Source organism: Methanoregula sp. (genome assembly GCF_041645475.1).
In the GTDB taxonomy this organism is placed as follows: Archaea; Halobacteriota; Methanomicrobia; order Methanomicrobiales; family Methanospirillaceae; genus Methanoregula.
This window is the reverse complement of sequence record NZ_JBAZQA010000022.1, coordinates 1-51,816: the sequence shown is the minus strand read 5'-3', so window position 1 is coordinate 51,816 and position 51,816 is coordinate 1. Positions and strand designations below refer to the sequence as shown.

The window sequence follows — 51,816 nt, the reverse complement described above, 5'->3', positions numbered from 1 at the left end:
GGGGGGGTTCCGGGACACGGAGGATAAGGTCGACCGTGGAGTAATCCGGGCATCTGGTTCCATTGATGAAGTCTTTTCCAACTTTGTTCATAGGGTCACACCCTGGATATACGATGATCTGATCGCGGGAAAAAAAGAGGTTTGTCCTTTACGGACCGCTGTGATGTGATGTGAAGAGGGGTTCATGCCGCCGCTTTCAGGTACAGGTTCGCGTACACGATCTGTCCCTTGCTCTTTCCATGGCGTTCGCCAAGGTCGCCGATGTAGTGGTCAAAGGTATATTTGCCACCATCGACCTCCTTCTCGACCGTGCCGACCTTCTTGTACCCGGGAAGCATGAACTTGATCTTCCCAAGCACGTACATCTCGCCCTTGACCATCTGGCCGCCGACACGTCCCTCCACATCGCCCTTGATGATGACGGTGCCGCCCTCAGCATGGGTGGAGACGTGGATGAATGCGTTCTTCTCGATGATGATGGTCCCGCCGAGCATGGCAGTGCCGATATCGTTGCCGGCATTGCCCCTGATCCGGATGAGACCGCCTTTCATGCCTCTCCAGTCGCCACGGTAGGCGCAGCCGACATGGTTTCCGGCGTTGCCATCGCAGAGGAGCTCGCCGCCTTCCATCTGGATCCCGCAGAAGGAGTCCATGTTCCCCCTGATGTGGATTTTGCCGCCCTTCATCCAGCCTCCGACATACATGTCGGCATTGCCGTTGACGGTAACCGATCCTGCGGTCATCTTGGAGCCGATATACTTGACACGGGTGCAGTCGCCGGCAATCACGATGTCGGTCTCGGCTGCGGTTGCGCCTGCATCACCAGTGATGGTGAAGAAGTCCCCGAGTTTTAAGACGAACTTGCCTTCGTGTCCCGGGAGCTCTGCGATCTGCGCTGCGGTCTTTCCTGCGAATGCATCGGGGGTGATGCTGTAGCCCTCGAACATGAGTTCGGGGACCTTTGTGGGTTTTAAGGTTACAGTTGCCATGATCTCGACCTCAGGCCTCCACATTGACGTCAATGATTGACTGGTGCGGGGCAAGGTATTCCCGGACCGGGTAGTTGCTGATATCGACTGTGTAGGTTCCCTGGTGGAATGCCTGGCTGACATCCCTTGTGACCTGCGGGTTCTCGGGCATCTTGACCTTGACCCAGACGGTCTTCTTGTGGCCGTGGCTGACAACCTCTCCATCCTTAACAACAATTTCGCCATCCTTGATGAAGCAGGAAGCCCGCTGTAATGCCGTCTCGATCTTCTCGGCATCGCTTGGCATGTTCTTGTAGTTGAGGTCGAAGATAGAGACATCCCCGTGCATGCCGGGTGCAAGGCCGCCATAGACGCTTCCGAGGCCAAGGCACTTTGCCGGGCCGGACCGGGTCATCTGGGCAATCTCGTAGAGGCTGAGTTCGCGGTCGATTCCGTGGATGTAGGTTGCATTGATGACCTTGTCGGTGTTCTTCATGGAGGCAAGGGTTGCTTCCCGGGCCTTCCTGCTCATGAGCCACTTGATGACGCGGGGGTACCGGGTGAACGGACCTGCGTTCGGGTGGTCGGTGGTGAGGAAGCACCGGTTCATGTCCTTGGCAAAGAGTGCGAGTTCAAGACCGGTTGCCCACTGGATTGCATTGGGCAGGACATCCTTGTCGTAGATGTAGGGGACAATGCCCGCTGCAGTCTCCATCTCGACATCAACATTGGTCCACTTTAAGTGGTTGAGGCCGTGGAGGTGGTGCTCGAACGGGCCGTCTGCGGTCATGGTGGTGGTCTCGTCCAGGGTTACTGCGCCGAGATCGAAGGTGATGTTCTTCTGCCTGTTGACATAGTCCATGACTTCCTTTGACTTGGAGCAGAAGTCCTTCCAGCCCTCTCCGCCATACGAGTGGAACTGGAGGTGGGTGGAGTGCATGACCGATTCACGGCCGAACTTGTTCGTAGTTTTGACGCCTTCGGCAAGTCTGAGGGCTTCGATCGTGTCCGGGTAGTTGCCGGGGTTGCCAAGATTGTTCTGGTGGAGGTGAACCGAGTGCGGGAGGCCGAGGTATTCATTTGCCTCGATCAAGCCCTTGATGATCTCTGCCGGGGTGATCTCGAAGTACGGGACGGGGTCATTGAGGCTTAAACAGTTGAGACCCCATGCCCATGCAGCAGTGCCGCCGGGGTTGACGAGCTTGATACCATAGCCTTTCGTGACTTTGAGGAGCCAGGCAATGTAGGATGCCGTGTTCTCGACCTCACCCTTCTGGAGGTACTCCATGACAAACCAGTTGTTGGCGAAGACCGGCAGTGCCGCTTCGTCTATGATCGGGGTGTCGTGGATCTCCTCGTGCACATGGGGGGCGAGGAGCGGGGGCATTGCTGCTTCCATGACAAAGGAATATCCCATCCGGGCGTAATCGTACCCGGTCTTGAAGACCGAGGGGATCGAGAAGCCGGACTCCATGCGGTAGCCGTTTTTCTGGGCCATCCCGCTCTGGCAGACTCCTGCGCGGAGTTTGTCTTCAGGACGCATCAGGCGACCGGCATTGACCTTGGGGCCTGCAACGTGGGAGTGGATGTCCACACCGCCACCCATGACGACTTTGCCCTTTGCATCGATGACCTTTGCTGAGGAGCTGACCTTCTCGACAATCTTACCGTCCTTGATGGCAACATCACCGATATCGCCGTCGATCTTCCGGGTCGGGTCGATGATAAACCCGCCTTTAATGATACATTCTCCTGATGACATCTCAGATCACCGCCTCTGACTCGGGGTATCTCCGGTCTTCCTTTGCTGCAAGCCAGATGGGCGCTGTCTTTGTCAGCTCGCACATGCGCTCATAGACCCGGTTGAAGAGTTCCTCGTCGCTTGGTACGCCCGGGAGCCCCTTGAGCACTGCTTTGAACTGGATCGGCACGTTGTCCATACGATAGACAACGCCCGGCTCGTCCACACCGGCAATCCTGACGGGGATATGGAGGTCCGAGATCTCGCTTGCCATATTGAAGTTCGGATCAACGGTGATGAACGGGTGCTTCTTCAGATGCTGGACCGGCTGGATCGGGAAGTGGGCACCGGCATCGGCACCGACATTGACAAAGCAGTCAACTTCGTCTCTCATGGCGAGGTCAACGGAGCTGGTCTCGCCCGGGTTCATGTGGGCGTGGGTTCCCTTCGAGAGGTCAATGCAGTACGGGAAGCCGAACTGCCAGGCCCAGACCTGGCCGGGGCCGGCAATGTTGTAGTGGCCCCGCATGGCCATGATCGAGCACTTGGTGTGCTCGTTGAGGTCGCGGGTGAGGCTGATTGCGTGGTCGATGTTGTGGTTGCGGCCGTCCGTGTGCGTGCAGCCCATGCCGAAGAAGATCATGCAGAACTTGGCGTTCTTCATGATCTCGACCGACTGCTTGATCTTTTCCTTATGGATGCCTGCTACTACATCGGGGATGTCGTGGCCCCTGAGCACGGTGCGGAATGCATTGAAGAGCTCGTAGTCATGACCCTGGTCGAGCATCAGGTGGTGGTCAGCAAGTTTCGCGGTATCGGTCTCACGCGGGTCAATGCAGAGGACGGTCCGGTGCATCTGGCCCTTTGGGGTAAAGTAACCCCGGGGGAAGATCGAGTACCGGGAGGTGTGCCGGGGGTGGGCGTGCATGGGGTTGCAGCCCCAGAAGACCACGACATCGGCGCGGTTCTTGGCTTCCCCAAGGGTGCAGCTCGGGTAGCCGTTGTCGAAGATTGCAAGGAACGAGGGTCCGTGGCAGATGGTTGCACAGTTGTCGAGCACTGCGCCCGACTTCTCTGCGATACGGGCAACTGCGCTCATGCCCTCGCAGTTGGTTGAGCCAAAGCCGTACACCAGGGGCTTCTTGGCTGCGAGCATGGTCTTTGCCATCCAGTCGATCGCCTCATCATAGGGGATCTCCTTCATGGAACCGTCGGGCTGGCGCTGGCGCGGGAGGCGCGGGCGGGTGGGGTCGTTTGCATGGTGGAACAGGTTTGTTCCGATGATACATGCATTGTGCACTTCAAGGATCCTGGTCTCATCGTCAGAGACAAGCACTTCGATATCATCGCAGGATGACCCGCAGTACGGGCAGCCTACGCCTTTGATCAGCTTTGGCATGATTTACTCGCCTCCTTTCCAGAGCCCGACAGATCCCTGTACAAGCTGGAGAGCGGTTTTGAGTTTCTCTTCAGGTGCGGGCTCGATGGTGACCGGAAAGCCGCTGTACTGCGGGGTGCCGGTGGACTGGGTCCGGGGCGGGACTACCTGGTTTGCCCAGACGCCCTGCCGGATGTGGGCAAGGCCCGGGGGAACGTACTGGGTTGCATGGATTGCCTTGACAATCACGCTGCCGCATTCGCTCGTGACCCTTATATTGGTGTTTTTCCAGATGCCGGCTTTCTTCATGTCGTCCTCGTGCATCTCGCAGATGGAGCAGGCCTCGAAGTAATCGGGGTTGGTCTTGCCCTTCTCCATGGCAGCGCCTTCCTCAATGGAGCGCTGCGTGATCATGTTACAGTGGATTTTTGTCATTGTTCTCTCTCCCCTGTTACAGATGTACCATTGCGCCTGTCTCTCCCCTTCCTGAAAGGGTGATCACTTTGTACGGGCATGCATTGACACACACGCCGCAGCCGGCACACAGTTCCGACTTCGCGTCAACGCTGATGGATTTCCCATCCTTAACCGCGTAGATCTTGTCTTTCGTTACCGGATCGAGCGTATGAAGCTCGATGGCGTTGACCGGGCAGGCAACAACGCAGATCCCGCACCCGGTGCAACGGTTCATGTTTACATGTACTGAAAACGCCATGCACATCACACAAAAGTTAACTTGTTGTTTGTATGGCGATCACTTGTTTACTAAAATTAATAAACCTTCTGAAATCGAAATTAAAGTCTATTGAATTCAGTTATCCTTGCATCGTCCCTGAAACGATCCCCATGAACTCCCCGTCATAAAAACGGTTGTCTTTGGCGGCAATGGTACGAATCGGGTTGAAAAAAAGTTCTTATTCTTACCCTTGCAGAACGGCTTGTTCACGCCGATGAGGGCTCTTGAGTAAATGGCTCTTTCCCCGGTAAATACTCGTATTTAATAAATTATTTTTACTCCGACATTCAATAATTCAATGGAGTTAACACGATGAGTATCAACAACATCGACACCGCACAGGTAAAACAATACAAGAAGGAGATCCAGGCGGATCCCACGGAAGCAAAGTTCACCGCGAAGATCGAGGGAGACTGGCTCTTTGAGGCCGGTGGCCCGCAGTTCCGTTCAACGGTCAAGGTGAAGGATGGTACCTATACCATGGAATCCAGCCACCCGAACTTTGCCGGCCCTGCCTGCCGGCCCGGCCCGATGGCCTTTGGCCTCTTCTGGTTTGCTGCCTGTTACTCCAGCACCTTTGTCACCGAAGCAGCAATGCGGAACCTTACGCTCACCGCGGTCAAGACCCGGGTGGAAGCAGATCTTGATTACACCGCCCAGTTCGATCTCGGCAATACCCCGCTGATCGCCGGGTACCGGGTTTTCATGGACGTGAAGGGAAACGTAACTGACGCCCAGGTCCAGGATCTCAGGGAATATGCTCTCAAGCGGTGCATGGGCATGTTCACCATCCAGCATGCAATTGCGCTTAAAGCCGAAGTCCGGCTCCAGAAATAAACCGTATCCCGGGTGCATGAGCGTGCAGGAACAAAAGGATCCGGTTGATCCGGCCAGGGTCCGGGAAATCGCCGAGGAGTATTACCGGTCAGGACAGTTCTACTGCTCGGAAGCGATCGTAAAGACCATCAACGATGAGTTCGGGCTGAAGTATCCCGATAAGGTAGTCAGGCTGGCATCCGGGTTCCCGATTGGTATCGGCAGTGCCGGCTGCGCCTGTGGTGCTGTCACCGGGGGGGTGATGGCACTCGGGATGGTTTTTGGGCGTGACGAGCAGGGCGATCCCCGCATTGACCGGTGCCTGGCCCTTGCTCGGGAACTGCATGCGTTCTTCACGCACCGGCACGGGTGCCTCTGCTGCCGTACCCTGACACATGGCATGGTACTGAAATCCCCGGAACATATGCGGCAATGCATTGCATTTACCGGTGAAGTTGCAGAAGAAACGGCAAAGATCATCCTGCGGGAGCTGGACAATCCCACAGGAAATTCGTAACAACCAGAAAATAATCAAGGAGTAACACCATGAGAGCAGAAAAGATGACGTATTTCGATTCGGTGATCCCGAATGCATCCGCAGCAATCAAGAGCGTACGTGACCAGGGGAAGAAGTTCGTAGGGTTCTATTGCGTTTTTGCACCCCAGGAACTGATCGTGGCAGCAGACGCCGTGCCAGTAACCCTCTGTGCAACAAAGGAAGAACCCATAGCAGACGGGGAGAAGTACCTGCCCCGGAACTTCTGCCCGCTGATCAAGTCCTCCTATGGATTTGCGATCACCGGGAAGTGTGCATTCTTTAACAATTCCGAGTTTATCATCGGCGAGACCACCTGTGACGGCAAGAAGAAGATGTTCGAGCTGATGGCAACCTTCAAGCCGACCGTTGTCCTCGAAGTACCCCAGAGTGCAAAGGGTACGGCCCAGAAACAGTACTGGCGCTCGGAAGTTGCCCGGTGCAAAAAAGAGATCGAGACGCGTCTCGGTGTCACCATCACGGATGACAAGATGAAAGCCGCGATTACGGAGCTCAACGAGCAGCGGGCACTCATGAGGGAACTTGCGCACCTCAACACGGCTATCCCCGCCCCCATCTCGGGTCTTGACCTGCTCAAGGTGATGTGGGCCCGCAACTTCACGTTCGACCGGGCTGCCTTCAACCAGCAGCTCAAAGACCTCATTGCCGAACTGAAGACCATGAAAGCGAAGGGCGAGGGGGCATCCCCAAAGACTGCACAGCGCATCATTGTCACCGGGGTCCCCACGGGTGTCGGTGCAGAGAAAGTCCTCAGGATCATCGAGGAGTCGGGTGCCGCAATCGTGTACATCGAGAACTGTTCCGGCATGAAGCCGTATCTCCATGATGTCGCAACCTCCGGTTCACCGCTCGATGCAATCGCTGACAAGTATCTTGAAACGCCCTGCTCCTGCATGAGCCCGAACACCGGCAGGCTCGAACTCCTGGCAAAGCTGGCAAAAGAGTACCACGCCGATGGTGTCGTTGATGTCACCTGGGTCGGCTGCCACACGTACAATGTCGAGTCCCGCGTGCTCAAGGACTACCTGGCCCGGCACGGGAACGTACCCCTTCTCCAGATCGAGACCGATTACTCGCAGGGGGATGTCGGCCAGATCAGGACCCGGGTCGAGGCGTTCCTCGAAATGGCAAAAAAACACTAATCCTCTTTTTTTCCGCCCGCTTCCCGGTGCTCCCATGCGAGAAGTGCAGCCCCGATTGCCCCGGCGTACGCGGCATCCTGCGGTACGATTACGGGGTGGTCCAGCTCCTGTGAGAGACGCCTGGCGATATCCCCGTTCTGCGACACGCCTCCGGTAAAAACGATCGGGGGTTCCGGGTGAAGGGACGCAACCATCGAGGCGGTGCGCCGGGCAATGGATGCATGGAGGCCGGCAATGATCGCATTCCTGTCAACGCCCTGGTTGATCAGGCTGATCACCTCCGATTCGGCAAAGACCGTGCACATCGCATTGATCCGGTGCGGCTCTGTTCCGGCGCCATGCGATCCCATGTTCTCGACGGGGATGCCAAGTGCCTGCCCCATGGTCGAGAGGAACCTGCCGGTTCCGGCTGCACACTTGTCGTTCATCACGAAGTCCTCTACCCGTCCATGAGCAGAAAGCCGGATTCCTTTTGCATCCTGGCCCCCGATATCCACCACGAACCGGCATCCCGGTACAAGGTGAAATGCACCCTTTGCATGGGTGGCGATCTCCGTAAACACCAGGGCCGGGATCTTCAGGCACCGGCGGCCGTACCCTGTTGTTGCCAGTATTGTCGGGGGACAAGGTAGCCCTGCATCCCTGCTGGCCGAAGCAAGCAGGTCAAGTGCAGCCGATTCGGGATCCCAGGATGCATCCCGCATGCTTGCGATATATGAGGACCCGTTGTAGATCACGACCTTGATCCGTGTCGAGCCTATGTCAAGGCCGGCAACTGGTCCGGCGGCGGTCGTGTCATAGGTCTGAACGGGTGACATAGTGCTCCGGTCTGCAGTTTGGAATAATTCAATCCACCGGCCTGTTTCCCCGAGGTGTTCCTTAAGGCCGGCAAGCACGAGGTTTGCCTGTTCAACCGTGCAGTTCCACGCAGCGCAGTCCCCGCTGTCGAGAGCAACCCCCCCGGCAACCGACAGGCCGAGCCCGCATTCTATGCACAGGTTATCGTTCTCCAGGAGTCCTGGCAGTTTCTCATGGATGTTCCTGCCATAGATCAGGGAGTAAAGCGGTTTTTCCTTATGCGAGAAGTAAAGGAAGGTGTCGTCATCTCCTTTGAGCGAGAAGAAACAGTATCGCCGTTCGTGGCGGTCGAATAGTGAATGGATCCGGACCGGCGGGGATCCCGGTTTCATCAGGTGCGCCCCGCAGGCTCCTTCTTCCGGAGCCGGACGCAGTAGAGGTTCGTGTCCACTTTTTGAATCTTCACGTCATATCCCGTCCGGGTAAACGGTACCTCGATTGTGTCCCGCTGGTCTCTCCTGACAATACACTCCACCGGTTCACCGGGTGAAGCGTTCTTCAGGAGCATTTTTAAGCGGATCATCAGGTTTGTACAGGTCAGATCCGAGAAGTCCGGCACGGTTTTTCCCTCCCCTTTTTTGGGATCGTCCTGGTTCTTATTCAGAAGAAGATCACCCTCTGGTGGCTTGCCTGCACTCCTTTTGGCGGGGAGAAGAGGATCTGGCCAAACTCGGTGGCACCGATATCGAGGACTGCCGTCATCTTCTTATTCTTCATGATGCCCCTCCGGTGAAGCGAGGGCTGGAACGCATAGAACTGGAGGTTGGCGCTGCCAGCGACAGCATCAATCACTTCCTGGAGGTTGAAAAACTGTGCCTCCCGGTCAACCCGGTGATCGCCGGTGAGGGCATATACTCCATCCTCGATAAAGATGACGCGGGTCAGGATGCCCTGGTATGCGCAGGCTACTGCGAACGAGAGTGCCCCGAATGCGAGTTCCGTACCGTAGGGGGCATGAGTGATGAGGATCGTGACGGGCGGTGCCCGGCCTTTATCCTGGAGGCTGAATGAACCGGTCTGCGTCTCTTTTCTGAGCTGGATCGATGCAACGTTCTCCCCGAGGATGATGTGGTTGCGCTCGAAGCGGTCAACGGTCTCGTTCAGGTTCCGGATCCGGAACGGCTTAATTGTACAGGTCGAGATGACAACCCCCTGTCCGTCGTCCCAGGTGCTGTATCCACGGGCTGCCGCACACCGGCCGCAGGCAAGTATCTGGCAGGAGAGTCCCCGTTTCGTACACCGCTCGTACAGTTCTTCGAGTCCTTTCCCGATATTTTCGAACTCAGAGGGACTCTGCCCCGCATGCCCCAGGTGGACCCCGTCAAGATATGCATAGAGCTCGACAGAGGCATGCACTTCGGTGGCAGCATTCAGGCACCGGAGGGCATAGAGGGAGGAGCGGTGCATGTAGGGGGAACTGAGCTGGATAAAGCCGATTGTGCTTGCCACCGGTTGTTCGTGCTGCCGGGCAACTTTTACCACGTCTTTCCAGAATGAGGTCTGGCCGCTGATGCTTAAGCTGTTGTGGTCGAGCACCTGGTCGGGGCTCTTCATCTTCAGCCGCTCGACCGAGATGCCCCGGAGATCCAGCTCCTGCCGGTCGCAGATGATCTTGACCGATGGCAGGGAGAGGATGATCTCCCAGATTGCAAGGGTTTCCGGGTCCTGGAGGCTGTAGAGGGCATCCCCGCTGATAAGGAACGTGAAAAGCTCATCCGGGGTTTTTTTGTGCTGGAGAAGATTCTCGGGATTCATCTTGACAAAGAAAAATTTGAGGGTCTCCTCAATCCAGGAAAGCCGTTCCTGGTTCAGCGGCTCCAGAAGAAGAAAAAAATGTGAGGTCATGACGTGGCTCTCCTTAACGTTTCATGAACCTGATTATTTATGGATTGTGTTAATTAATCCTGTTATTTTCTCTTCAGATGGATCTCCCAGATCCCGGAAGATGTTTTCCTGGTGTCGATGATATACCCCTCATCCCGGGCAAACTGCGGGATGGTTGTCGTTGCTGCCGGCGGGTGGTCGCAGGTGATGACGAGTTCGTCGGAAGGCTTCATGGCCTTTGCATGTTTCTGCACCACGAGGAGGCAGTACGGGCAGACTTTTCCGGTTATATCGAGGTTCTTCGTTGTCATGATCTCACCTTACGCAATTCCCATGCTCTTTAAGAGTGCCACTCCCCAGCCGGAGACCCACATCGTGAAGACAACCGATCCAACGCACATGCCGATGACAAAGCAGAGCGACTTGAGGTTGCCTTCCGAGGTCATGACGACCTGGCGGAGCGGGCATCCCCCGAGCAGGACTCCGATGATGCCTACAACAATTCCGCCGACAATGGCCAGGACAATGTAACCCACAACTGTAAGCCCTGCCGGCGCGCCGGGAACCGGTGTGAACCCGCTCGTCATGAGCCAGAAGAAGTGCTCGAATGCCGACGGAGTGATCAGCCAGAAGACGAGGTAGCCGATAAACGCCCCTATGATCAGGGCAATGTAGCCATAGAGGAGCCGGGTGTGTCTGAAGAGGAAGAAATCCCGGAAACCCCCGATTGAGCAGAACCCGGACCGCTGCCCGAGCCAGCCGATGAGAATCCCGAGAAGGATGGTGACGATCGGGACCGCGATGATGGCTGCGTTCTTTGCAAGCCAGCCTGCAGCTGCCATTATGCCTCACGCTCCATGAGTTTTGTTGCAACTTTTATCCCGATGAGGACGCCTCCGATGATGGCGATGATCCCGATCAAGGCAACGACATCGCCATACCCGACGCGAAGTCCCATACGGTACGGGCACCCGCCCATGAAGAGGGCGAAGATCATGAAGAGCACGCCCCCGGCTGCATACCAGAGGTACGAGACTGCGCTACTGGTCTTGGTTCTGAACTCCGCGTAGGCCTTTGCCGAGAGGAATGCTCCGATAAGAACCCCTACCACGGTTAAGACCGGCAGGATGGCGTTCTGGGATATCGGGGCTGCGGCAAGTTTGGTTCCGGCAACATCGTTCACGGCGATATTCACAACGTCTCTTGTGTGGCAGGCAACACAGAAGCCATACGCCTCCGGGCCACCCGCACTGATCAGCAGGACCTGTACGAGTGCTGCAAGGATGCCGATTGCAATCCCGACATAGAGCGGGTTTCTGGCAAGGGTGTCCAGGCACGATGAAGAATCATTCTGTTTTGGCATGGTTTCGGCCATGTTCATACATTTTAAACGAGTGTTAATAAATCTGATGAAATTTAACCGTCATATCAATTAATTATTATTAACTCACTCAATCGCGGGTGCACGCATGCATGACCGGTCACCCGCAGACAAGAGCGTAAAAGAAAAACAAAAAGGGGATGGAAAAAGAGCAGGGATTTTATCGTTGGGAATTTTCAGCCATCTTCTCGCGGACCTCATCGGTGTGGAGGACCTGGTCGAAGGCAGGGCCGGTCAGGCAGTATCCCTGACGGTCAAGCGCATAGACGGGGAACCTCATGAACTCCTCGGGGACCGGTATTGCCGTGAGTTTCTTGAAGTTGAGGAGATCCCGCATGTTGAGGCCGATCTTATCGGTGATCTCCTTGAGTTCCTTGATCCACCGCTTGAGGTCACGGACATCCGCCCCGTCCCACTTGAAGATCTGGTAGATCTTCATGTAGGCATCCCGTTCGAGAATGATATGGGTTGAGGTCTTGTCGGATTTGAGGTAGAAATCAAGGAATGTCCGGACGTCCTTGATCTGCTGGGCATGCTCGTACGCGGTTGCCCGGCATTCCTTCAATACTTCCTTGAACTCCTCGGGGGGGAGGTTCCCGCCGAGCCTGGCGATATCCTTGGAGAGATCTTTCAGGTTCTCCTCGACATCCTTGAGTTCGCTAACCATGTCCTCAAATTTCTGGTTGAGCTCCACCCCGAAAAAAGCCTCCATGTACTCGGATTGCTTCGTCATTACTCCATTATTGGGTATAGTGAACTATAATAATTTGTAAACGTACACCATTATCCCGTTGCACATCCTATTCTGTTCTGAACTATGGCTCGCCGTGTAACGATAAACCAGGATCTCTTTACCAAAGGTGGGGTCATCACCGAACGTGACCCGAACTTCTGTATTGTCCGTCTCCGGATGCCCGCCGGTATGATCACACCCGCCCAGATAAAAGAGGTCGGGGAGATCGCATCGAGATACGGGGTCGAAAAGATCCATCTCACCACCCGCCAGACCATGGAATTCCCGCATGTGGACCCATCAAAGCTCGATGGCCTCCTCGCGGAGCTGGAAGCAAACGGCACTTCCCTTGGGGCTGAACGCGAAGAGGTTGTCAACATCACCTCCTGCCTTGGGACACGGAACTGCAAGTTCGGGATCATCGATTCCGTGGGACTTGCTGAGGAGATCGATAAGAAGTTCTTTGGCAAGGAGCTGCCGGTCAAGGTACGGATTGCGATCTCGTCCTGCCCGAATGGCTGCGAGAGCGAACGGCTCAACGAGATCGGCATTACGGGCATCCAGCGTCCGATCCGTGACCCCGGGCTCTGCACGGGCTGCGGGACGTGCACCCACTACTGCCGGGAGAAGGCCATCACGGTCGAGGATGGTGTCGTCGTCCTCCAGACAAGCATGTGTATGGAGTGCGGGTTCTGCATCATGCCCTGCCCGTTCCATCTCATCAGCGGAACGCCCCCTGAGTACCGGATCACGGTCGGGGGTCACCGGGGCCGTCACCCGATACTCGGCCGGCACCTTATCGATGTGAAGTCGCAGGAGGATGTAATCCGGGTCGTAGACAAGATCATCTACTGGATTTACCGGCAGGCATCGACTGGTTTGATGCTGCCGGAACAGCTCGACGAACTGGAGTTTGACAAGTTCAAGCAAGAGATCACTGCGATGATTGGTAACTGACGGGTTGTCTGCAGCCCCCTCTCTTCCGGAAATCATTTTTTTATAACTCGTCAATTAAGGAGTATCTCCCTTCTGATTGTGAGCCTGCCCGTGGAACAGGAGCGTTTTCACGGGGAAACTGTACGGTCGGAGGGCACAATCCTTATCCCCTCCCCCGTCCCATTGCCGCGTAAGGCACCCATGGTGCCACAGGAGAAGAACATGAACATGGTCTGGGACAGGTACGTGTCCAGCGGGATCCGCGAGCTGGGATACGATGTAAAGACACGGACAATGGCTGTTGTATTTGCGGACAAAACCAAAAAATTCCATGCACCGGTGGCCTATCCGCTGTATGCTTCGATCTTCCACGCAACATTCCCCGAGCGGCTCTACAAACAGGTTGTTGAAGGGAAGATTCCGGTTGTCAGCGGTGCATAACCAATAATCTGACCTTTTTTACCCCTGTGCGGGGGTTTCTGTACGGATGTTTCCGCAGGTTTGTCTGGTTTTAAAAACCCGGCCGGGGGAAATGTGGCTGGATCCCAAGATACATCTGCCCTCTTCATTCGAAAGAACCATGTCGGACCAGAACCAATACGGTATCATGGCAGATCACCCGTCAGGTGAACCTCCGCTCATCTACCTCAACAACGCTGCAACCAGCTGGCCAAAACCACCTGAAGTTCTTGCAGAAGTTGCCCGGTGTCTTGAGACCCCTTTCTTTGAACACGGTCGTTCCACTGCCGGTGGAGCAACGGATTATCCCTCTGCTGCACGGGATGCCCTTGCCGGATTTCTCAATGCAGAAGAGCCCGATCATATCATATTCACGCAAAGTGCAACGGATTCCTTGAACATTCTCATACACGGATTTGCAAAAAACCAGAAAAAGCCGTTCCATGCAATAACAACAGAACTGGAGCATAATTCTGTCCTCCGTCCCCTGCAGACTCTCAAAGAGGAAGGGCACCTCGCACTCTCTCTGGTTCCCTTCGAGGACAATCGCGTCTCCCTGCCGGATATCAAAAAAGCTCTAGAGCCCGATACCCGCCTTGTTGTCATGACTCATGGCAGCAACGTGCTCGGCTCCTTACAACACATACGGCCGGTTGCAGAATACTGCGCATCAAACGAAATCTTCCTCATCGTTGACGGGGCACAGACTGCGGGGCAGGTTCCCATCAACCTGGCGGAAATCCCGGCAGGTGCATTCGTATTCACCGGGCACAAAGCACTTTTCGGGCTCCCCGGTACCGGGGGATTCTATATCCAGGATCCTGAAGCGGTCGCGCCCGTCAGGCAGGGAGGGACAGGTACGGATTCCCGCACCCTTGCTCATCCGCAGGATATGCCGCAGAGATTCGAAGCCGGTACTCCGAACTATCCCGGCATAGCCTCGCTCCTTGCCGGCATCCGGTACATTGAATGTGAGGGACAGGATGTCATCAGCAATAAATGCAGGAGCCTCATTTCACACATGGTCGGGAAACTGTCCGAGGATCCAAATATCATCCTCTACAATCAGAATCCCGATCTCCCGGTGATCTCCTTCAATATCCGGAACATGGATAATGATGAAGCCGGCTACATCCTGGCAAAAGCGTATGGTATTGTTACCCGTACCGGCCTTCACTGTGCCCCGCTCGTCCACCAGCGGATTGATGGCGGCAAGGGATGTGTCCGTCTTAGTTTCTCCCATCTCAATACTCCGGAAGAGTGTCGTTCTGCGGTGAAATCTGTGCGGGAGGTTGCAGAAGGTGCGAATAGTTAAATCCACCCAGACAAAAGTCTGCGTTGATGGCTCGCTTATGAAGGAATATGCTCTCGATGAACCGCTCTCTTTATCCTTCCTTACGTTTCTTGAACATTTCGGTACCGTGAAACGGTACCCGCACCTGAAACGCCCTTACTTCTCCTTTGAGCAGGAGCACTTCATTTCAGTCAAGGGTTTTTCCGGCGACACCACCATTGAGGTGCGCTTCCGAAAGGAGAACGCCGACCTGCTGGCTGACTATTTCCATCTCCTGCTCTTCTATTCCCGCGAACAGGAGCCCGGCCGTCAGAAAATGGAGGGAATCATTGAATCAATCCAGAAGAAGCTGAAGACCCGGATGCCCGGCGCCGGTGACGCTGCATGAACCCGTTAGTGTATGCATTCGATCGTTTTTCTGAAGAGTACGATCAATGGTTCGATGATAATGCCGGGGTCTATGCAACCCAGGTCGATCTTCTCCGCCGGTATATTCCAACCGGGACTTGGACTCTTGAAACCGGTGTCGGCTCCGGCAGGTTTTCATCCCGGCTTGGGATCCGACACGGCATCGACCCCTCTCTCCGGCTGCTCGCAATGGCTAAAAGCCGTGGGCTGGAAGCTGTTCTCGGTAAAGGAGAGTTCCTGCCGTACCGGGACGGGATATTTGACGGTGTCCTGATGATGACCGCCATCTGCTTCATGGATGATGTTGACCGGTCCTTTCATGAGGCCTTCCGCGTTCTTAAGGCCGGGGGGATGCTGGTTGTTGCCTTCCTGGAAAAAGACGGGGAGATTGCCCAGCGGGAAGAAGGATCCGGCGGCCGGTTTTTCCGGTATGCCCGGTTTTTTTCTGTCAATGAGGTAACTGCAGCATTGGCCGGAGCAGGTTTTTCCGGTGTTTTCGTTTTGGAAAGACTGCACAGTCTCTGTCTCATGACTGCAACAAAAGAATGAGCCTGCATAGTGGAGACCTCTTAAGGAAATACACAATTGATTGTTGAAAAAAATGTTGTACTTAATCTGTTGACTTCTGTCTGTATTTCGAGAAGGGAGTCATCTGCCGACCTTCGATTTCCGATGAATCCGAAATCTTCATCCAATGATTTGGGAAGAGAAGATTTCCACAGGAAAATTTCAAATCCGTCAAAAAAAGGTGTGATGGATTGACTGATCAGTAGTTGATCGTCCGCATTGCCCGGAGTGTGTCCGGTTCCATCTTGCGGTAGTACGACTTCGGGTGGCCGCAGGACGGACATTTCCAGTCTGCCGGAATGTTTTTGAAATCCGTGCCGGCCTTGATCGGCTGGGCCGCCATGATCTTGCCCTCATAGAGTTCCATCCGGTCCGTGTTGACCAGAATGGTGTTGTTGAATGCCTTCGTCTCTCCGACTGCCGGGTCATAGATATGACCGCACATCGTGCATACGTATTTGTCCATGATTTGTTTCGCCTCGTCTCACTCGCTTATTTTTTCATGTAGAGATGGCCGTAAACGACCTCGCCCTTCCGCTTGGGGTGGCGTTCGCCAAGGTCGCCGATATAATCGACAAACGTTGCCTTGGTACCGTCAACTTCGAGGTCGACTTCGCCAACAGGCCTGTACCCGGGCAGCATGACGTTGATCTTGCCAAAGACATAGATCTCGCCCTTGACAAGCTGGCCGCCGATACGGCGGTTTCCGTTGCCCTTGAGGATGATCTTGCCGCCCTCCATGTGGGTGCCGAGGTGGATGTCGACATCTCCCTCAATGATCATTTCGCCGCCGATCATGAAGCTGGCGACATCGGAGCCTGCGTTGCCCTTCACGCGAAGGACTCCGCCGCTCATGCCTCTCCAGTCTCCACGGTAGGCTGCGCCGAGGTAGTTCCCGGCATTGCCGTTGATGGTGAACTCGCCGCCGGCCAGTGCAAGGCCGCAGAACGAGTGGACATCGCCGTTGACGGTGAGTTTGCCGCCCTTCATCCAGCTGCCCGTGTACATGTCGCAGGCAGAGTTGATGATCATCTCTCCGGCGGTCATCTTGGCGCCGAGGTACTTCATCTTGGTGCAGTCGCCGTTGACAATGATCTTTGTGTCAGCTGCAGTTGCTCCTGCCTCACCGGCAACGGTGAAGTAGTCGCCGATGGTGGAGATCTCCTTTCCCTGGAAAGCGCCGAGTTTTGCAATCTGGTCGGCCTTCTTGCCGGCAAATGCATCAGTATTGACGTTCTCGCATTCAAGGTAGAGTTCCGGCTGCTTTTTTACTGTGAGTGTAACCGTGTTCATCTTTTTCACCTCACGCCTTGGTTGCATCCACGCCTATGATGTGCGGGTGCGGTGCATAGCTTTCGGGGACCGGGTAGTTGTTCTCATTGATGCTGTAGTAGCGGAGGAACTTCTCGCGGATGTCGTGCATGACCTGCTTGTTCTCGTTGACCTTTGCGTCCACCCAGAATGTCTTCTTGTGGCCCATGTCGACGACCTTGCCCTCTTCGACACAGATCCTGCCGTCCTTGAAGAGGTAGGCAACGTTCGCAAATGCCTTCTCTATTGACGGGCCGTCTGACGGGAACTTGTCGGGGTTGATGTTGTAGATGGCGATGTCTGCATTCATGCCGGCTGCGAGGCCGCCGTAGTCCTTCGCAAGACCAAGGCACTTGGCCGGGCCTGCACGGGTCATCTGGGCGAGCTCGTAGAGCGTGATCTCACGGTCGAGGGTAGCGAGGTTGGTTGCACTGATGACCTTGTCGGCTTTCTTGAAGGAGTGGAGCCGCTCGTCACGGCACTTCTTGGACATCAGCCAGGAGTAGACACGCGGGTAGCGGGTGAACGGTCCTGCGTTCGGGTGGTCGGTGGTGATGAAACAGCGCATCGGGTCCTTTGCATAGAGTGCAATCTCAAGACCTACCGCCCACTGGCTGGCGAAGACGGCGTTGTTCGGGTCATAGATGAAGGGGACGATACCCGCTGCGGTCTCAAGTTCAACGTCCACGTTGAACCACTTGAGGTGGTTGAGACCGTGGAGGTGGTGCTCGAACGGACCGTCGGCCGTCATCGTGGTGGTCTCGTCAAGGGTGACGTTACCGGTATCGATGGTGAGGTTCTTCTGCTTGTTGACGTAGTCCATGACTTCCTTTGCACCGGACTCGAAGTCACCCCAGTTGGTTCCCTTGTAGGAGTGGAACTGGAGGTGCGTGGAGTGCAGGACCTGCTCGCGGCCGAACTTGTTGGTTGCCTTGATTCCCTCTGCAAGCTTCAAGGAATCGATCGTGGTCTTGTAGTTGCCGGGGTTGCCGAGGTCGTTCTGGTGGAGGTGCATCGAGTGCGGGAGGCCGAGGTACTCGTTTGCCTCGATCAAGCCCTTGATGATCTCTGCCGGGGTGATCTCGAAGTACGGGACCGGGTCGTGGATGGTGAGACAGTTCAGTCCCCATGCCCATGCTTCCGTGCCACCGGGGTTGACGCACTTGATACCGTATCCCTTGGTCTGGCGGAGAATCCACGATATGTAGGCTGCGGTGTTCTCGACTTCATGGTTCTTGAGGTACTCGAGGATGAACCAGTTGTTGCCGAAGACCGGGAGTGCGGCTTCGTCAATGATGGGGGTGTCGTGGATCTCTTCGTGGACGTGGCGGGCATACAGCGGGGGCATTGCCGCTTCCATGGCAAACGTGAACCCCAGCCGGGCATACTCGTAGCCGGTCTTGAAGACGGTCGGGATTGACTTGCCGCCCTCGATCCTGGTGATGCCGGGCTTCTTGTGGGAGTCGAAATGCTTGTCCTCGGGCCGGTACCAGCGTCCTGCGTTGACCTTGGGGCCTGCTACGTGGGCGTGGACCTCGAGGGCACCTGCCATGACGGTCTTGTCCTTGGCATCGATGACCTTTGCGCCGGATCCGACCTTGTCTACAATCTTGCCGTCCTTGACGGCGATATCCTTCTTGTCTCCCTTAATACCCTGAACCGGGTCAAAGACGTGTCCGTTCTTGATGATGAATTCAGACATTTATTGTCCCCCCTTGGCAAGGAGTTCGTCAACACGGTGGTTGATCTTGGTTAAGAGTTCCTCGTCCGTAAGTACACCCTCAGGTGGATCAACGACCTTCCTGGTCTCGATCGGGACATTGTCCATACGATAGGCACAGCCCCCTACTTCAACACCGACCATGGCGACCGGGAAGTGAATGTCGGAGATCTCGGTCGTGCAGTTGATGTGTGGATCAATGCAGATGGTTGGCTTTCTTGAGCTGCTGATCATGGCATCGACCGGGAAGTGTGCACCGGGATCGGTTGCAATGTAGAAGCAGGCCTCGACTTCGTTGCGGTTGAGGAGGTCGACTGAGGTCGTCTCACCGGTCTGGTGGCGGGCCTGGTCTCTCCTTGATAAGTCAACGGCGTACGGGAACCCGTACTGCCAGCCGAGCACCTGACCGGAACCGGTAACGTTCCAGTGTCCCCGCATGGCCATGATGGCGAATTTCGTGAAGTCGTTCATGTCGCGGGTTAAGTTGATGGCGATATCGATGTTGTGGTTCCTGCCCATGGTGTGGGTGAGACCCATGCCGAAGAAGATGACGCCGAAGCGGGCCTGTTTCAAGTCCTCAACGATCTCGATGATCTTCTCTTTCGGGACACCGCCAACGGTGTCCGGAAGGGCTTCGCCGCGGGCTGCGGTCCTGAAGGCGTTTAAGAGCTCGTAGTCGAATCCCTGCTGGACCTGGATGAACTCGTCAGCGCACTTGGCAGTGTCCGTGTACCGGCAGTCAACGCAGTAGATCTTCCGGCCCTTGTGACCCTTGACGGTGAAGAAACCGCGGGGGAAGATCGAGTACCGGGACATGTGGCGGGGGTGGGCGTGAGCCGGGTTGCAGCCCCAGAAGACAACACGGTCGGCACGGTTCTTGACCTCACCGAGCGTACAGCTCGGGACACCGACATCCTCGATTGCAATGAGGGACGAGCCGTGGCAGACGGTTGCACAGTTGTCGACAATACCGCCGACCTTTTCGGCAATCTCGTGGCCGATGCTCATGGCCTGGCAGCTTGTTGATGCCCAGCCGTACATCAGGGTCTTCCGGGACTTGACGAGCATCTTTGCGGTCCAGTCGATGGCTTCATCGTAGGATACGTTCTTGTAGGTGCCGTCAGCCTGTCGCATCCGGGGGAGCTTGACCCGGCCCGGGAGCTTCTGGTGGTTGAACTTCTCGGCGCCGATGGCGCAGGCATTCTTGACTCCAAGGATGGTCTTGTTGTCATCGGAAACAGTGACGATGAGGTCATCGCACAGGGTGCCGCAGAACGGGCAGATAACATCAGTTACTTCTTTTGGCATTGCTCGTCACTTCCTTATGAGGCCGCAGGCATCCTGCAGTACCTCGACAGCGCCCATGATGCGTTCGTTTGCGGCGATCTCGATATCTACCGGGAATCCCTTGAAACACGGCTCGCCGGTTGAGAATGTATAGGCCGGGACGATCCGGTTCGCCCAGGGTCCCATGGGGATGTGGGCAAGGCCCGGGACAAGGTCTTCGCGGGTCTCGACAGCTTTTACAATAACACTGCCAACCGAGCTCGTGACCTTCACATTCGTGTTCTTCCATACCCCGAGCCGCTTCATATCGTCGGGGTGCATATGCATAATCGTGCAGGCGTCGAAATACTTCTGGGATGTCTTGCCTGCTTCCATGCCAACGCCCTGCTGGATCGTCCGGCATGTGATCATATTGAGGGTAATTTTCTTCTCTGCCATTCCATCTCCTCGCGTTTCAGGTCAGGCCTTGACCGGGATATCCGTTGAGCCTTTCCCGGAGAGACTGATCACATCATACGGGCATGCTTCGACACATACGCCGCATCCTGCACATAGTTCAGCCTTGAAATCGAGGCTGACTGCAACACCATCCTGCACCTGGTAGATCTTCTCCTTGGTGACAGGGTCGAGCGTAAAGAGCTCAAGGGCATTGACCGGGCAGGCAACAACACAGTTGTTGCATCCGGTACATCGTTCCATGTTTACATGTACTGCAAACGCCATGCACATCACACACAAATTTTTAATGAAATTTGCTTAATCCAAGAGTTGATTCAATACAATAATTAAAGATTCTGAATTTTGCCGACGGTAAAACAGAATGGGTTAATGGAGGATCGGTTTTTTTGCATCAGGTTAACATCAGGTTTCGGTTTTTACATGATCTTAACACCGGGGGGGTATTTTCATGTTTCCCGGCTCCCCGTGGTTTCATAACCTGGGAAAAATAATACCATGGCCGTACCCGGATACCCCCCGGCCGGGTTTTTGCCCCGAACGCGCACAAACCGCCCGGAAGATCGTCCTGCCGGAATAACCCCTGCGACAAATACTCTTAGAACCATGATGAGGGTTGTTCAGGAAATATGATCAGTATAGTACCGGAATAATACCGGATTGCCGGAAGTGGGGTAAATCGCTGGAATGTAATCCGGGAAAACATGGGCTGGTCATACTACCCGGATGAGAGATTCAGCATCTCTCCTGATGTTTGGGGGGGTTCCGGACCTGAAAACCCCCAGAAAATAATCTCCTCCCAAAACGCCCCGTTTGCCAATCGGAGCCCGATTTGAAAATCCTGTTTTTTGAGGGTCGCACTTTTTGGCGAATTACACGACACCATTTTTGAGATGCGGCTGCATTATCTCCCGTTTGCTCATATGGGGGTATTTCAGGCTTTAAAATCGGTCAATACAGACCCTTTTGGTTGAAATCGGAGGTGATATTCCGGAGTGGAGATCGCCCGGAGAACCGGTGGGGGGGTGATCCGGGGTTCGATCAGCATAGCCTGCTTTCACCTCACAACAACCCACGGGTTTTTGCGCACACCAATTCCCCTCCCCCGCGTCCTGTTCCTCCCCAATCCTGCACAAACCGCTCCATTTTCACTTCCCGGAATTTATTCATCCAGACCCATCTCCTCCAACCTCCTATATAGATCTGTCAAAGGGCCCCGCGACAACCCCGCGGGGTTCCAGGCAGGTTTACAGGAAAATCCGAAGAGACGGAGTCCTTCTCCGGAAATTCCGAAGGCCCTGCCGGAATCCCGCCATCACAACAAAAGAGGAGGAAACAACAATGGCAGATTTCGTACAGAAAACCGTAGTAAAGACCGCGATCCGCAAGCTCGCGGACCCGATTGCAGATGTGGCGGCGTTCAACACGATCGTCCAGTCGGTCATCACCGACAACCCGTTTGCCTGTGCAGCCTATGAGAGCGCCGGCGTGAACCATGCGCCGGTAGAGAAGACCAAGGAGAACTACGTGGTAAAAGTCTTCTACCAGGACGCTGATGTCAGGAACGTGGGGACCGACTCCTCGAAGTTCAGCACCATTGCCGGGTTCAATGCCGGCGCAACGGCACTCCTCGGAAATACCGGCCTTGCCGCCGCCCACGGGGGCACGGCTGTCCGCGACACCGACAACGAGACCTACTCGGCAACCCTGAAGTGCCGCGATGCAAACGGAGAGCTGTACTTTGTCACGTTCGGCCGCACCACCATGAGCATCACCTCGTACTCGGACGATGCGATCCGGACACGGATCGAGACCTGGGCCGACACGGTCGCAGCTCTTGCCTGAACAACAGAACCCGATCTCTGACGCTCTCGGGATCCCGCCCCGCCGCGGACATATCCCCGGTTGCGATGACAACGTATTACCGGTAAACCGTATCACGCCTCATCGCAAACGCCCCCCGCCCCCAAAGGGGGCAGGGCTGGCGTAAGGGGGGCGATTCCAGATCGTCGGATTTCAGCAGAAAAGATGGGAGGAGGAACTCCTTCGTCCCTCTATCAGGAGGTACATATCATGGAAACCGAGACATTAGGTATTGTCCTTGCGGCTGTCCTTCCCCTCTACCCGGTCCTGTTCGCCATCCACCAGAGGATCGGCCGGTACGACGAGGTAGTGGAGGAGTTCAAACGGCTCAGGGACGAGCACGAACATATCATGGAGGTATCCCATGGGATCTGAACTGCAACCGGTTGCGACCGTGACCGGTTTGTACCGGGGCACGTTTTCCGGTCTCGAACCGCTCACCAAAGACACCCCGCTCACGCAGGACGAGGTCCGGCGCAGCCCGGTCTTCTACGAGCTTGATCTCAATGAGCAACAGGAAGATTTCGACCTGATCATCGATGTGATCTACGACAACCTCTCTCCCCTCCGGCTTTCGGACCTTGAACGGGGCACGGACCTTCCCCGGGGTATCCGGTTCTGGCCGGACTGGTTCGAGATCCCGCACTACCGGGAGATGCGGGACCGTGACGGGAGGCGGGTGTATCCCCGCTCACCGGGTATCCACACCGTCCGGATCCGGACTGCCCGGAGGAGACCCGGAATGGTCCGGGATTTCAGTATCAGAAACGGCGGGTACACAAGCCCGGTCTTCGAGCTCACCATCACGGTGGATGGATGCGATGTTTGAAGACATTGTGCAGACACGGGCCGCCATCTGCGGCTCCGGGATCCTGCTCGCCCTCATTTTTCTCTTTGCGCACCTTCCGGTAATCCTGCTGGCCGTGCCGGTTGCGATCCTCTTTCTTGGCATTGTGGCCGACCCTGAGGAGACACACGCGGTCTGGTACGGCATGCTCTCCACGCTCGGCATCTTCGATCTCTCCGGGCTTACGGATGCCGAACGGCAGAACTTCGCGGTGAAGCGGCATTACTTCTGGTTCGGCGAGGTCGGCATGGCCGCGGTACTGGCCGGGGTGTTTGCGGTCCCGGCCGGGATCTTTCTTATGAGCCGGGCGGAGATCACGCTCGCGTTTCTGGGTGCAGCGGTGGTGTTCCTTCCGCTGTTCGTATTCCTGCCGAAACTGATACGGAAGGCAATGAAGGCCGATGCAGAGATGGTGATCGAAGCGTTCGGGAAGAACGAGCAGGTCAGGAAGGTATTCTGGGCTCTCTTTGCGGCAATGGCCGGCCTCGTGCTGGCCCGGGTCGTGGACCCGGTGACGGCGCAGCAGGTTGTCAGGATGATTGCGGGTATCGGGGTGTAAACAAGGGTGTGTTATAGCATTCCCGTGAAATTTTTTTCTCGTTACATTATTCAGATCAACCGGTGGCATACATGACACGTATTCACAATTAAAAAATACCGGGGAGGTAACAACCGTGCCCATCAAAAAGAATTTTTGTTAAATAAAATTAATAAACTTTTTTTTATTATTCAGTAATATTATTTAATTTGTCTTCCCATACGGATTGAGAATGTCTGGTGTGGATTATTATGAATGATATCGATTGGACCCTGACAGGATTGGAACATTTTCAAAAATGCCAGTATCAAAAGGCAATATCTGCATGTAGAAATGGAATAGTAATTGATCCTCAGAATGAAATTGCCTGGCTCATCATTGGTGATTCTCTTTACAACCTTCACCGGTACCAGGAAGCAATAGACGCCTATGATAATGTATTGCAACTCACCCCGAAAAACGAAAACGCCTGGCTCAATATAGGAAACTCATATTATAACCTTGGGCAACTATCAGATGCTCTTGAGAATGTCAATAAAGCCTTATCCATCAACCCGGTTTTATCACAAGCCTGGCTGAGTAAAGGAAAGATTCTCCGGGATCTTAACCAGTTTGAAGGAGCAATCGGATGCTATGACCGGGCTCTCGAAACAGATCCTGCAATAAAAGGAATTAACAGGATGGATTGTATCCTCTCAATTGGTACATATAAAAAAATTCATCTCTCAAATTTATAATCTCACAGACAAGGATTTCAATCTCATTTTAAAAAAGAACGCTGTGTTATTTCTTCTGAACAGGTTATGATGGCGGGGAGTCACCCGGATGCTGGTCGCTGGTCAGGGTTACCGCGGGAGTGCCTGTCGGCGCTGTCGGCGTTTCACTCACCTGCTTTATGAGGGTGTCGTTGGGTCGTTCGTCGTGCTGGGTGTTGTGGATGGCGACAAACCGGGACATCCGGTTACGAGAACCATACCAATGGAAATCTTTGCACGAAATGGTATGATGGTTTAATAACCCCATAAACAGCGAAATATCTAAAAAAGTGAAATAGCAATAAATTTCCCGCTGGACAGATCATCTCTGATGTTTTTTTCTGAATATTTTATTCATATCGGATTCAAGGATTTCTCCTGGCAGGTTTTTTCTGACAGAGGAAGGGCTATTCAAGAGAGTGCTGATATCAATTGATTTCCTGGGTCCGCGGAGCTTTCTTGGTCTGGCAGGTGCCGGCGTTGTCTCTCCCGGTACAGATTTGCATGAAGGGCCGGGTTTCCATTGGTTTTTCGTAGGTACCGATTCTTCGTTTTCCCTGGTTTTACTTTCAAGATCTTCCATGAACTGCGAGAAAATCCTGTTTACTTCCGTGTGGATCTTCAATTCCAGTGAGCGGTAATCTTCATCGGTGATGGTGGGCATGGAATTACACCTATTTTTTGTAGCAATATAAGTTTTTCCATCTGGTATACCAACTGATATATACCGTAACCGATGAAACAATCCGTAACAATGATTGACCCCATCACCGCGGCACAGGTCCTGGATGATGCAATCCGGATCCAGGTCTGCCAGAAGAGATCCCTGGAAGTGGATTTTCTCCCAAATATGGTCCGGGTCCATTTGCCGCCAAAGAGGGTTTTGGCCGAGTCCTGTTTAGTGCCAATGTCGAAAATGACTGCCATCCTCTCCGAAATGGAGCAAAACCAGCTGATCGGTACCGAACAACGCGGGGGGATGTGGACTACCCCGCTTGGAAACCGGATCATAGCCGGTTGTCTTGCCCGGAAATACCGGAAAGAAGCAAAAGCCCTACTCGGGCCCGTAGTGTTTCAGACACTCGTTCAGCATCTTGTAAAATCTGTTTTACCAGAACAGAAAAAAGGAAAAACCGCTCCGCACATTCAGATATAATTCCAGACACTCCGGACCCTCTCCAGGCGGGTTGTCACCTCCTGCTGCATCTCGTTCCGGATACTGTCAAGAATCTTTGTCCATGGCAGTGTCAGGGTCCAGATCTTCACGGGGCGTCCCTTCTTTTCTGACACGATCTCACGACTCTTAACCCATCCCCGTTTTGCCAGGTACTTTAAGGCAATGCTGACCTCCGGCTGGCGAAGACCGGTTCCGTATTCAATATCATGGGAGCAAGCGCGTGTCCGTTCCGAAAAATACACAAGTATCCTTGCACCGTTTCTCGGTATCCCGATTTTGGTTAAGAGCTGGATGATCTCCTCTTCGTTTTTTGTAAAGATCTGAATGGTTTTCTCGATCAACATATCACATCCGTTTCCGGGCCTTAGTCATACGGTTATTATTATACCCCAAAATGCATTTTCTCCATTGGGGAAAACCCGGCCGTATTACAAGGAATGAAATTATCTTTAATATAAAATAAATATATCGTATGAATGTGTATTTATGCTCAATTTTCATCGAAAAAATATATTGCATGTAACCGTGAGGTTACACGAATTAACCCATTCTATCACTTGAATATATAATAAAAAAATATCGTATAAATTTTAATCACAGGCCGTGCGATTCCAGCCCGCGAAGGGTAAGACCGCCCGTGCTGTGGGAGGAATAAACGATGATGAATGAAGGAGAAGCACCTGCATTTCCGATGATATCGTACACGCGTATGGGACTGCGGTCCCCGACAGATTCCGGCTGAGAATTTGGCCGCTGCCAGACCTCCGGACCCGTGTCCTGTACTATCGTCACCGGGGCTTGCGTTTCTCCCGCGTACAGATGGAAGAACACACAGCCATACCCGTGAGGTGGTAGCATGGAATCCAATCTTCAGCAGGAACAGAAAAGAGAACAAAAGACTCGCCCGCGCCTTGTGCAGAGGCGAACCGGGCTCCGCGGCCTCTCGATTGGTGCCGCTCCCGTACCGGTCCGCACTCTCCGGAAACATACCCTGGATGATCTGAACGAGCGCGATCCCGAGATCCCGTACGTGAAAGCCGAGGCAGCCTGCCGCGATCTTGTCTGTTCCTTAATGGAGCGGCAGGACCGGATGAACGAGGTACTCCTGCAGAGAATCATCGATCTCCAGTACCGCATGGATGATCTTGAAGGGGATTTTTCGGATCTGAAGGAAGAAAACCCTCCCACTTCCGTGGAGGTTTCGGCATGAGCGCCTTCATTGCAGGGGATTGTTGCATCCCGTCTGTTCCTGCGCCTCCCGGGAACAAGGTGGAACACCTGTCCGGCCGGATCAGGAAAAAGATCGTGGGTTTTGAACGGACCATTGCCGGCTTCCGGCAGCGGAGGTTGTCGTGACGGACCGTATCTATTCGAATGATGAGAGGGAAGTCCCGCTCTTCCTTCTCCCGCACGTGATTGCCCGGCAGATCAAAAAGACCGGCGATCGGATCTATCGCATCAGCGTAAAACGGACGCACTGGCACCACTACAATGTCTCGGTCCGGACCAAATCCCTGCCTCAGGAACTCCTCCCGGGCAGGTGTAGTGTCCTCTCCCCAGGCATACCGGGTCCCGGAAGCCGCGGGACCGTGACCAGTGCTGAAGGGGGCTCTTCTTCATGACACACGGACGCCCGCCCAACCAGGCTATCGGGGAGGCGCTTGCGATTGCGGGAAGGCAGGGCCGGGTGTGTAAAAACACCCGAGGTCGCGGGCTCCTGTACGACTTCACCCTCCACCTTTCTCTCATCACCATCTGCGTGCAGGTCAAGCGGATCCGGCCCACTCACGGTGATATGGACCTGATCCTTTCCGCCTGCCGTCGCGAGATTGTGCGGATCCGCCGGGTCCCGGAAACGGCCGTTTTCATCCGGGAGCTCTGGGTCCGGTCTTCGGCCGGGAACTGGCAGTACTTCCTCGTGCTTGACGACCGCGTGGTGGAGATAGCACAAGAAGCCATACCGGAGAGATCTGCGCGCAACCGGCATATCGGGGAGGATGCGCCCGGACCGGACCGTTCGTCAGTACAAGGGGAATCATCAGGCCCGGAAGCGCAGTACTTCTGCCCGTTTATGGGCCTGCCGAAGTGACTCCCATCCATCCCCTTTTTTTGGAGTCGTATGGACCTGCAAATCCCCTGCAAATAAAATCCTCTTAAAATGCCCCGTTTTCCAATCGGAGCCCGATCTGAAGATCCGGATTTTTGAGGGTCGCACATTTTGGCGAATTACACAACACCATTTTTGAGATGAGGTTGCATTGTCCCCCGTTTGCTCATCCAGGGGTTTTTAAGGCTTTAAAACCGGTCAATACAGACCCTTTTGGTTGAAAACGGAGGTGATATTCCGGAGTGGAGCTCGCCCGGAGAACCGGTGGGGGGTTGATCCGGGGGTCCGGTATAGCGGGGAGGGGAGATTCAGATCCGGCCCGACCGGTCAAATCCTCCCATGTAATTACAGCCCACTACCCAGCGTCATTACGGATCAAATCGGTGAATGCCCGGCGCTCTCCGGCCACCCGGCTCCGGATCCCGGGGCAGGATCAGGCTCGTACCGTTATTGGCTCTGCCGGGGTGGGATCGACCATGATGCCGCTATCGTTCTCAATCCTGATCTCGGACTGGCAGACCATGGCGCCCATGCAGGCCCCTGTGGCCAGGAGAGCAAAGGGTATCAGGCAGTACTCCGGCCAGACAACGATTTCCTGGAGGGCGAGAAACGCCACGAGAACGGAGCCATGCTGGAGGTGGAACCGGCGGATCCGCATGTCACTGGTGTTGCATGGGCGTATCGTTCCATGGATGCCGGTTTTTGTGAAAGGATAGAGGAACTGGATTCCTTTTCGTACGCAGATATCTCCGGCAAGGTGGAAGACCATTCCCATCAGGAGCCCGCAGAGGAAATCCATTGCAACAGAACGCGGAATAATGTCCCCGCAAAGGATGCATACCGCACCGACAATCCCTGCAAGGACTCCCCAGTAGAACAGGGCCCCGTGGAGCGAATGGGTCAGTCGTTTGTCATCCGGTGCGATCCGGATCTTCCACACTGCAAGGTAAATCCTGCACAGAAACGGCGCACATACCCATCTCCCTACCTGGATGAGATACCATGCTATGGTCAGGGGACGGGTTTTTTTCGGCCGTTTCATGTGGATATCCGGCAGGACTGCCCCGAGGCCGACTCCTGTCAGTATCACAAGTACCCGGGCAGGATCAAATCCCACGACTGCGCTGGAGATGATGAGGCCGCAGATCAGGGCAAGCCCGAGATGGTGGCGTGTGATCATACCTGCAGTTTTTTTAACCGTGCCGGATGATTCAGGCTGCTATAGCCTGTTCTGTTGAGAATTTCCGGGCGTTCTTCTTTTTCGTGAGCCAGATTACCTGTCCTCCGTCAAACGTGAAGGCATTCATCAGGAGGAGCTTTACGTGGGGTGGGACGGCCGAGGTATCGGCGGCCTGGGGGGTGAGCAGGTATTTTTTTGTCCTGAATCCCTGGCTTTTCGGCAGGAGGTCGAGGGCATTGATTACATCCTCGCCGGGTGACTTTTCAAAGGAGACGGCAATGAATGCGAGCTCCTCGCCAGCCCATTTGCTCCGGGAAACCCGGTAAAAATAACCGGTGCTGGAAGGAGCGCCAACCGGCATGATACTCCATCCGTCACTGGTGGAAAAAATCCTGCGAATGTCTCTTTCCGCAAACAGTTCCATAACATCTTTTGCTGAGCCCATAATTATCGCATTGCTGTTGCGCGTCCAACCATATAAGTTTTAAGAATTTAATTAATATTTACAAAAAGTTTAATGTAAAAAGTTGATAACACTCCTCCAATTGATAACCCCTGGATGGGGCGGTCCATCCGCCTCAAAAACACCTGCATCCGAAAAATCCGGCCCACTTAAAAGCTCTGCCCGTGGCCGGTCATTTCGGATTCTCAAGAGGAAGAGATCATATGGACAACCACAACCACAGCCATGGAACTCATAAGGAATATTCGCTCTACGAACTCAATGCCCGCATGGACGCCTGCCGGGTTGATCCCCGTGTAAAGGACTACCTGTCCCGGTGTATCGCGTTTCATACCTTTCCGGCTCCCGGCCTTCTCATCGGTGCCTTCATGGTCGATTATGCCCTCGAACTGCTGGGAGCTGTTCCTGGCACTGACGAAAAACTGTATGCCGTTTGCGAAACACAGAAGTGTGCCCCCGATGCCCTTCAGGTGATCGCACACTGCACGTACGGGAATAACCGGTTGCGGATCGTTGATATCGGCAAGTTTGCTCTGACGATCAACCGTGCTTCGGATCAGGATGTGGCCGAGGGGGTCCGGGTGTACGTAGACCCCCGGAAACTCTCCCGGTTCTCCATCATCCATACCTGGTTTACGAACAGCCCCGATTTTGACAAGAAGACGATGACAAATCCCCTGTCTGATGAGATTTTTTCCGCCGGACGGGAGATCCTTTCCTATGAACGGGTCCGAATAAAGGTTGAAGGGAAAAAAGCCTGGAAGTCCGTTACGTGCCCGAAGTGCGGCGAGATGGTACCGGATTACTCCCTGCGATCTGACGGCCTGTGCGCTGCCTGCGGTGCTGCGGGATATTACGAGACAATCTCTTAAAAAAAACTGATGTAATAATTTTTTATTGGAGATTGTAGCGGAAAGGACGGGAAAACATATCCGGTCCAGGCCGGGGCGTCAATTGCCCATTGGAAACCAGCCGTATTCTGGTACGTTACCGGGCCAAGGTAACCCCCTCATACGGAAGAAGATGAAGGGACCGGTGCCTGACTAATTGCGGGGAAGTGATTGGGAACCTGTCCCTGGTTGCCAGAGTTTTAATATTTAGATTTACTTTAATAGAAAATTAAACAAAAATGGTTAAATAACTACAACGTTGATGGGTAATTAATAACATCATATCGCTGCTTTTAGGAGACCTTTCATGGAAGAGAACCTGCACAAGACACGGGATCGCATTATTATTTTCACCGGTATCTGCCTCATCGTCATCATTGCATTATTCCTGAGTGGATGGGCTTCCATGCCTGGCACTGCAACAGGTGTTACTGCAAAAAGCCAGCAATTGTCTGCCGGGGATGTCATCATCCCCGTGGACTCCCCGACTTCCATCACCTATTCAAACAGCATGAAGAAAGACAGCAGTCCGCCTACGGTCTACGAACACCTGGTGGACAAGGATCTGAACGGGAAATTCACTCCTGCTCTTGCAGAGAGTTGGGAGGCCTCCGCTGATGCAAGGACCTGGACATTCCACCTGGCAAATGCGACCTGGAATGATGGTGTCCCGTTCACGTGTTCCGATGTGAAATTTACCAAAGAGTACATGAAAAACAACAATCTCACCCTGGCATTCGTCCTGAACGATGTTGAGACCATTGACTGCCCGGATCCCCACACGGCAGTCTTCACGCTGAAAACCTCTTACTCCGGTTTCCTCGACCAGATCTCACACACGCCGGGTATTACGTTTGCTCCCCGGCATTTCTGGGAAAATATCACTGACCCGCAGACCTACAGGGATACAAAATTTATCGGAACGGGACCGTTCGTCTTTGTCAAGGCTGAACCGGGGTATGTCCAGCTGAAGAGAAATGACGCATATCACGGGACGGTTCCTAAGGTAACGGGTGTCGTTCTTAAGCTGATCACCAACCCGGACAGCCAGGTTCTGGCCCTGAAGAACGGGGAAATCGACGTGGTTTCCGGCATCAGCCCGGCTGTTGCACAAAACCTGCAGCAGGAGAAAAATATCAGTATCTACACCATCCGCAACTCGGCTACGTACGAGATTGCGTTCAACCTGAACCAGTACCCCGCCAACATATCGGGATTCCGGAAGGCGATGAGCCATGCCGTGGACCGGGATACGATCAGTTCTCTCATCGGCACCGGCAGCCCCACGAATACGACATTCCTGATACCGGACCTTGCAGGGGATTACGTAAATCCTGCTGATGTCGGGATGTACGATTACGACCTGGTAAAGGCACAGGAGATGCTTGCGGCGGCCGGGTTCACAAAGGACCGTGACGGGAAACTTCTTGGACCGGATAAAAAACCAATCACGATTACGATCCCCACCGGTGGCGAAGGGGGCAGCGGCAAACAGAACACGGGTGTCAATTCCGGGAGTGGCACCACCCAGAAACTGGTAACCGTGCTGAAAAATGACTGGGCAAAACTGGGAATAACCGTAAGCACCGTCACCTATGACGACAAGACCCGGTACCGCTCCGCAGTGAATGCCAACCCGGTCTTCATCGATTCTTTCCCGGTCCAGCTGCACGACAATGCCAACGCCCTCATCGATTTCGCCGTGACACCCATGCAGGAGACGAATTATTACAATTACAATAATCCCGAATATAACCGCCTCGTCAGCCAGATGAAGAACACGTCCGACCAGGGTGTGATAAAGACACTCGGGTACCGGATGCAGGATCTCCTTGCACAGGATATTCCCACGGTCCCGGTCTGCACAACGGACACGATCGTTGCCTACCGGAACGACCGGTTTACCGGCTGGGATATCGGCCCGGGGTATTACAGTATTCTCAACCCCGACGTACTTGAAAGTCTGACCCCGGTCAAGGCATCGTAACGTTTCAAGACTGTGGAGAGCATGCGTTCCTTTTTTCCCCCCGGTGTGAAATCCCGGTTGCTTAAAAGAATCCGTATCTCCGCCATCCTCATCCTAAGATTTTTCCGGGCAGATACCCGTTCTGGAAACCGCGGTCGGGTTTTTTTGGTGAATGGAGTATGATCAGCGGCCAGTATCTCGTGAAGCGGCTCTGTTTCAGCGGGCTGTCGTTTCTTGTCTGCGTAACCCTCACCTTCTTTCTCCTGCACCTGATGCCCGGGGACTACATCACCAATTACCTGCTCTGGCTCACCAACAAAGTGCCAAAAGAAGCTGTCGAACAGTTCTACCAGCAGTTCGGGCTCAATCTTCCCCTCTCTGACCAATACGTCCTCTATATCCTCAACATCCTCCACGGGCAGTGGGGCTACTCCTATGCGTACGGCCTGCCGGTCTTTCCCCTGATCCTGGAGAAACTCAGCTGGTCGCTCGTCCTCCTCCTTCCCGCAACGGTTCTCGGGATCCTTATCGGTACGGCGATGGGTGCATGGTCGGGATGGAAATCCGGCAGCCGGAAGGATCTCGCGCTCTTCAATCTCATGATTGTGATCCGCGCAATCCCCGAGTTCTGGTGGGCGATCATGGCAGTCATGGTCTTCTCCTTTTACCTCCAGTGGTTTCCGCTCGGGGGATACAGCAGTATTGGCATACTGTCAACCGGCCTCAGTGTTCCGGACTTACTGTACCATGCAATCCTGCCCATCGCGCTTATGACCCTTTTTATCGCCACCGGGAATTACTACGTGATGCGCAACTCGATGATCGCGGTCATCGGGGATGATTATATCACGACTGCCCGGGCCAAAGGGCTGGACGAGCGTGCAATCCTCTGGCGGCATGCGCTGAAAAATGCACTCCTTCCGATGATAACTATTGCATCATTCCAGTGTGCGGCGATCATCACGGGAAACATATTCATTGAAACGGTTTTTTCCTGGCCGGGGATTGGCTTCATGACCACCGAAGCCCTGCGGATGCGGGATTTGCCGTTACTTGAGGGGATATTTCTCCTGGATGCCCTGTTTACCATCGGCGCAATGCTGCTGGCTGACATCCTCGTCTCCATGATCGATCCGCGGATCAGGATGGGGAACGATGAATAGGAAGATCCTTTTCTGGGGGAGTATTGTTGTCCTTTTCATCTACATCGGGATCGCACTTGCCGCCCCGCTGATTGCCCCCTTCGGCCCCACGGAAATTACCGGAAAACCCCTCCAGCCCCCGGGTGGCGGGCACCTGTTTGGAACCAATGACGTGGGCCAGGATATCTTTGCCCAGCTGGTATACGGCGCCCGCATTACCCTGCTCTTCGGGTTCTGTGCTGCCCTGTTGTCAGTACTTATCAGCACCAGCATTGGAATTATCCTCGGGTATTACGGTGGCTTTGTTGATGAGATTGCATCGCGGGTGATCGATATCTTAATGCCCATCCCCATCTTCCCCCTGCTCATTGTTCTGACCACATTTTTCAACACGGGAATCGTGCAGGTCAGCATTTTAATGGGTATCCTTGGGAGTCTCCATGGCATCCGGGTCATCCGCGCCCCGGCGCTCTCGCTTGCAAAGACACCGTTTATTGAGGGAGCGCGTGCCATCGGGTCATCGGATCTCCGGATTATGTCCCACCATCTCCTTCCCAACCTGATGCCGGTCGTGACGGCCAAATTTGTCTCCTCATCGCAGCATTTTCTCGTGATGGGCGTGGGACTGAGCTTTATCGGGCTCTGGGATACCATGACGGTGGACTGGGGTTCGATGATCCAGAATGCCTATACCTTCGGGGCACTTTCCCTGGGTCTCTGGTGGTGGATACTCCCGCCCGGTATCGCGGTTGTTGGTATCTCCCTTGCCCTTGCCCTGGCCGGCTACAGCATGGAAGAGTCCTTCAACCCCCGGCTTGAGGTGAACCGGATATGAGCCACAGGATTTCATCCGGAGGCGGTTTTGATTCATGACCCTGCTTGAGATTTCCGACCTGTCCGTACGGTTCGAGACCCGGTCCGGTGTCGTACCGGTGATCGATACTATCAGCCTGGGTCTTGATACCGGCGAGAGAACTGCCATTATCGGGGAATCGGGATGTGGTAAGACCGTTCTCGGGATGTCGGTGATGCGGCTTCTGCCGCCCAATGCCCGGGTTTGCGGGTCCATACGGTATGCTGGACGAGATCTTCTGCAGGTATCCGAACCGGAAATGCAGCATATCCGGGGAAAAAACATTGCCCTGGTCTCCCAGAATTCCTCCTCCTCCCTCAACCCGGTTGTTGCGGTTGGCGACCAGATCGAAGAATCCCTCGCTCTTCACGGCTGTTGTACAAAGGAACAATACCCCCGGGAGATCGCCTCCCTGCTGGAGGATCTCGGGTTCGAACATCCCGAAAAGGATATGCAGAAATACCCGCACCAGTTTTCCGGGGGTATGCGGGAACGGGTCATGATCGCGATGGCTCTTGCCTGCAACCCGGATCTCATTATTGCTGATGAGCCTACTTCAGGCCTTGATCCGATTGTAAAAGCACAAATCCTCGTTCTCCTGAAAAAAGTGCTCAGCAAACGGACCCTCCTCCTGATCACCCATGACCTGGGAACGGCGTGGGCTCTCGCCTCCTGGACTGCAGTCCTGTACGCGGGAGAGATCGTGGAATACGGTCCTACCCGCGAGGTATTTGCCCTGCCCCTGCACCCGTATACCCAGGGCCTTATTGCATCCCTGCCCTCGGCAGGGTTCCACCCGATCCCCGGCATGAGCCCGCCTCCAGGAGCGTTTCCGCCCGGCTGCCGTTTTTACCCGCGGTGCTGCTGTGCAACGGATCGGTGCAAAACCGATCATCCCCCTATGAAAACTGCCAGGAAAGGCCGGCTGGTCAGGTGTTTCCGGTATGATTGAGCTGGAACAGGTTTCCAAGTCTTACACGTCCGGTTTCCTCCACAGGAAACCGGCATCTGTTCTGAGCAACGTCTCTTTCACCATCAAAAAAGGCGAAACGCTGGGACTTGTCGGGGAGAGTGGCAGCGGAAAGTCCACGCTTGGCCGGATCATGATCCGGCTTGCGGAACCAAGCGCCGGCCGGGTCCTGTTCGAAGGATCAGATCTCTTTGCGCTCAGAAAATCCGCCCTGCGGCAGCTCCGGCCCCGGATGCAGATCGTGTTCCAGGATCCCGATACTGCGCTTGACCCGAGGTTGAGCATTGGTGTGTCCGTTGCCGAACCGCTTGAGATCTGGCAGCGGGCCGGCCGGCATGAGATGACCGACCGGGTCGCCGGGCTCTTTGCAATGGTCGGCCTTCAACCGGAACTTGCCGGCCGTCGTCCCTTCGAACTCTCCGGTGGCCAGAAGCAGCGGGCTGCCCTTGCCCGCGCCCTTGCCCTGGAACCGGAATTTCTTGTCCTGGACGAGCCTACCTCGGCGCTCGATCTCTCGGTCCAGGCGCAGATCTTAAGTCTCATCCAGGTGATCAGGCAGAGAATGAACCTCACCATTCTCTTCATCTCCCATGACCTGCAGCTCATCGGCCAGATGAGCGACAGGGTGGTTGTGCTTCACCAGGGGCGGGTGGTGGAATCCGGAACAACCCAGGATGTCCTGAGCCGCCCGCAGAATTCCTATACTGCCCGGCTCGTGGACGCTGCACGGGAGAGCGATGCCTGGTTCGGGAAGCCGGCACAGCCTGAATGAACGCAGTCCTTTTTGAAACCCTGTCCGCAATCGGATAATCCATGTTTTATCTGTCAGGGGGATTCGTGGATCTCTTTGGATAATTAATTTAAAACTATTAACAAATGGATCTTGTTAAATACTTTAATTTAAAAAATATGTGAACGGCATGGCAGAACAGGTTTGCAGCCGGGAGGCTGCCGCTCGTGCTCCGTCATGACACGCCTCATGAGTAATGAGCAAGAGGAATACACTATGCAATATCTGAATCGACAAACGAGAAAAAATCGCGAAGATGCAATGTCACCGGTGGTCGGTGTAATGCTGATGCTAGTTGTTACCATCATCGTTGCAGCCGTTGTTTCCGGATTCGCGGGAGGGTTGCTTGGAGGTGCATCCAAGGCCCCGACCCTTGCGATGGATATCCGAATCGTAAACACCGGCAGTTGGATTGGTAGTGGTTTCTATGGAGCGGTAACCGGGTCCAGCGATGCGATCGCGACCAGTAAGGTCAAGATCGTAACTGCATGGACAACGACCCGCAGGACGGATGGAACCTCCATTCACGGTGGCAACACCTCCATTGGCGGTGTAAACAATGTATACTGTTTTGTGGGAATGAAGACCAATAGCCCGGTTTACAGCACTGCTCCTTATGGCATCGGTGCCGGTGTTCTGAACCAAAGTGTGCAGGACGCGACCAATTATCACAATAAACCCTACCAGTATTTTGGAAACTATTCCCTCATACAGGGGACCTCGCTCCTGGCAATCCCGTATGGTACTACCAGCGGCCAGGCAATAGGCGGTAATCCCGGTCAAAGCGACACCAGCGGGTACGGTGTTACAACGCCGTACACCTATACTACTGGTGGAAATTATGCCGACGGCCAGATTGATGCTACCCAGGCAGTACTCGGTACCGGATGGGAGAACCTGCAGCCCGGGGACATAGTAACCGTGAAGGCTATTTACATACCGACTGGACAGACGCTCCTATCGAAGACCGTGTCGGTACAGGGGGGATAAAACCATGAAATCATTCAATAACACGAGTGCAGTCTCACCGGTTGTCGGCGTGATGCTGATGCTGGTCGTGACGATCATCATCGCGGCAGTTGTCTCCGCTTTTGCCGGAGGTTCCGTCTCATCGCAAACCAAACCCTACCAGGCAACGATCCAGGGCACATTCAGCGTATCCCAGGGGATGCAGATTATCCATGCCGGTGGCGACTCACTGCCGACCAGCCAGCTTGTCTTCAGTATATATGACGGACCTACTTTTGGGACCGGTCTCAAAGAACAGACCACCCAGCTCCTCAATATGTCGAGTATTACTGACGCCAATCTCAATCCGGTAAAGTTTGCTGGAGGGGGGTACAATATAACGGCATTCAAGGCGGGTGACACCCTCTACATCAGTCCGCTGAATTCGCGTTGTGACAACCTGCAGCCGATAAATTGCCCTCAACCCTATACCATTGGTTCAGATGGATGGTCGTACAGCGGCACAAGATACATGTGGAACCTGTGCGCCCGGAACCAGAACAGTGTTGGGAAGACCTTCACGCTCGTGGTAAGTGACACCCAAGGAAGAACAATTTCAAGTTCCGACGTGATGATTACGGGATAATGGGGGGCATGACGAAGGATTAGTCACCATCGCTTTAAGATGCGGGAAACCAATAACCGTCAGCAAAACGCCTGTTTTTGCGTCGGTTCCGTTCCCGTCAGGCCCTTTTTTCCTTTTTACCATGTATGTTGCAGGAGCCGTTGACATATGAAAAGCCGGCACGGGTACAATGACAATATGCGCTATTATCAGGATTCTGAACGGCTATGACTGAAACATCTGATCCCCTCTGGAATAACGGAGAAGATGCCCGGCAGTATGACGAATTCACCCGGATGATATTTGCCGCCATCTATCCTGTCATCGCCGACCAGGTTCTCGAACGGACCGGGATCACAACCGGCACCTGCCTCGATCTCGGTTCGGGGCCGGCCCCGCTGGCCCTTGCCCTTGCACTGCTCTCGGATCTCCGGGTGACCGCGCTTGACTGTTCGCCGGAGATGTTTGTGCTTGCCATAAAGAATATCCGAAAAAATCATCTGGAAGACCGGGTCATCCCGGTTCTCGGGGATGTCCATGCAATCCCGGCAGCCGATGCCACGTTCGATCTCGTGGTAAGCCGGGGGTCGTACCATTCCTGGGCCTCTCTTCCTGAAGCGTTTCTTGAAATCCTCCGGGTTCTCAAGCAGGGCGGCATGGCCTATATTGGCGGGGGATATGGCAGCGCCCGGATCCGCAATGAAGTGCTCTCCGCAATGAAGACCCGAAGGATCGCAGGTGATCCGGATTGCCCTGCATGGACACGATTCCGCAGGGTGGCTCCCGAAGAGATTGCCGGGTCCGCTGAATCTGCAGGCATCCGCAATTACCGGATCATCAGCGATGATTCCGGGCTCTGGGTGGTTTTCCGGAAAATGTAGTGGCCAATAAACCGGGATACTCCGGACCAAAAACAAGGCCATTCACCCTGCAACCGGAATCACGGCACCGTATCCTCACGGTGCACCAGGTAACAGCTGTACGGGGATCCCCCTCTTTTTTCCTCTCCCAAAGAACATGAATCTCAACCGGCCCGGATCCCAATCGCGGTTATCTTACGTATCACGGTAACTTCCGGGGAGGCCTCGAACTGGAGATCGATGATATTTGGTGTGCCATTCTGCACGATCACGTTCGTGCATTGCCTGCTTACGTCAAATCCCTTGCTGTCCGTATAATTCCACAGGGCGGCCCGGAATCCCGCGGGGGTCCCGCTGCGGGCAGATATGCGGATATTCGTTACTTTGGCAAATTGCCGGGACTGCATAGAACTGTTCAGCGCCAGCGTCCCGATCCCGTTCCCGCTGGCAGAGGAGTGGCCGGGATCTGCAGTAACATTCACTGCCATGACAACCATGCCGGAACATCTGGCCGGGTCCGCACCGGAGTGGACCGGCTCAAAACCGATGAGCGAACCTGCAAGGTCGAACGGGATGCTGTTCATATCCGCGTATTCAAGCGGAGTTGTTATGGATCCTTTGGTCACGTTGATGTACCCGTATGACCAGTCATATCCCTGGTCCTGCCAGAAGTTCCCCACCGGCCGGTAGGAATAATTTGCCAGCCGGAACAGAGCGGTCTCTGTCGTTCCCCCTGCATACGTAATCCCTACCTCCATGTATCCGTCATCTTCTGTCAGGGCTCTGAGAGTGCCTCCGGATTTCAGGGAATTAACCACAGTATCCCCTCCCCCGAGAGGCATATGCACGGAGAGTTTCATATCCCGCTTCATGGAAGCTGCGGCATCAACATCGGAAGAAAAGCGCGCAAACGATTCCTCCACTCCCTGCAGGTGTACCATCTCGGCCTGCTCTTTCATGGAGGGGATGACGATGGCATTCCATGCGGAAAAAGCCGTAACAATCACTGCGAGGATGAGCATTGCAGCAACGACCGGCGCAACAGCCTCGTCCCTCATATCCGCACCTTTCCGGAAAATACCTGCGACGCCGGAGTGACAAGGCTCACCGTTTCAGTGCCCGCAAGCCCTGCGGGGAAATCCTTTGAGAGGTCGATCGTGATATTGCTCCCGAGATCGAACACCTCTTTTGCCGGAACGAGATGGAATTCCGCATCTTTGCGGGAATACTTTTTCCGGTTACGGTCATCCCCGATGACAATCGTGATCTCTTCAGCGTTAATCCAGTCTCCCCCTTTATGCCAGAGGATGACGTGATTTGTATCGTTTGTGATCAGCAGGGTAACGCCCGGGTCGTGAGCTGAAGGAAGACTGTTCCCGACAACCGACATAAAAACCGCAATGAGCATGATAACAAGTCCGATCATCAGCATCTCCCCTATGACTGCTGATACCCCGTTTTCCGTATCGGATTTCTGGTTCATTCCGGCGCACCTTCTCTGATGATAACTGCAGGGCCTGTTGATTGGAATACCGGGCCGTTATCCCCCTGGTGATAACGGGGCCGGGACGGGCCAAACCAAGTCCCCTCTTGTATCACGGATTTGCGTATCCCCCACGGGGCTCCGGTACACCCGTGTGCAGTATTATTGTTCCATTCTGGAACCGGCAACCGGTACAGCCTCAATACCGTGGTAGTGATCGTGTTCAGTTTGGTAAATTAAAGTGTTAAATTAATAAGTATTGTTAAACATAATTATTAAATAAATTATGCCAAAACCCGGTTTGAATGCCAGTCCCATGATTTGATAAAAAACCCGTACCGGGCGGGACGCAAAGACTCGAACAACAGGAATGTGACGGAATGAAACAAAACGAGCAGGGCGTATCCCCGGTTGTGGGTGTGATGCTGATGCTTGCAGTCACCATCATGATCGCAGCAATCGTCAGTGCAACCGCCGGGGGACTCTCCGGCACCCAGAAAAAAGCCCCAGATGCAATCCTTGATGTTACTATCTTTTCCTCAAAGGACTATGGCGGGTATAATGTCTCTTCCCTCATGATCCGGCACATCAGCGGGAACGTGCTCCCGACCAGGGATATCCGGCTTGTCATGTATTACCGGAATCCCGTAACCGGAACGTTAAACAAAGGCGATCTTATCGGACAGCAGGCAGTACCGGGGGACGCTGCATGGACTACCCGGACGGTTACCTACACGGCAGACCAGTATTGCGGAGTCCTCTTCATCAACGATGCCAACCGGTTCGGGACAAAAAATAACCCGGTAAGAGATTCCGCTACCGGCAATGACAACTGGTTTGGCAATCCCCTTGCAACCTTCGCTCCCGGGGATATTCTCGTAACCCCCGCACAATTCTGCGGTCCGGACCATTCCCACAATACCGGCATGGAGTACCTGTTCCCGGGAGTAAATTTCCAGAACGCTGATAAGGAATTTCCTGCAGGCTCAACGGTAACGGTGAAGATCATCCACAACCCGAGCGGCCAGGTCATCTTTGATAAGGACGTGATAATCCTTTGAACACTGCAGGTGGCAGGGAAGCGGCAGTTTCCCCGGTCGTGGGTGTGATGCTGATGCTTGCAGTTACCGTCATGATCGCAGCACTTGTCAGCGCGTTTGCGGGAGGATTCAGTGAATCTCCCGACAAGACTCCCCAGAGTACGATCAAGGTCAGGGCCAGTCTTTACGATAACCGGACCTACTTCGATCACGCCGGTGGGGATCCGTTCTCCCTGAACACCATACGGGTGGCGCTCCAGGCCGGGGAAAACAAGACAACGCTGCGTAAAACCGATACCAACGGAATCGTCGTCAATTTTACCCAGGTCGGAAGCACGGAGACAACCATCAGGCCGGGAGATACATTCTACATCGAATCCGAAACACCGGATAATATTCTTCACGAGAATAACGGTATCAGGTTCGGAAATACCCTCTTTCTGAAAAACCAGGAAGTCACCTGGATGATCATCGATACCCGTACCAGCAAAACGATCGCCATCGGATCGGTTTACCTCTGACCTGTCTCCCTTTTGATCTTTCCTGGGATTCCGGTCCCCGTCCCATGAATTTTTCTTCCCTGGAACGATCCGGTGTTACTTCCGGAGTCATGACCCATCAGGGATGATGGTCTCTACCCGGATATGCATTAAACCCATCATACCTGTGGATTATTCTCCTGCTGGATTACATGAGGAATACGAACAGCGCGAGCGCTGCTGCCAGCAGCACGATACTGTGCTTGAAGCCGGCAAGCACGCTGTTGGAACTGAACTGGCCGGCCATGATCCCGGAAAATGTGGCAAGAATGATCCCGATCCGGAACATCTCGGTCAGGTTCCCGGCAGAGTCAAGGGAGATGCTTAAATTATGTCCCTTGAAACTTGAAAGGAACGGGACGTTCAGCTGGTATGCTGTATAGAGATAGATCCCGAACGAGAGGTAGATGATCATCACGTACACGATGGTTGTATTCGCCCGCTCTGACTTGAGCCTCAGGTAATGCTCCAAATCGGTGATCGCAATGATGAAGATCTGCCGGAGGTTGGTCGTGATCTCGCTTGCCCGGACAAGGAGGGAGATCGCCCGCTTGACCGAGACAAGACCGATTCTGGCTTCCATCCGGACAAGTGCCGTATTGACGTAGGCCCCTGCCTCGATATCCCGGGATGCCACGGAAAGTTCGGAACTGAGCACCCCAAGTCTTGCTCCCGATATCCGGTGAATGGCTTCCTGGAGGGTGATGCCGATATCCTTCATATCCGAGAGCTCCCGGAGGAACTCCGGGAGATGTGCCTCAACATTCCTGACATACCAGCGCCGTCCTTCGTATGCGATGACGACCGGCACCATGAACCCGATGATAAGGACACAGAGGAATGCCTCGAATCCGTTGTGGGGAAAGAGCGATTTCATCCACCCGGTATACCACAACCCCGCCATGATGCCTGCAACAATCGTTGCCGCGATCAGGCTGTAATCATAATTGGTGATATATGTCCTCAGCGGATTGCGAAGACTTGCTTTCAGGAGGTTCATCCGTTTTCGGGATTCGATCCGCTTAAAAAATACCTGGTCCCGGGCAGCCTCTTCCGCGGAGGGAGGGACATCCTCGGAGGGAATGCCAGACCCGAAATCCTGTTCAATTACTTCCCTCCTGCTGACATCCATGTTCTCCGGGGGGAGCATGATGGAGAGGATCCAGACCATGACGATGGCCCCAACCGGGATGATGACGTACATTAAAGGGAGGATCCAGTTCATTCCCTGGGAGTTGGTCATACCCTGCGCAACGATCATGATGATGAGTGCAATCGGCCCGGCAACGAATGCAGAGACGTATACCTCAGCCATGATCTCGATGGTCTTGAGGACAAGTTCCAGTTCCTGTTTTGCCTGTTCCCGGTAATACTCGGTTTTTGCCCCAAGGTACGAGGAGATGTCTCCCCCGCTGTCAAAGACGATCCCAAGGTCGTTGAGGAAATCCCTCAGGTTGGCTGAAGGAGTTGTGTTCTGGAGGTTCCGCATAGCGGTGATCATATCATCCCCGAACAGCTCAACGTCACGGACAACCATGCCGAACTCGTTTGAGACTTCCCCGAACATATCCCCCTCCCGGTAAATTCTCCGCATGATCTCAAATGGCGGCATTGTTGTCGAAAGTGCCTGCATGTAGGAGATCGCATACGGGAGATCCAGATCGATCCGGCTCTTTCTCCCCCGTGCAAGGATGACCGGGTAATACATATGAAAAATATAGACTCCCGGGACAACAACCCCGAATGCAAGGATCCAGAAGACCATCATGGAGGTTGTAATCCCGAAAAGATCCAACTCATAGCCGGTGAACGCAAAAACCAGAAAAAGGGCGATGAAAAACCCCGTGGTTGCTGCAACATTAAGGCGGACGGTCCTGAGATAATCCTCAGCCGATACCGGCATATGGGCAGACCGGAGTGCGCCCCGGAGATGGGTGCCGTGCAGCAGGATCTCAAGCCCGGTCACTTTTTTCTCTGCCAGCCGCAGGGATTCCGGCAGTTGCATGATCAGGCCCCGAGATCGTGGATGGCGTTGGCCAGGTCGGTAATCGAAGGCGGTTCAACCTCCAGGGCCCACCGGAAAAACTCCTCGCGTTTTTGTATCTGGTGCGCAAGATCTTCCTCACTCCACCCGTTATGAAATGCTATCTCCGCGAGAACCCGGGATTTTTCCGTAGTCCTGCGGAAGGTATCGCTCTGGATATCCCATTCAAACAGGAGCCGTGGATGGATCTCTCCCTCTTTGTCCACTTCGATCTCGTGGATGGACATATTCCTCCGGATTCTCGTGTTGCCGATCGTATAAATCGACTGGACGATCACGAGGTCCAGGGCCTGGAACATGACCGCCGGAACATTGATGGGGTCGTGGGTCAGCCGGTTGATTGCCTCGTACACGCTGCCTGCATGGATGGTTGAGAGGGTTGCGTGACCGGTGTTCATTGCCTGGAAGAGGGTCTGGGCCTCGTGTCCCCTCACCTCCCCGACAATAATATATTCGGGCCGCTGGCGCATACTCGCCCTGAGGAGGGAGAACATATCGATGTCCCCCTTGACCCCTTCAACGTTCAGCTCGCGTGTCTGGGTGGGAAGCCAGTTCTTGTGCGGGAGCTGGATCTCCCGGGTATCTTCAAGGGAAACGATCTTTGCGTTCTGCGGGATGAAGAGCGAGACCGCATTCATGGTCGAAGTTTTCCCGCTTGCCGTGCCCCCGACAACCAGCAGGCTTTTCCTGTATTCTATAGCAAGCCAGAGATATGCAAGGGTCTCGGCGCTGAACGTGCCCATCCGGATGAGATCCAGCGGTGTCATGGGCTCGGCACGGAATTTCCTGATAGTGAACGAACTTCCTTTGGTGGAGACGACATCGCTGTACGTGATCTGGACCCGGGCACCCCCGGGCAGGGTCGCATCCACCATGGGGTTGGAGAGCGAGATCTGTTTGTTTGCTTTCTGGGCGAGTTTCAGGACAAACTGGTTCAGTTCTCCCTCGCTGAGTACGATACTGCTCGGCAGGCTGCCGTGGATTTTATGGAAAATAAAAACAGGAAGGTGATTCCCGTTGCAGCTGATATCTTCCAGAGCCGGATCCCGCATAAGTACTTCCAGGGGACCATACCCCGAGAGATCGCGTTTCAGGTAATAGAGCAGGAGAGCAAGACGATCATCGGCAATCAGGGGATCGAACTGCCGGATGATCCGGGCAATGAATCCGAACTCGAGGCGGTCACTCTTGTCTGTGTCAGAGGAATCATAGATGATGATGTCCCGGAAGTGTGCATAGGTTTCCAGGAGGAGTGTCCTCTCTTTCTTTGATATTGCGGGCTCGACTACGGTATAGACAAAACCCTGGTTTCCGGTCCTCAGGATCCTTACAAAAGAGTATGGTTCCACAACCCAGTACTGTTCAAGGGTAGCAAGCGATCTCTCTTCCGGTATCGCTAAACCCGGCGCAGGACACCGGTATTCCCTAGCCGCTCCTGGGTCGGGGATATGTTGATCCGGTGGTGTGGGTTGGAACTCCCCTTCTCCGGAAGAGCCGATATTGTGTTTTATCCGTGTCCTGATTGCAAGACCCGACAGGAACAGGGCGATGATACTGACCGCTGAAAGGAGCAGCATAACGGGAAGATCGAGATCGATGAACAGGACAATGTATGCTGAAACGATACCTGCCAGGGTGAACGCACCGGCCACTGCGATCCCGGCCCTGCCCTGGACGGCCAAAATCCCCATGATGGATGAGCAGATGCCGCGTGGCGTGAATAACCCTGAGCGTCTGAAAGACTGCGGGGACGGATCCGGCTGATCGCCTCTCGCTCTGAAGATCCATTTTCGCGATGAGACCTTCTCGATGAACCCTGAAAGAGAGCCCGTTTTGCCGTTCAACCCGATTGAGGCAAAGGCAGAAGATACGGTGGATAAGAGCCTCTGGAGCATGGAACCTCGCATTTTTCCTGAAAATCTGTTGATGTTGACTGACTCTTCCACCCGGTTCGGGTGGGATTGGGGCGGTATACGAAACGGGATGGCAGGACTCTTTGTTGTAGTAATCTGGGTTCTTATCCCATAAAATATTTACATTATTTAATTAACCTGTTGATTAAGTAAAATAATTAAATTTAATTTTGTTCAGGCCGGTTTTCCCCGGATGGGATTGTTCTTCGTGTGATTATGTCCGGCAATGACGGTTTCAGAGTATACGACATCCTCAGCACAGAGGATATTCATGTCTTTTTTCCCGGTTCCATTCCCTTTTGCCGGGGATTGGGAGAGGTGCCGGTAATAATGGAGATATCGGTATCCAGGTAGTTCCCCTCGATGGTGATCTGGAATGACCCCTCCCTGTAGATCGGTATGTACCGCGGGCCGGGTGTTGATGTATCGGTATTCGTGCTGCCTTCAGCATTTTTTGAGGAGATCGATATTGCGTATTTTCCAATATCCGAACTGTACTCGCGCCCGTACCCGTCCTCTGCAATGACCTGCTGCGTCGTGTTGTCCCTGACCGTTATCGTCAGGTAGGGGCGGTTAACCGGAACTTTTATTGTTCCCCGGCAGGACTCGGGATTTTTCAGGCAATCTTTCTGCGGGGTCACCGTGTACACAATATACAGCGGGCCCTCCACGACATTCACCAGGAGTCCGGTTGCATTTCCGGCCAGGTGGTATTTTTTCTGAAACTCCGGCTCACGCCAGAGTGGGTTGATTTCTGATGTCCCGTTGATCCTTGTCGCATGCTGGATTGGGTACGGATCCGGCGTCAGGACCGGTGTGACTTCAAGCACAATCTCGGATTTTGACGGGGTCATCCGGACCGGGGTCTGACTGGGTGCGCTCTGTGAAGTAGTCGCCATCGGAAATTCCAGAGTTTCATTGCCGGGACTATGAGTTGACCCATTGGTAGTCTGTACTGCAGGCTCCGAACTTTTCTGGATCTTTTTAATACAGCCACTGGAAACCATTGATGCAGCAACCAGGATCAATACAATGATACAGAGCAGGGGAAATGCCCCGGCCGATCTCTTTTTTTGTGCCATTTTTTTAAAATCTCCTTGACAAAGAGTGCTGAACAGGATGGTGTCTGGTCATGAGAGCGGGACTACGGCTGCAGCAGAGGTCTGGTGTTTTTTGTCCATGGTGCCTAACGAAAAACCCGCCCCGGTGGTTTCCAGGTAATAATAGCGCTTGTTGTTGAGCGGGTAGTAATAGCCATTGCAGTTATCGCAGGTTACTGCCACTGCGGCATGGTCATCAAAGAGTACAATGGCAACATCGTATCCCATCTCTTTGAGAAGGGCCGCAGTGAGGATCGCCGTATCCTCGCAGTCCCCGCTTCCCTCGGCAAGCGTCTCCACGGGATATTTCCAATAGTCCGTTTCCTGGTTTGTTACCGGATCGACATCCTCCTCGTACCTGATGCTCTGGACGAATGCAACAACGTTCCGGTAATCAGTCCGGTCATCATAGGTCCTGAGATCACTGGCCCCCCTGAGTTTTTCCAGAAGGGCCTTGAGATACAGCCGGTCCCGCTCACTGATGGCATAGCGGGAAAATGTGTCCCGGCTGTCACCCTTTGGGTGGGGCTGGCTCTTGTAATAGTCGTACAAGTCCTGCGGAATATCAAGAATAATCGTTGCCCCGTGCCCGGTCCCATACCAGGTGAAGGTTCTCTCAATGACAGGAGTCGCGTTGATCATCACCCATCCCTGCTGTCGTTTCATATAACTGTCGTTCTGGTACTGCCATTCCCGAAGGGTTATTGCTCCCGTTGTCTGGTTCTCCATCATGGCAAAAAGGTCATAGGATCCCCCGGCTGCAAACCGGAATGTCCCGCTGGCGGATGAGCCGGAGGGCTGCCGGAATTCCAGCAGGTAATCCCCGGGAGATAATTCCCCGAGAGTTAATGGTGTAACCCCCTTGAAGGTGTTATTCAGGTAAATTTCCGCACCCACGGGTGCAGAATCAAGATACAGGATACCGGATGTGGGAATTGCGGCCAGATCCGCTCTGGCCATCCTGGCTTCCCCGCCGCTGACAGTTACCATGCCGGTAAAGTTCCAGTACCCTGCTTTGCAGATAGTAACGGTATGGTTCCCGCTGGCAACCCTCCTGAGGTTAGTGGGAGTAATGCCGGTTGTATTCCCGTCAACAATTACGGTAGCGCCTTCAGGAAATGATGTAACACTGAGAAACCCGGTTCCTGCAAGGGGAACAAGATATTCAGTGTATTCGGGGGACATCCCGATGGAAGCGGTAACAACGTCTTTGTATGGCTCATATCCTTCCGCGGTGAGAAGGAGTGCATGAGGACCCGGCAACAGATTGTAAACGGTTACCGGTGTTTTTCCCTCGTAATGCCCATCCACGTAGAGTTCTGCGGGCACAGGCTTTGTTCTGATGATTATTTCAGCCCGGTCACTTTTTCCCTTAAGATCTGCAATGATGTCCCTGTGCTCCCCGAACTGGAAGTCACTTGCGATCAGGAAATCATCAAAACCTTTCTGGCTGACCGCGATAGTATGCAATCCGCATGAGATACTGATATTTTCCCGTGGTGTAGGCCCGTATTCACTGCCGTCAATGGAGATGGATCCTCCGTTCGGTATGGAGGATATGGATATGGAACAGGTACCGTTTATTGCCGCAGCGGGGTGAGAAACAACTGCGGACAACATCAGGATCACAATAAATCCAAAAAATAAACTCGTTCTCATTCTTGTAGTATCAGATTCGCTATGAATGGGAAAAAGTTTTCTTAATGTGTTTAACAAATTGAAATGTTAATTATTTTTAATATTTAAAGGAAATGATCTCCCCATGATCCGGATTGCAGATCTCACCTGGTGTGCCCACGACCAGGGATAATATTCCCGGGCAGGTCGATCATTGACCCGCTCACCAGGGATTTTTACTGTCGTCCTCTCAATTCAAAAATTTTACAACGGAAAACGAAGGTTCCGTATCTCTCATACAGGTCCGGTTTGATCATCCCGTCTTGGAAGCCAGGTCCGGTCCCGGCCGGCTGGAAACATCCGTTCACCCGGTGAACATATTCATGGCAATAGTCCCGAGGTTGTTGCCGATTACCAGGATATACATCCCGATAATGAATACGAAGAATATTTTGCCGGATCCCCTGATCTGACCTTCGGCAGCCCGGGCCATGAAAATGACCAGTACCAGGAGCAGGCTTTTGACCACAAGGTGCAGGAGCGGCCACTGGACAATTCCTTCCATTACCGGGTTCTGTTCCACTCCCCCGGATTTCAGGATGATCTCGGTTGAAAGAATATCGAGAAAGAATAACATCCCGAGGATTGCCGTACCCCAGATAATTGTTTTCTGGATGCCGGTATCGTGAATACAGAAGACCTGCCGGGCTGGTAATCCTGTATGCATCTGAACATGCCTCCGTAGATCGTTATTGGAGGTTAGAGCTCTATTTGTTAGATATAGTTGATCATATGCTTGGCGGATGTTACGGTCACCTTTCATGAAATTGAACATAATATGACCTTTTTTCAGGCCTTGTGTCAAACAAAAAAATTTAATTTTTAAAAATGTAAATTCAAAATTATTTATTTGAGAAACCGGTTACCCGGAATAATCCTTTCACATCAATTGCAGCAAAAACTGTGGAAAACCCGGACTGAGGGTGAACAAGGCAGTACCGGATCCGGCCGTCAATTTCCCTATCCGGTTGTATTGAAATAGTACACGCCCATCATGAGTCCCGTTGTGGGATAGCGGGGCTTTCCCAAAAAGAATATCGGATCCAGCAGAACCTGAGGGGGTGCTACCGGTACCCCGTCCTTTGGATCTTCTGCAATGATCTCCACATCCGATGACAGGATCATCATACCAAGACATGATCCGAGACCAAAGACGCATATGAACTCTGCCTGGATCGCTGGCCCGGTTCCCAGGTACTGGAAAGCGAGGATAATTGCCGCCACCGAGCCGTCATAGTAATGGAACTGTGCGATCCTCCGGTCGGTGCTGTCACAGGGACGGATAGAACCGAAGACTTTCGTTGTACTGAGCGGGAAGACGGGGGTAATTCCCTTGCGGGTGCACAGGTCTTCGATCAGGTGCAGGATCAGGCCGAACAGCAGTCCCCAGAGAAATGCAAAAGAGAGCTCCGTGGCCGCATGATCCTGGGCAAGGGATGCGAAAACGAGCAGGAAGACTGCAAAAACTGCCCAGATGAATAGTATTCCCGGTACGGAATGTGTCAGTCGTTTGTCACCGGGATCCAGGTTCTGCCCTGTCAGGTGCTGGTACATCTGGCAGAGCAGAGGCGTGCACAGGATCCTGCTGAACCGGGTGATTGCCCACGCAAGCGTCCTTACCTGAAACCGATGCGGTTTTTTCATCTGGATGTCCGGCAGGATGGCCCCGATACCGGCACCCGTGCAGATGGCGAGGATAACAACAGGAGATGTCGGCACCAGTGCACTACACAGGATAAGAGTACTCATAATGGTGAGTGCGATATGGTGCCGGGTGATCATGAGATGTGCTCCGGTTCATGTCCGGGGGAAGCTGGTGACTTCCCTAGTTCCCGTTGTTCTGTATGTGTGTGCATGTTGTCCGCAGCATCTGCTTTTGTGTGGACGATCACTATGTTGATCGCGTTGAATTATAATAATTTGCTTTTAACATTTTGAAATTGTAAATATGAATGAGTTAATATTATCAAACCCTGCACGTTTTACACCCCAGAACCGCTGTTGCAGGAACTACCTGAAACCAAATCCAAATATTGGATTTATTGTGAACGGGTACTACCGGATGGACTGCGAGGCTGTAATCATCTGGGGAATGCCCAATAATTAAAAACTAGTAATTAACAATTTGAATTAATTCAATACTTTTAATTACATTTTTTTCCTAATAATGATTGATGTCCATCCAGATACCAGATACTATTTCATCGGGAAAGAGTGTGATGCCGATCCGGCCCCGTCAAACGCCCGGTCTTTGTTCCGGACCAGGTTTCTCCCGGATGATTCTCATCATCCTTTGCATCCTCTTGTTCATCTCCACCGCGTCAGCAACCGAGTATCGTCTCAACACTGTCGCAATTGAACCGTTCAGTAAGGGCATCAATTACACCGGATCGGATCCACTCATCATCCAGATTGAAGAGAACGTCACCATCCGGAGCAGCAACCCTGCCGGCATTGAATCCTCGGCCCCGGTGATCATACGATCTCCTGAAGGAAGGACTCTTAGCATCCTTGTCAACAACCGGACGGATATGATCTACGGAATCAGGGCACCGTCAGTTTCCATTGAGAGCGGGCGCATTGACATAACCGTGAATGGCCAGAACAACAATGGCACCAGCAATGCCTTTGGCCTCTGTGCAGAGTCAGGGAATGTCACGATCTCCGGTGGTTCGGTATTCACGATGGTTGATACTGCCTGCCACAAGAATAAAGGGATCTATGCATCGCGGTTCATCCTCATCTCGGGCGGCCTCGTCAGGACTGACCAGCGCGGCGGGAGCAATACGTTTGGTCTTGATGGGGGCGATGAAGGAAACCGCGACAGTGGTGTCAGGATAACCGGCGGGCGCATCCTGGTAAATTCGAGTGGAGCCTTGAACAGGAATATTGGTATTGATTCCCGGTCGGGTACGGTGGAGATATCCGGTAATACGGTAGTAGTTATCCAGACCGACGGCAGTGGTGCCAAACAGAACTATGCATACAACCCGGACATTACTTTCATTCACGGGGCAGACGAGTAATTCTCCCCCCCTTTAGGGGATCTTCTTTCTCCGCAAGGACAAAGGGAATGTTTGAGTATGCCGGGGGACTCTCGGTCGACTCCCAAATATTTGACATGGGATCGTTCATTACCGGGTTAACTGGTTAAAGCCTCCAGAGGGAGGGAAAATCCACCGGTTGGGATCAGACCGGGTTTCATTCAATTTTGTTTCAGCTGGGTGGAAAAAAGAGTAAAATCAATCGATCCCCAGCATCACTTCGGAAGCCTTGACAATCGCGTAGACCTTCGACCCTTCCTTCAGCATCAGTTTTTCAGCGGAGGTTGTGGTGATGGATGATACCACCGACCTTTCGCAGTAACATATCCGAGTTTTGAATAAAGTAATACTTAGAAATATATCTTAGTACAGCGATAATCAAAATGTGCCAGACATAACCGGATTAACCTCGCAGAATTTCACATCGAAGC

62 protein-coding genes are annotated in these 51,816 nt (G+C 53.8%); 30 read left to right on the top strand and 32 right to left on the bottom strand.

Annotated features, from left to right (window positions below; translation table 11 throughout):
• Nucleotides 1-182: 182 nt before the first annotated feature.
• From WC598_RS14355 to WC598_RS14335, 5 genes are read right to left on the bottom strand one after another with little or no spacing between them, the layout of a single operon-like run.
• On the bottom strand, nucleotides 183-989 hold the full coding sequence (locus WC598_RS14355) for a formylmethanofuran dehydrogenase subunit C (RefSeq protein WP_372962197.1): 807 nt from the start codon (nucleotides 987-989) through the stop codon (nucleotides 183-185).
• Nucleotides 990-999: 10 nt separating this feature from the next.
• Nucleotides 1,000-2,730, bottom strand: a complete 1,731-nt coding sequence (locus tag WC598_RS14350; RefSeq protein WP_372962196.1) for a formylmethanofuran dehydrogenase subunit A — start codon at nucleotides 2,728-2,730, stop codon at nucleotides 1,000-1,002.
• 1 nt (nucleotide 2,731) lies between these two features.
• Nucleotides 2,732-4,108: a formylmethanofuran dehydrogenase subunit B gene (locus WC598_RS14345; protein ID WP_372962195.1), complete on the bottom strand. Its 1,377-nt coding sequence runs from the start codon at nucleotides 4,106-4,108 to the stop codon at nucleotides 2,732-2,734.
• A 3-nt stretch (nucleotides 4,109-4,111) separates the two neighbouring features.
• Complete coding sequence (locus WC598_RS14340) at nucleotides 4,112-4,522, bottom strand: molybdopterin dinucleotide binding domain-containing protein (protein ID WP_372962194.1); 411 nt, start codon at nucleotides 4,520-4,522, stop codon at nucleotides 4,112-4,114.
• A gap of 16 nt (nucleotides 4,523-4,538) precedes the next feature.
• Nucleotides 4,539-4,802, bottom strand: coding sequence for a 4Fe-4S dicluster domain-containing protein (locus WC598_RS14335; protein WP_372962193.1), 264 nt, complete (start codon nucleotides 4,800-4,802; stop codon nucleotides 4,539-4,541).
• A 333-nt stretch (nucleotides 4,803-5,135) separates the two neighbouring features.
• Between WC598_RS14335 and WC598_RS14330 the strand changes: the two genes are divergently transcribed.
• The 3 genes from WC598_RS14330 to WC598_RS14320 are packed head-to-tail and all read left to right on the top strand — an operon-like array spanning nucleotide 5,136 to nucleotide 7,337.
• Nucleotides 5,136-5,660, top strand: a complete 525-nt coding sequence (locus WC598_RS14330) for an OsmC family protein (protein ID WP_372962192.1) — start codon at nucleotides 5,136-5,138, stop codon at nucleotides 5,658-5,660.
• 22 nt (nucleotides 5,661-5,682) lie between these two features.
• Nucleotides 5,683-6,156 (top strand): C-GCAxxG-C-C family protein, encoded by a 474-nt coding sequence (locus WC598_RS14325; RefSeq protein ID WP_372962191.1) that lies wholly within the window; start codon nucleotides 5,683-5,685, stop codon nucleotides 6,154-6,156.
• A gap of 29 nt (nucleotides 6,157-6,185) precedes the next feature.
• A complete protein-coding gene (locus tag WC598_RS14320) occupies nucleotides 6,186-7,337 on the top strand; it encodes a double-cubane-cluster-containing anaerobic reductase (RefSeq protein WP_372962190.1) in 1,152 nt (383 codons plus the stop codon).
• Here the strand turns inward: WC598_RS14320 and WC598_RS14315 are convergent.
• The 7 genes from WC598_RS14315 to WC598_RS14285 form a co-directional block, all read right to left on the bottom strand.
• Nucleotides 7,334-8,527: an acyl-CoA dehydratase activase gene (locus tag WC598_RS14315; RefSeq protein ID WP_372962189.1), complete on the bottom strand. Its 1,194-nt coding sequence runs from the start codon at nucleotides 8,525-8,527 to the stop codon at nucleotides 7,334-7,336. The genes WC598_RS14320 and WC598_RS14315 overlap by 4 nt on opposite strands.
• Nucleotides 8,527-8,754, bottom strand: coding sequence for a hypothetical protein (locus tag WC598_RS14310; RefSeq protein WP_372962188.1), 228 nt, complete (start codon nucleotides 8,752-8,754; stop codon nucleotides 8,527-8,529). The genes WC598_RS14315 and WC598_RS14310 overlap by 1 nt, the downstream gene beginning before the upstream one ends.
• Before the next feature lie 41 nt (nucleotides 8,755-8,795).
• On the bottom strand, nucleotides 8,796-10,040 hold the full coding sequence (locus tag WC598_RS14305; RefSeq protein ID WP_372962187.1) for a DsrE family protein: 1,245 nt from the start codon (nucleotides 10,038-10,040) through the stop codon (nucleotides 8,796-8,798).
• Nucleotides 10,041-10,102: 62 nt separating this feature from the next.
• Entirely contained in the window at nucleotides 10,103-10,330 is a 228-nt protein-coding gene (locus tag WC598_RS14300; RefSeq protein WP_372962186.1) for a sulfurtransferase TusA family protein, read from the bottom strand.
• 9 nt (nucleotides 10,331-10,339) lie between these two features.
• The gene (locus WC598_RS14295; protein WP_372962185.1) at nucleotides 10,340-10,861 is read right to left on the bottom strand and encodes a YeeE/YedE thiosulfate transporter family protein; all 522 of its coding nucleotides are present in this window, start codon (nucleotides 10,859-10,861) and stop codon (nucleotides 10,340-10,342) included.
• Nucleotides 10,861-11,394: a YeeE/YedE thiosulfate transporter family protein gene (locus WC598_RS14290; RefSeq protein ID WP_372962184.1), complete on the bottom strand. Its 534-nt coding sequence runs from the start codon at nucleotides 11,392-11,394 to the stop codon at nucleotides 10,861-10,863. The genes WC598_RS14295 and WC598_RS14290 overlap by 1 nt, the downstream gene beginning before the upstream one ends.
• Before the next feature lie 166 nt (nucleotides 11,395-11,560).
• Complete coding sequence (locus WC598_RS14285) at nucleotides 11,561-12,133, bottom strand: hypothetical protein (protein ID WP_372962183.1); 573 nt, start codon at nucleotides 12,131-12,133, stop codon at nucleotides 11,561-11,563.
• A gap of 84 nt (nucleotides 12,134-12,217) precedes the next feature.
• On the opposite strand from WC598_RS14285, the gene WC598_RS14280 reads away from it, so the two are divergent.
• The 5 genes from WC598_RS14280 (at nucleotide 12,218) to WC598_RS14260 (ending at nucleotide 15,779) form a co-directional block, all read left to right on the top strand.
• Nucleotides 12,218-13,090, top strand: coding sequence for a 4Fe-4S dicluster domain-containing protein (locus WC598_RS14280; protein WP_372962182.1), 873 nt, complete (start codon nucleotides 12,218-12,220; stop codon nucleotides 13,088-13,090).
• Nucleotides 13,091-13,252: 162 nt separating this feature from the next.
• On the top strand, nucleotides 13,253-13,510 hold the full coding sequence (locus tag WC598_RS14275) for a hypothetical protein (RefSeq protein ID WP_372962181.1): 258 nt from the start codon (nucleotides 13,253-13,255) through the stop codon (nucleotides 13,508-13,510).
• A gap of 139 nt (nucleotides 13,511-13,649) precedes the next feature.
• The gene (locus tag WC598_RS14270; RefSeq protein WP_372962180.1) at nucleotides 13,650-14,843 is read left to right on the top strand and encodes an aminotransferase class V-fold PLP-dependent enzyme; all 1,194 of its coding nucleotides are present in this window, start codon (nucleotides 13,650-13,652) and stop codon (nucleotides 14,841-14,843) included.
• Nucleotides 14,830-15,210, top strand: a complete 381-nt coding sequence (locus WC598_RS14265) for a hypothetical protein (RefSeq protein ID WP_372962179.1) — start codon at nucleotides 14,830-14,832, stop codon at nucleotides 15,208-15,210. Before WC598_RS14270 ends, WC598_RS14265 begins: the two co-directional genes overlap by 14 nt.
• Nucleotides 15,207-15,779, top strand: a complete 573-nt coding sequence (locus WC598_RS14260) for a class I SAM-dependent methyltransferase (protein WP_372962178.1) — start codon at nucleotides 15,207-15,209, stop codon at nucleotides 15,777-15,779. Before WC598_RS14265 ends, WC598_RS14260 begins: the two co-directional genes overlap by 4 nt.
• 217 nt (nucleotides 15,780-15,996) lie before the next feature.
• Here WC598_RS14260 and WC598_RS14255 read toward each other — a convergent pair whose 3' ends face one another.
• The 6 genes from WC598_RS14255 to WC598_RS14230 are packed head-to-tail and all read right to left on the bottom strand — an operon-like array spanning nucleotide 15,997 to nucleotide 20,838.
• A complete protein-coding gene (locus WC598_RS14255) occupies nucleotides 15,997-16,263 on the bottom strand; it encodes a rubredoxin (protein ID WP_372962177.1) in 267 nt (88 codons plus the stop codon).
• Between the two features lie 26 nt (nucleotides 16,264-16,289).
• Entirely contained in the window at nucleotides 16,290-17,090 is an 801-nt protein-coding gene (locus tag WC598_RS14250) for a formylmethanofuran dehydrogenase subunit C (RefSeq protein ID WP_372962176.1), read from the bottom strand.
• A 10-nt stretch (nucleotides 17,091-17,100) separates the two neighbouring features.
• Nucleotides 17,101-18,810, bottom strand: a complete 1,710-nt coding sequence (locus WC598_RS14245) for a formylmethanofuran dehydrogenase subunit A (RefSeq protein ID WP_372962175.1) — start codon at nucleotides 18,808-18,810, stop codon at nucleotides 17,101-17,103.
• Nucleotides 18,811-20,136 carry a formylmethanofuran dehydrogenase subunit B gene (locus WC598_RS14240; protein ID WP_372962174.1) on the bottom strand — a complete coding sequence of 442 codons (1,326 nt, stop codon included), beginning with the start codon at nucleotides 20,134-20,136 and terminating at the stop codon, nucleotides 18,811-18,813.
• A 6-nt stretch (nucleotides 20,137-20,142) separates the two neighbouring features.
• Nucleotides 20,143-20,553, bottom strand: a complete 411-nt coding sequence (locus WC598_RS14235) for a molybdopterin dinucleotide binding domain-containing protein (protein ID WP_372962173.1) — start codon at nucleotides 20,551-20,553, stop codon at nucleotides 20,143-20,145.
• 21 nt (nucleotides 20,554-20,574) lie between these two features.
• Complete coding sequence (locus WC598_RS14230) at nucleotides 20,575-20,838, bottom strand: 4Fe-4S binding protein (protein ID WP_372962172.1); 264 nt, start codon at nucleotides 20,836-20,838, stop codon at nucleotides 20,575-20,577.
• Nucleotides 20,839-21,912: 1,074 nt separating this feature from the next.
• Between WC598_RS14230 and WC598_RS14225 the strand changes: the two genes are divergently transcribed.
• The 5 genes from WC598_RS14225 (at nucleotide 21,913) to WC598_RS14205 (ending at nucleotide 24,556) form a co-directional block, all read left to right on the top strand.
• Nucleotides 21,913-22,416: a hypothetical protein gene (locus tag WC598_RS14225; protein WP_372962171.1), complete on the top strand. Its 504-nt coding sequence runs from the start codon at nucleotides 21,913-21,915 to the stop codon at nucleotides 22,414-22,416.
• Nucleotides 22,417-22,644: 228 nt separating this feature from the next.
• The gene (locus WC598_RS14220; RefSeq protein ID WP_372962170.1) at nucleotides 22,645-22,809 is read left to right on the top strand and encodes a hypothetical protein; all 165 of its coding nucleotides are present in this window, start codon (nucleotides 22,645-22,647) and stop codon (nucleotides 22,807-22,809) included.
• Nucleotides 22,799-23,263: a hypothetical protein gene (locus WC598_RS14215; protein WP_372962169.1), complete on the top strand. Its 465-nt coding sequence runs from the start codon at nucleotides 22,799-22,801 to the stop codon at nucleotides 23,261-23,263. Before WC598_RS14220 ends, WC598_RS14215 begins: the two co-directional genes overlap by 11 nt.
• Nucleotides 23,256-23,840 (top strand): hypothetical protein, encoded by a 585-nt coding sequence (locus WC598_RS14210; protein ID WP_372962168.1) that lies wholly within the window; start codon nucleotides 23,256-23,258, stop codon nucleotides 23,838-23,840. The genes WC598_RS14215 and WC598_RS14210 overlap by 8 nt, the downstream gene beginning before the upstream one ends.
• 230 nt (nucleotides 23,841-24,070) lie before the next feature.
• Nucleotides 24,071-24,556 carry a tetratricopeptide repeat protein gene (locus tag WC598_RS14205; RefSeq protein ID WP_372962167.1) on the top strand — a complete coding sequence of 162 codons (486 nt, stop codon included), beginning with the start codon at nucleotides 24,071-24,073 and terminating at the stop codon, nucleotides 24,554-24,556.
• Nucleotides 24,557-24,896: 340 nt separating this feature from the next.
• Here the strand turns inward: WC598_RS14205 and WC598_RS14200 are convergent, their stop codons facing one another.
• Nucleotides 24,897-25,238, bottom strand: coding sequence for a hypothetical protein (locus WC598_RS14200; protein WP_372962166.1), 342 nt, complete (start codon nucleotides 25,236-25,238; stop codon nucleotides 24,897-24,899).
• Nucleotides 25,239-25,328: 90 nt separating this feature from the next.
• On the opposite strand from WC598_RS14200, the gene WC598_RS14195 reads away from it, so the two are divergent.
• A complete protein-coding gene (locus tag WC598_RS14195) occupies nucleotides 25,329-25,730 on the top strand; it encodes a hypothetical protein (protein WP_372962165.1) in 402 nt (133 codons plus the stop codon).
• Here the strand turns inward: WC598_RS14195 and WC598_RS14190 are convergent.
• Both WC598_RS14190 and WC598_RS14185 read right to left on the bottom strand, forming a co-directional pair.
• Nucleotides 25,721-26,095, bottom strand: coding sequence for an ArsR family transcriptional regulator (locus WC598_RS14190; protein WP_372962164.1), 375 nt, complete (start codon nucleotides 26,093-26,095; stop codon nucleotides 25,721-25,723). The two genes, WC598_RS14195 and WC598_RS14190, sit on opposite strands and share 10 nt — an antisense overlap.
• A gap of 250 nt (nucleotides 26,096-26,345) precedes the next feature.
• The gene (locus WC598_RS14185) at nucleotides 26,346-26,609 is read right to left on the bottom strand and encodes a hypothetical protein (RefSeq protein WP_372962163.1); all 264 of its coding nucleotides are present in this window, start codon (nucleotides 26,607-26,609) and stop codon (nucleotides 26,346-26,348) included.
• Between WC598_RS14185 and WC598_RS14180 the strand changes: the two genes are divergently transcribed.
• From WC598_RS14180 to WC598_RS14165, 4 genes are read left to right on the top strand one after another with little or no spacing between them, the layout of a single operon-like run.
• On the top strand, nucleotides 26,608-26,961 hold the full coding sequence (locus WC598_RS14180) for a hypothetical protein (protein WP_372962162.1): 354 nt from the start codon (nucleotides 26,608-26,610) through the stop codon (nucleotides 26,959-26,961). The two genes, WC598_RS14185 and WC598_RS14180, sit on opposite strands and share 2 nt — an antisense overlap.
• Nucleotides 26,958-27,107, top strand: coding sequence for a hypothetical protein (locus WC598_RS14175; RefSeq protein WP_372962161.1), 150 nt, complete (start codon nucleotides 26,958-26,960; stop codon nucleotides 27,105-27,107). The genes WC598_RS14180 and WC598_RS14175 overlap by 4 nt, the downstream gene beginning before the upstream one ends.
• Nucleotides 27,104-27,373 (top strand): hypothetical protein, encoded by a 270-nt coding sequence (locus WC598_RS14170; RefSeq protein ID WP_372962160.1) that lies wholly within the window; start codon nucleotides 27,104-27,106, stop codon nucleotides 27,371-27,373. Before WC598_RS14175 ends, WC598_RS14170 begins: the two co-directional genes overlap by 4 nt.
• Nucleotides 27,370-27,840, top strand: a complete 471-nt coding sequence (locus WC598_RS14165; RefSeq protein WP_372962159.1) for a hypothetical protein — start codon at nucleotides 27,370-27,372, stop codon at nucleotides 27,838-27,840. The genes WC598_RS14170 and WC598_RS14165 overlap by 4 nt, the downstream gene beginning before the upstream one ends.
• 451 nt (nucleotides 27,841-28,291) lie before the next feature.
• Here WC598_RS14165 and WC598_RS14160 read toward each other — a convergent pair whose 3' ends face one another.
• Together WC598_RS14160 and WC598_RS14155 are read right to left on the bottom strand one after the other, a co-directional pair.
• Nucleotides 28,292-29,038, bottom strand: a complete 747-nt coding sequence (locus tag WC598_RS14160) for a metal-dependent hydrolase (protein ID WP_372962158.1) — start codon at nucleotides 29,036-29,038, stop codon at nucleotides 28,292-28,294.
• A 31-nt stretch (nucleotides 29,039-29,069) separates the two neighbouring features.
• Nucleotides 29,070-29,483, bottom strand: coding sequence for a hypothetical protein (locus WC598_RS14155; RefSeq protein WP_372962157.1), 414 nt, complete (start codon nucleotides 29,481-29,483; stop codon nucleotides 29,070-29,072).
• Between the two features lie 221 nt (nucleotides 29,484-29,704).
• Between WC598_RS14155 and WC598_RS14150 the strand changes: the two genes are divergently transcribed.
• From WC598_RS14150 to WC598_RS14110, 9 genes are all read left to right on the top strand, one after another.
• Nucleotides 29,705-30,373 carry an FmdE family protein gene (locus WC598_RS14150; protein ID WP_372962156.1) on the top strand — a complete coding sequence of 223 codons (669 nt, stop codon included), beginning with the start codon at nucleotides 29,705-29,707 and terminating at the stop codon, nucleotides 30,371-30,373.
• A gap of 325 nt (nucleotides 30,374-30,698) precedes the next feature.
• Nucleotides 30,699-32,378, top strand: coding sequence for an ABC transporter substrate-binding protein (locus tag WC598_RS14145; RefSeq protein WP_372962155.1), 1,680 nt, complete (start codon nucleotides 30,699-30,701; stop codon nucleotides 32,376-32,378).
• A 158-nt stretch (nucleotides 32,379-32,536) separates the two neighbouring features.
• The gene (locus WC598_RS14140; RefSeq protein WP_372962154.1) at nucleotides 32,537-33,520 is read left to right on the top strand and encodes an ABC transporter permease; all 984 of its coding nucleotides are present in this window, start codon (nucleotides 32,537-32,539) and stop codon (nucleotides 33,518-33,520) included.
• Nucleotides 33,513-34,334: an ABC transporter permease gene (locus tag WC598_RS14135; protein WP_372962153.1), complete on the top strand. Its 822-nt coding sequence runs from the start codon at nucleotides 33,513-33,515 to the stop codon at nucleotides 34,332-34,334. Before WC598_RS14140 ends, WC598_RS14135 begins: the two co-directional genes overlap by 8 nt.
• Nucleotides 34,335-34,368: 34 nt before the next feature.
• A complete protein-coding gene (locus WC598_RS14130) occupies nucleotides 34,369-35,304 on the top strand; it encodes an ABC transporter ATP-binding protein (RefSeq protein ID WP_372962152.1) in 936 nt (311 codons plus the stop codon).
• Nucleotides 35,297-36,094, top strand: a complete 798-nt coding sequence (locus tag WC598_RS14125; protein WP_372962151.1) for an ABC transporter ATP-binding protein — start codon at nucleotides 35,297-35,299, stop codon at nucleotides 36,092-36,094. The genes WC598_RS14130 and WC598_RS14125 overlap by 8 nt, the downstream gene beginning before the upstream one ends.
• 300 nt (nucleotides 36,095-36,394) lie before the next feature.
• On the top strand, nucleotides 36,395-37,102 hold the full coding sequence (locus WC598_RS14120) for a type IV pilin (RefSeq protein ID WP_372962150.1): 708 nt from the start codon (nucleotides 36,395-36,397) through the stop codon (nucleotides 37,100-37,102).
• Between the two features lie 4 nt (nucleotides 37,103-37,106).
• The gene (locus WC598_RS14115; RefSeq protein ID WP_372962149.1) at nucleotides 37,107-37,706 is read left to right on the top strand and encodes a type IV pilin N-terminal domain-containing protein; all 600 of its coding nucleotides are present in this window, start codon (nucleotides 37,107-37,109) and stop codon (nucleotides 37,704-37,706) included.
• A gap of 206 nt (nucleotides 37,707-37,912) precedes the next feature.
• Nucleotides 37,913-38,566: a class I SAM-dependent methyltransferase gene (locus tag WC598_RS14110; RefSeq protein WP_372962148.1), complete on the top strand. Its 654-nt coding sequence runs from the start codon at nucleotides 37,913-37,915 to the stop codon at nucleotides 38,564-38,566.
• A gap of 143 nt (nucleotides 38,567-38,709) precedes the next feature.
• On the opposite strand, the gene WC598_RS14105 is transcribed toward WC598_RS14110, so the two are convergent.
• Together WC598_RS14105 and WC598_RS14100 are read right to left on the bottom strand one after the other, a co-directional pair.
• Nucleotides 38,710-39,603 carry a hypothetical protein gene (locus WC598_RS14105; protein ID WP_372962147.1) on the bottom strand — a complete coding sequence of 298 codons (894 nt, stop codon included), beginning with the start codon at nucleotides 39,601-39,603 and terminating at the stop codon, nucleotides 38,710-38,712.
• Complete coding sequence (locus tag WC598_RS14100) at nucleotides 39,600-40,028, bottom strand: type IV pilin N-terminal domain-containing protein (protein WP_372962146.1); 429 nt, start codon at nucleotides 40,026-40,028, stop codon at nucleotides 39,600-39,602. Before WC598_RS14100 ends, WC598_RS14105 begins: the two co-directional genes overlap by 4 nt.
• Before the next feature lie 380 nt (nucleotides 40,029-40,408).
• Here WC598_RS14100 and WC598_RS14095 point away from each other — a divergent pair, with 380 nt between their 5' ends.
• Entirely contained in the window at nucleotides 40,409-41,089 is a 681-nt protein-coding gene (locus tag WC598_RS14095; RefSeq protein ID WP_372962145.1) for a type IV pilin N-terminal domain-containing protein, read from the top strand.
• Nucleotides 41,086-41,589, top strand: coding sequence for a type IV pilin N-terminal domain-containing protein (locus tag WC598_RS14090; RefSeq protein ID WP_372962144.1), 504 nt, complete (start codon nucleotides 41,086-41,088; stop codon nucleotides 41,587-41,589). Before WC598_RS14095 ends, WC598_RS14090 begins: the two co-directional genes overlap by 4 nt.
• A gap of 166 nt (nucleotides 41,590-41,755) precedes the next feature.
• Here WC598_RS14090 and WC598_RS14085 read toward each other — a convergent pair whose 3' ends face one another.
• From WC598_RS14085 to WC598_RS14060, 6 genes are all read right to left on the bottom strand, one after another.
• On the bottom strand, nucleotides 41,756-43,612 hold the full coding sequence (locus WC598_RS14085; protein ID WP_372962143.1) for a type II secretion system F family protein: 1,857 nt from the start codon (nucleotides 43,610-43,612) through the stop codon (nucleotides 41,756-41,758).
• Nucleotides 43,613-43,614: 2 nt separating this feature from the next.
• Nucleotides 43,615-45,558 (bottom strand): type II/IV secretion system ATPase subunit, encoded by a 1,944-nt coding sequence (locus tag WC598_RS14080; RefSeq protein WP_372962142.1) that lies wholly within the window; start codon nucleotides 45,556-45,558, stop codon nucleotides 43,615-43,617.
• A gap of 275 nt (nucleotides 45,559-45,833) precedes the next feature.
• Nucleotides 45,834-46,646: a hypothetical protein gene (locus tag WC598_RS14075; protein WP_372962141.1), complete on the bottom strand. Its 813-nt coding sequence runs from the start codon at nucleotides 46,644-46,646 to the stop codon at nucleotides 45,834-45,836.
• 48 nt (nucleotides 46,647-46,694) lie between these two features.
• Complete coding sequence (locus tag WC598_RS14070) at nucleotides 46,695-48,284, bottom strand: PEGA domain-containing protein (RefSeq protein ID WP_372962140.1); 1,590 nt, start codon at nucleotides 48,282-48,284, stop codon at nucleotides 46,695-46,697.
• A gap of 361 nt (nucleotides 48,285-48,645) precedes the next feature.
• Complete coding sequence (locus tag WC598_RS14065; RefSeq protein ID WP_372962139.1) at nucleotides 48,646-49,008, bottom strand: DUF5658 family protein; 363 nt, start codon at nucleotides 49,006-49,008, stop codon at nucleotides 48,646-48,648.
• 293 nt (nucleotides 49,009-49,301) lie between these two features.
• Nucleotides 49,302-50,123, bottom strand: coding sequence for a metal-dependent hydrolase (locus tag WC598_RS14060; RefSeq protein ID WP_372962138.1), 822 nt, complete (start codon nucleotides 50,121-50,123; stop codon nucleotides 49,302-49,304).
• A gap of 494 nt (nucleotides 50,124-50,617) precedes the next feature.
• Between WC598_RS14060 and WC598_RS14055 the strand changes: the two genes are divergently transcribed.
• Nucleotides 50,618-51,367 carry a hypothetical protein gene (locus WC598_RS14055; protein ID WP_372962137.1) on the top strand — a complete coding sequence of 250 codons (750 nt, stop codon included), beginning with the start codon at nucleotides 50,618-50,620 and terminating at the stop codon, nucleotides 51,365-51,367.
• A 216-nt stretch (nucleotides 51,368-51,583) separates the two neighbouring features.
• Here WC598_RS14055 and WC598_RS14050 read toward each other — a convergent pair whose 3' ends face one another.
• A complete protein-coding gene (locus tag WC598_RS14050) occupies nucleotides 51,584-51,691 on the bottom strand; it encodes a TOBE domain-containing protein (protein ID WP_372962136.1) in 108 nt (35 codons plus the stop codon).
• Nucleotides 51,692-51,816: the final 125 nt, after the last annotated feature.

Excerpts from the sequence above, each read along its gene's own strand:
- WC598_RS14195 (WP_372962165.1), top strand. The coding sequence starts at position 25,329 with ATGATTGACCCCATCACCGCGGCACAGGTCCTGGATGATGCAATCCGG.
- WC598_RS14100 (WP_372962146.1), bottom strand. The coding sequence starts at position 40,028 with ATGAACCAGAAATCCGATACGGAAAACGGGGTATCAGCAGTCATAGGG.
- WC598_RS14165 (WP_372962159.1), top strand. The coding sequence starts at position 27,370 with ATGACACACGGACGCCCGCCCAACCAGGCTATCGGGGAGGCGCTTGCG.
- WC598_RS14080 (WP_372962142.1), bottom strand. The coding sequence starts at position 45,558 with ATGCGAGGTTCCATGCTCCAGAGGCTCTTATCCACCGTATCTTCTGCC.
- WC598_RS14095 (WP_372962145.1), top strand. The coding sequence starts at position 40,409 with ATGAAACAAAACGAGCAGGGCGTATCCCCGGTTGTGGGTGTGATGCTG.
- WC598_RS14225 (WP_372962171.1), top strand. The coding sequence starts at position 21,913 with ATGGCAGATTTCGTACAGAAAACCGTAGTAAAGACCGCGATCCGCAAG.
- WC598_RS14145 (WP_372962155.1), top strand. The coding sequence starts at position 30,699 with ATGGAAGAGAACCTGCACAAGACACGGGATCGCATTATTATTTTCACC.
- WC598_RS14290 (WP_372962184.1), bottom strand. The coding sequence starts at position 11,394 with ATGGCCGAAACCATGCCAAAACAGAATGATTCTTCATCGTGCCTGGAC.
- WC598_RS14340 (WP_372962194.1), bottom strand. The coding sequence starts at position 4,522 with ATGACAAAAATCCACTGTAACATGATCACGCAGCGCTCCATTGAGGAA.
- WC598_RS14210 (WP_372962168.1), top strand. The coding sequence starts at position 23,256 with ATGTTTGAAGACATTGTGCAGACACGGGCCGCCATCTGCGGCTCCGGG.
- WC598_RS14320 (WP_372962190.1), top strand. The coding sequence starts at position 6,186 with ATGAGAGCAGAAAAGATGACGTATTTCGATTCGGTGATCCCGAATGCA.
- WC598_RS14345 (WP_372962195.1), bottom strand. The coding sequence starts at position 4,108 with ATGCCAAAGCTGATCAAAGGCGTAGGCTGCCCGTACTGCGGGTCATCC.
- WC598_RS14155 (WP_372962157.1), bottom strand. The coding sequence starts at position 29,483 with ATGGGCTCAGCAAAAGATGTTATGGAACTGTTTGCGGAAAGAGACATT.
- WC598_RS14070 (WP_372962140.1), bottom strand. The coding sequence starts at position 48,284 with ATGTTGTCCGCAGTTGTTTCTCACCCCGCTGCGGCAATAAACGGTACC.
- WC598_RS14065 (WP_372962139.1), bottom strand. The coding sequence starts at position 49,008 with ATGCATACAGGATTACCAGCCCGGCAGGTCTTCTGTATTCACGATACC.
- WC598_RS14295 (WP_372962185.1), bottom strand. The coding sequence starts at position 10,861 with ATGGCAGCTGCAGGCTGGCTTGCAAAGAACGCAGCCATCATCGCGGTC.
- WC598_RS14280 (WP_372962182.1), top strand. The coding sequence starts at position 12,218 with ATGGCTCGCCGTGTAACGATAAACCAGGATCTCTTTACCAAAGGTGGG.
- WC598_RS14305 (WP_372962187.1), bottom strand. The coding sequence starts at position 10,040 with ATGACCTCACATTTTTTTCTTCTTCTGGAGCCGCTGAACCAGGAACGG.
- WC598_RS14180 (WP_372962162.1), top strand. The coding sequence starts at position 26,608 with ATGGAATCCAATCTTCAGCAGGAACAGAAAAGAGAACAAAAGACTCGC.
- WC598_RS14355 (WP_372962197.1), bottom strand. The coding sequence starts at position 989 with ATGGCAACTGTAACCTTAAAACCCACAAAGGTCCCCGAACTCATGTTC.
- WC598_RS14335 (WP_372962193.1), bottom strand. The coding sequence starts at position 4,802 with ATGGCGTTTTCAGTACATGTAAACATGAACCGTTGCACCGGGTGCGGG.
- WC598_RS14150 (WP_372962156.1), top strand. The coding sequence starts at position 29,705 with ATGGACAACCACAACCACAGCCATGGAACTCATAAGGAATATTCGCTC.
- WC598_RS14055 (WP_372962137.1), top strand. The coding sequence starts at position 50,618 with ATGATTCTCATCATCCTTTGCATCCTCTTGTTCATCTCCACCGCGTCA.
- WC598_RS14255 (WP_372962177.1), bottom strand. The coding sequence starts at position 16,263 with ATGGACAAATACGTATGCACGATGTGCGGTCATATCTATGACCCGGCA.
- WC598_RS14135 (WP_372962153.1), top strand. The coding sequence starts at position 33,513 with ATGAATAGGAAGATCCTTTTCTGGGGGAGTATTGTTGTCCTTTTCATC.
- WC598_RS14240 (WP_372962174.1), bottom strand. The coding sequence starts at position 20,136 with ATGCCAAAAGAAGTAACTGATGTTATCTGCCCGTTCTGCGGCACCCTG.
- WC598_RS14085 (WP_372962143.1), bottom strand. The coding sequence starts at position 43,612 with ATGCAACTGCCGGAATCCCTGCGGCTGGCAGAGAAAAAAGTGACCGGG.
- WC598_RS14245 (WP_372962175.1), bottom strand. The coding sequence starts at position 18,810 with ATGTCTGAATTCATCATCAAGAACGGACACGTCTTTGACCCGGTTCAG.
- WC598_RS14110 (WP_372962148.1), top strand. The coding sequence starts at position 37,913 with ATGACTGAAACATCTGATCCCCTCTGGAATAACGGAGAAGATGCCCGG.
- WC598_RS14300 (WP_372962186.1), bottom strand. The coding sequence starts at position 10,330 with ATGACAACGAAGAACCTCGATATAACCGGAAAAGTCTGCCCGTACTGC.
- WC598_RS14130 (WP_372962152.1), top strand. The coding sequence starts at position 34,369 with ATGACCCTGCTTGAGATTTCCGACCTGTCCGTACGGTTCGAGACCCGG.
- WC598_RS14215 (WP_372962169.1), top strand. The coding sequence starts at position 22,799 with ATGGGATCTGAACTGCAACCGGTTGCGACCGTGACCGGTTTGTACCGG.
- WC598_RS14285 (WP_372962183.1), bottom strand. The coding sequence starts at position 12,133 with ATGACGAAGCAATCCGAGTACATGGAGGCTTTTTTCGGGGTGGAGCTC.
- WC598_RS14220 (WP_372962170.1), top strand. The coding sequence starts at position 22,645 with ATGGAAACCGAGACATTAGGTATTGTCCTTGCGGCTGTCCTTCCCCTC.
- WC598_RS14160 (WP_372962158.1), bottom strand. The coding sequence starts at position 29,038 with ATGATCACACGCCACCATCTCGGGCTTGCCCTGATCTGCGGCCTCATC.
- WC598_RS14120 (WP_372962150.1), top strand. The coding sequence starts at position 36,395 with ATGCTGATGCTAGTTGTTACCATCATCGTTGCAGCCGTTGTTTCCGGA.
- WC598_RS14315 (WP_372962189.1), bottom strand. The coding sequence starts at position 8,527 with ATGAAACCGGGATCCCCGCCGGTCCGGATCCATTCACTATTCGACCGC.
- WC598_RS14230 (WP_372962172.1), bottom strand. The coding sequence starts at position 20,838 with ATGGCGTTTGCAGTACATGTAAACATGGAACGATGTACCGGATGCAAC.
- WC598_RS14140 (WP_372962154.1), top strand. The coding sequence starts at position 32,537 with ATGATCAGCGGCCAGTATCTCGTGAAGCGGCTCTGTTTCAGCGGGCTG.
- WC598_RS14075 (WP_372962141.1), bottom strand. The coding sequence starts at position 46,646 with ATGGCACAAAAAAAGAGATCGGCCGGGGCATTTCCCCTGCTCTGTATC.
- WC598_RS14125 (WP_372962151.1), top strand. The coding sequence starts at position 35,297 with ATGATTGAGCTGGAACAGGTTTCCAAGTCTTACACGTCCGGTTTCCTC.
- WC598_RS14185 (WP_372962163.1), bottom strand. The coding sequence starts at position 26,609 with ATGCTACCACCTCACGGGTATGGCTGTGTGTTCTTCCATCTGTACGCG.
- WC598_RS14060 (WP_372962138.1), bottom strand. The coding sequence starts at position 50,123 with ATGATCACCCGGCACCATATCGCACTCACCATTATGAGTACTCTTATC.
- WC598_RS14190 (WP_372962164.1), bottom strand. The coding sequence starts at position 26,095 with ATGTTGATCGAGAAAACCATTCAGATCTTTACAAAAAACGAAGAGGAG.
- WC598_RS14200 (WP_372962166.1), bottom strand. The coding sequence starts at position 25,238 with ATGCCCACCATCACCGATGAAGATTACCGCTCACTGGAATTGAAGATC.
- WC598_RS14115 (WP_372962149.1), top strand. The coding sequence starts at position 37,107 with ATGAAATCATTCAATAACACGAGTGCAGTCTCACCGGTTGTCGGCGTG.
- WC598_RS14350 (WP_372962196.1), bottom strand. The coding sequence starts at position 2,730 with ATGTCATCAGGAGAATGTATCATTAAAGGCGGGTTTATCATCGACCCG.
- WC598_RS14175 (WP_372962161.1), top strand. The coding sequence starts at position 26,958 with ATGAGCGCCTTCATTGCAGGGGATTGTTGCATCCCGTCTGTTCCTGCG.
- WC598_RS14205 (WP_372962167.1), top strand. The coding sequence starts at position 24,071 with ATGAATGATATCGATTGGACCCTGACAGGATTGGAACATTTTCAAAAA.
- WC598_RS14330 (WP_372962192.1), top strand. The coding sequence starts at position 5,136 with ATGAGTATCAACAACATCGACACCGCACAGGTAAAACAATACAAGAAG.
- WC598_RS14270 (WP_372962180.1), top strand. The coding sequence starts at position 13,650 with ATGTCGGACCAGAACCAATACGGTATCATGGCAGATCACCCGTCAGGT.
- WC598_RS14260 (WP_372962178.1), top strand. The coding sequence starts at position 15,207 with ATGAACCCGTTAGTGTATGCATTCGATCGTTTTTCTGAAGAGTACGAT.
- WC598_RS14105 (WP_372962147.1), bottom strand. The coding sequence starts at position 39,603 with ATGAGGGACGAGGCTGTTGCGCCGGTCGTTGCTGCAATGCTCATCCTC.
- WC598_RS14250 (WP_372962176.1), bottom strand. The coding sequence starts at position 17,090 with ATGAACACGGTTACACTCACAGTAAAAAAGCAGCCGGAACTCTACCTT.
- WC598_RS14235 (WP_372962173.1), bottom strand. The coding sequence starts at position 20,553 with ATGGCAGAGAAGAAAATTACCCTCAATATGATCACATGCCGGACGATC.